Raw genomic sequence first — 57671 nt, forward strand, 5'->3', positions numbered from 1 at the left:
GTTGAAAGCGATCTGGAAGGTCGGGGACAGGATCGCGCCCGCAAGAGCAGCTTGCTCATTCGAGACGGAACCATTCTGGTCAAACATGGCGAACTGGTCAGAGTTGAAGGTGACCTGTGCCTGTGTGCCCGGGAAACGGTAGCAGAGGAAGTCCACGTTCGGCGTCTTGCCAGCGTTGAGGAATTCGCCCTTCGCCCAATCGCCCATCAGCTGGAAAGCGGCTTCGTCGTTGATCACCATGGCTGTTGCCAAATTCCAGTCACGGCCGGAGAAGTTGTCGTCCACAAAGCTGCGAAGTGTTGCCATGCGGTCAAAAGCTTCCTTCATGGTATCAGAGCCGAGGGCTTCTTCGTCCAGATCAACAAAAGCTTTTTGATAGAACTCAGGGCCACCGGTGGACATGGCAACAGCATCAAAGATGGTTGCGTCCTGCCAAGCCTGACCGCCATGTGCGAGCGCCACATAGCCAGCGTCTTTTACCTTTTGAAGCGCAGCAACAAACTCATCCCAGTTTTGAGGCTGAGCGATTCCGAGTTCGTCCATGATTTTTTTGTTCGCCCACACCCAGTTGGTGGAGTGAACGTTTACTGGTGCAGACACCCACTTGCCGTCGTTCTTGGCGAACTTCTGCAGAGCCGCTGGAACAACTTCGCCCCAGTTCTTGTCGGATGCGATGTCGTTGAGATTGGCGAGCGCGCCTTCCTTGGCCCAATCGGTGATGTCAAAGCCGAGCATCTGAACAGCGGTCGGGGCATTGCCTGAGGTCACGCGAGCACGCAGAACAGTCATGGCTTGTGTGCCGCCGCCACCTGCAACCGGCATGTCTTGCCAGCCGATGCCTTGGCCGGACAGGTCGTCCTTGAGAACGTTCAGGGCAGCTGCTTCGCCGCCGGATGTCCACCAGTGCAGAACTTCCACGTCACCTGCCTGTGCAAGGCCGGTGCTCAGAGCAAGGGCAGCGACGCCCAGCTTGAATGACTTCATCATAGTTCCATTCCTCCCAGAATGAGCTTGGTTCGATTTCCAAGTGTTCGACGCCTTAAGCTGTCGAAGGTCATGAAGCGTAATAAACACGCTTATTGTAACGTTGCAAATATCCTCTTTGTCAATTCAAAAAACACTCAGATTTCATAATTTTTCGCTGCGTTTTCATCGATTTTGTGCGAAATAGCGGAAAAATAAGGTGTTTTGAATTTTTGTTGCAACGTTTTAAATTTCGCTGCTAGACTGCCTCCCGAGCAAGAGTGAGGGGCAAGGTGCATGACAGAGAGCAGACCGCCGGATGGCATGCCTGACAAACGTGCAACTTTGCGAACCGTGGCGGAGCGAGCCGGGTTCGCAATCACGACCGTGTCTCGTGCGCTTGCCAATGATCCTCGTATCGCGAAAACGACCAGAGAAAAGGTTGCTGCGGTTGCTGATGAACTGGGGTATGTGCCCAACCGGGCCGCGCAGCGGCTGAGAACAGGGCGCACCAAGGTGATCAGCCTGATCCTGAACACCAATCACGAGTTCGTCAGCTTTTCCTCTGAACTTTTGCGCGGCATGACGGAAGGATTGTATGGCACCGGTTATGCCATGAACATCACGCCTAGCGGCATGGGCGAAGACCCTTTGGATGTGATCCGAAACATTCGGCGGAACGGGTTGGCCGATGCGGTCGTTTTTACCCGTACCGAGTGTTTTGATGACCGGGTGCGCTATCTTCTGGAGCACAACTTTCCTTTTGCCACGCATGGGCGCACAGACTTCACCACGCCGCACCCCTTTGTAGATTTCGATAACGAGGCCTTTGCGCGGATGGCTGTTGATCGCTTGGTTGCAAGAGGGCGCAAGCATATCTGCATGGTCATGCCGCGGGAAAAATACACGTTTGGCCAACATCTTAGAGTTGGGGCGCGGCGTGCGATTGCAGAGCATGGTGTTGAGTTCACCGTGCCGGACGGCGTGAACTTTGATTCCCCACCCGATGCGATTTCCGGCGCGCTGCGGGAGTTGCACGCCTCCAGCAATCCGCCCGACGGGTATGTCTGCGTTGGGGAAATCATGGCTCTGATTACGCTGGCCGCCCTTCAGGACATGGGGCTGACGCCGGGCGTTGAGGCGGACATTGTGGCGAAGCATGCTTCGCCGATTTCCAATCACTTCCGGCCTCGAATTGAAACAATTCGAGAAGACATCTACGCAACCGGGCTCCAAATGGCGCGAGTGCTGTTGCAGCGGATGCAGGGCGGCACAATGGACGACATGCAGGTGCTGCTCGCACCTGAAAGAGAGTTCGCCCTGTCCGTTCCCGCTCAACATTAGCCGACCCAAGCTCCTCGCGTTGCGCCAATGCGCATGGTGACAGTCTTGGTTTCCAGAAACTCTTCCAGGCCATAGCGACCGAGTTCTCGGCCCTGTCCGCTTTCTTTCATGCCGCCAAACGGCATTTCGGGAAAACCATCCATCCAGGTATTGGTCCAGACAGTTCCGGCGCGGGCGCGGCGGGCAAACTCCAGACAGGTGTGAACGTTTTCGCTCCATATGCCGGCGGACAGTCCGTAGTCGGCGTCATTGACGATGGATATCGCTTCCTCAAGTGTCTTGAAGGTGAGAACGGAGAGAACCGGTCCAAAAACTTCTTCACGAGCGATTGGCATGTTCGGAGCGACATCGGCGACAATCGTTGGACTGTAAAACTGGCCGTTTAGCCCATCTATTTCCAGCGCCTGGCCACCCAGACGGATCGAGGCTCCCGACTGTGCAGCATCTTGTACATAGGCATGGATCTTGTCTTGGTGTTCTGCCGAGATGATCGCACCTACTTTTGTGTCGAGATCCATTGGGTCGCCAAAGGGAACCCTTCTGGACAGTTCTGTTGTTCGGGCGATGAAGTCTTCAGCAACCTCTTCATGTACCAGTATGCGGGAGCTGGAATTGCAGCATTCGCCAGCGTTGAAATAGACTCCTAAGGCAACCGCATCGGCTGCACTGTCGAGATCGGCATCCGGCATGATGACCTGAGGGTTCTTCCCGCCCAATTCCAGAGACACCTTTTTCAATGTGCCTGACGTGGCTGCCACGATGGACTTGCCGACACGGGTCGAGCCGGTAAATGTGACCATGTCCACCCGAGGGTCTGTCGACATGGCTGTGCCGACTGGATCCCCAAACCCGAGGACAATGTTCACAACACCTGCCGGACATCCCGCTTCCATCAGCAACTCGCCGAGAATGACTGTGGTGGATGGTGTCATTTCCGAAGGTTTGATGACGCAGGTGCAGCCGGTGGCCAGTGCAAAGGGCAGCTTTTGCGACACAATCAGAAACGGGAAGTTCCATGGTGTGATGATGGAGACAACGCCAATCGGTTCTTTCAGAACGACGCCAAGCATGTCCTTCCCGAGCGTGTTGTGACTTTCGCCATACATGGTGCGGGCAAGCGAAGCGGCATAGCGCCAGAGGTCTGAAGCCCCTTCAATCTCAGCTCTTGCCTGACTGATCGGCTTGCCAGATTCCAGCACTTCCAAAAGGGCAATCCGTTCGCGTTCTCGATCTATCAGATCTGCAACCTTCAGCAACAAGGTCGCGCGGTCCTTGCCCGATGACATGGACCAGTTCCCGTCATCAAACGCCGCCCGCGCTGAAGCGACCGCCGCATCAACATCTTCTGCCGTGCCGCGGCAGGCTTTTGATACGATTATGCCGTGAGAGGGGGACCGCCTTTCAAAAACGGCACCATCGGAGCTGTTGGCCCAGTTGCCGTTTATGAGGTGCCGCGCCTTGAACGGAACGTCTGGCAGGGATGCGTTGCTGTTTTGAACAACAGTTATGTTTGTCATGTCATTTCCCGGGAAAGGTCGGTGTGCGCTTGTCGCGAAACGCGGTTACGCCTTCGCTTCGATCAGCTGACTGTGAAATCATGCCGGAGCCGAGCGTTTCGATCATGGCGTTGCGGTCTTCGGCGACAGCGGCGTGGATCATATATTTGGCCACTTCGATGGCCCGTGGTGATTTTGCAGACAGGCTGTCTGCGATCTGAAGAGCTGTGTCGCGTGGTGTTTCAGAGATCTCGCATGCAAAGCCGCACGCGAGTGCCCTGTCTGCCGAAATCCGGCGGCCAAACAGCGCCATTTCCTTCACCATTGGCTCCCCGAGCAGGCGAATAAGGCGCTGGGTGCCAGACCAGCCGGGAACAATGCCGACCGAAGCCTCTGGCAATGCAAGTGTTGCCCGAGGTGTCATAACGCGCAGGTCTGCGGCTGCAGCAAATTCCAGCCCGCCGCCAAAGGTATGGGCATGAAGGGCGCAGATCGTCGGTTTGGAAAGACGTGCCAAACGATCGAAAATGCGGTGGCCGGTTCGAACCCACTGGCGTGCGAATTGCCACGGGTCTAGATCACCCCATTCCAAAATGTCCGCGCCAGTACAAAACGCCTTTGCTTTTGCTGCTGAAATGACGACCGCCTGGATAACGTTATCGCGATCCAGCTCATCGCAATGGGCGTCCAGCTGCTGTAGCATCTCAACAGTGAAGGCATTCAGCTTTGCCGGGTTGTCCAACTTAAGCTCGGCAATTGCTCCATGGCGGATGAGGTGAACAGCGCTCATAGGATTAGCTCCATTGGGCCTTCTCGAAGCAGGGCCTTTGGCATCTGCACTAGATTATCTGCCAGATTCACCCGGCCCTGTGAGGCGTCTACAATGTCTTTTTGCGGGTCGATGCCCGGCATGACTTCCGTTGCAACAATGCCCCTGTCGGTCAATCTGATCACGCAGCGCTCAGTGATATAAAGCACGTCTTGTCCGGTTTCCCGAGCGCGCTTGCCGGAGAAAGTGACGTGCTCTACCTCATCCACCATTTTTGTGAACTTGCCGGGTTTTTTGACCGTCAATCCGTCATCTGAAATCTCAAGCTCGGCCCCTGCTTCAAAAAGTCCGGAGAAGACGATTTTCCTTGCATGGGCGGTGATGTCGACGAAGCCGCCGCAGCCAGCTGTCAGATAAGGTTTTTTGCCAAGTTTTGAGACGTTGACGTTGCCCTCAAGGTCGATCTCCAGGAAGGAGAGGAACGACATGTCGAAGCCGCCGCCCTGGAAATACGTGAACTGTTGAGGTGAGGGCATAAAGGCGTCTGCGTTCGAGGCACAGCCAAAGGCAAAGCCCATCAGGGGCATGCCGCCGGTTGCGCCCTGTTCAATGGCCCAAGTAACGGATTTTTCTTCTCCAGCCTCCAGCAAAATACGCGGTACGATCGCGGAAATGCCAAAGCCGAGATTGGCCGTTTGCCCTTTTTTCAGCTCCATCGCAGCCCGTCCGGCTACGATTTTTTCAATGCCTTGTTCGGCCAGACTAAAGCTGTCCCATGGCCGCATGATTTCGCCGGAAATTGCGGGGTCGTAATCTGTTTCTGTTGTTTGTCGCTGATCGGGGTCAACGACAATCAGGTCAACCAGATGGCCGGGAACTCGAACGTCATGCGGTCGCAGTGAGCCATTGGCCGTCACACGCTTCACTTGAGCGATGACCAGCCCGCCGTGGTTGCGTACTGCAATGGCTTGCTCCAGACCACCCAGATAGGCACCTTCGTGCTCATATGTCAGATTGCCGGATTCATCTGCCGTTGTTGCCCGCAAAATCGCAACATTGGGGACGATGTTGGGAAAGTGGAGCCAGCTTTCCCCGGCCAAATCAATACGAGAAACAAGTGGCTCCCGCTCGGCTGCCTCGTTCATGGCGCAGCCTTCACGGATAGGATCGACGAAGGTGCCGAGACCAACCTTGGTCAGGACGCCGGGACGACGGGCGGCAACATCGCGGTGCATGTCAAACAAAATGCCCGATGGCACATTGTAGGCCGCAACGCGGTTCTCAACCAGCATCTTCCAGATATCTGGCATCGGCAGCGAAGAGGGGCCGGAGGGGTAGGAACCAGCGATGATTTTGGACAACAACCCATCTTTGGCAATGTGGTCGATGCCTTTGATGCCATACATGTCCCCAGCGGCAATCGGGTGCAGCGTTGTCAGGTTTCTCGGATGACCTTCTGCCTCAAAGCGGGTGCCAATGGCAGCCAGCATTTTATCCGGGCAGCCGAGACCTGAAGACGAGGAAACCGTAACGATGTCACCGTCGGAGATGCGCTTTGCTGCTTCGTCAAAGGAGACACGTTTCGACGCCATATTCTCAGTAACCTTCGTAATTGACCTGAACTTCTCGGCCGGAATGGGCAGCGTCACGCACAGCCAATGCGACGGCGAGCGACTTGATACCGTCAATCCCGTCCGCAGAGGGGCGTCCAGCGCCTTGAACTGCCTTGTTGAACAAGCCGAGCGAGCGTTCGTACAAATTGTGGGTGCTGTAGGAGAGTTCTTCAGAACCGCGGGCTGTTTCCAGTCGAATGCTGCCGACAGGCTCTTGCGTCATCACGTTCCGTGCGAAGATGGAGCCTTTCGCGCCGTGGAATTCAATGCCGGTGCCCGCGAACCCATGGGTGAAGCTTTCATGGCTTTGAACCATGGCGCCAGAGGGCATTGACCAGACGGACATGACACTGTCTTCCACGCCTTCACCCAAGCCCGAAACGCCCGCCTTAGCGACAACAGAGACCGGGTCTTCGTCCAGATGGAAGCGGATGGTGTCGGCATCATGTACGGTAATGTCCGGGATCACGCCGCCGCCGGCTGATGCGTCATTGATCCGCCAACCTTGAAGGTGTTCCGGCAAGTGCACGGCATGGAAAACGCGGGCGCTCAGCACATCTCCGATGCGGCCTGTGGCAATCAGTTCTCGGATGGCAAGGTGTGACCCTGCGTTGCGCAGGTGATGGTTTGTTGCAAAGGTTACCCCTTTGGCCTTGGCTGCTTCGACCATATCAGCGGCATCTGACAGGGACATAGCCAAGGGCTTTTCGCATAGCACATGTTTCCCAGCCGCAATTGATGCCAAGGCCTGATCGCGATGCTTTTCATTTGTGGTGGAAATGTAAACAGTGTCGATCTCTGCTTCACTCAGCATCGTGGAGAGGTCGGTATAGCTATTCGGGATTGCGTGGGTGCGAGCGTAGTCAGCACCTCGCTCGGCATCAGAACTCAGAACGCTTGTTATTGATGCGGCAGGATCTGCTCGAATTGCGTTGATCATGTAACTTGCCGCAATTCTGCTTGCGCCGATCAATCCCCACTGCATCGAGGTCTCCCTAAGAATTTTTTGGATCGTTCCAATTTTTGTTGTTGGGACAATACTGGAACGTTCCATACATTTCAAGCCTCGCGTTAGGGCATTGCGTCCTGGAGAATGATCGTCAATAACCTTAGGTAAGAATTTCGGTGCTGATCCTGACAGTTATCGGTCGAAAGTCGGTTCGTTTTAAAACTTCAACCCTTGGGAGATTTTATATTGAAAACCATCAAGGGACCTGCCTTGTTTCTGGCCCAGTTTGCTGGTGATGAGGCGCCTTTCAACTCATGGCATGACATTACCAAGTGGGCGTCTGATTGTGGCTATGTTGGCGTTCAGGTGCCGAGTTGGGATGGCCGTTTGTTTGATCTTGAAAAAGCAGCAACGTCTCAAGGGTATTGTGACGAGTTCATCGGTATCGCAACTGCCAACGGTATTCAGGTGACCGAGCTCTCTACCCATCTTCAAGGTCAACTGGTTGCGGTTCATCCTGCCTATGATGAGGCATTTGATGCTTTCGCGGCCGCAGAAGTGCGGGGCAACCCAAAAGCCCGGCAGGAATGGGCCGTTCAGCAAGTGAAGCTGGCGCTGACCGCAAGTCGAAATCTTGGATTGACCGCGCAGGCTGCCTTTTCCGGCGCTTTGGCCTGGCCGTTTCTGTATCCTTGGCCGCAACGGCCTGCCGGATTGGTGGAGACAGCTTTCGATGAGTTGGCGACGCGTTGGCGTCCGATCCTAGATCATGCGGATGATATGGGCGTTGATATTTGCTTTTAGATCCATCCCGGCGAAGATTTGCATGACGGGGTGACCTTCGAGATGTTCCTTGAGCGTGTTGATAATCATGCACGGTGCAAGATGCTTTACGATCCATCTCACTACGTCCTTCAGTGTCTCGATTATCTCGATAATATCGACATCTATAAGGACCGGATCGGAATGTTTCACGTCAAGGATGCGGAGTTCAATCCGACCGGGCGGCAGGGTGTTTATGGTGGTTTTCAGTCCTGGACTGACAGGGCAGGGCGGTTTCGCTCGCTCGGCGACGGTCAGGTGGATTTCAGAGCGGTTTTTTCAAAGCTCACAGCCAACGACTTTGATGGTTGGGCGGTCGTTGAATGGGAGTGCTGCCTCAAACACGCGGAAGATGGTGCACGTGAAGGATCGGCCTTTGTGCGCGAGCACATAATCCGGGTAACGGACAAGGCATTTGATGATTTTGCAGGCGGTGAAAGCGACCTTGAAGCGAACCGCAGAATGCTTGGAATTTCGGAGACGGAAGTATGAGTGATGAGAGCAACATGAACCGGACTATTCGACTGGGAATGGTGGGCGGCGGCAAGGATGCCTTTATCGGAGCTGTTCACCGGTTTGCGTCCCGCTTGGACGGTCGGTATCAACTTGTCGCTGGAGCGTTGTCGTCAACGCCAGAAAAAGCGCAAGAGTCGGGCCATACACTCGGGCTGGAGGAAGATCGCATTTATTGTTCCTTTGCAGATATGGCAAAACGTGAAGCGCGGCTCAAAAACGGCATTGAAGCAGTTGCAATCGTGACGCCAAACCACGTGCATTATGCGGCGACAAAAGAATTTTTGAGCCGAGGTATTCACGTCATCTGTGATAAGCCTTTGACTTCAACCATGGCGGATGCGCGCAAGCTGGAAAAGCTGGTTGAAAAATCCGATGCACTCTTTTTCCTGACCCATAACTACACCGGCTACCCGATGGTGCGGCAGGCGCGGGAAATGGTAAGGGCTCGCGAACTTGGCGCCATCCGGGTTGTGCAGGTGGAGTATCCGCAGGATTGGTTGACCGTCGAACAAGACAATAAACAGGCGGCGTGGCGAACTGATCCGACCCGCTCTGGCATTGGTGGCTCAACAGGCGACATCGGTACCCATGCCCATAATCTGGCGTGTTTTATCTCCGGCCTGAAGGTGGAGAGCCTCGCAGCTGATCTGCAGTCTTTCGTGTCTGGCCGAGCGCTTGATGACAATGGCCATGTCCTTTTGCGTTTTGAGGGTGGTGCGCGCGGAATGCTTTGGTGTTCCCAGGTTGCGCCGGGCAATGAAAACAATCTGAAAATCCGCATCTACGGCGAAAAAGGTGGTCTGGAGTGGCATCAGGAACATCCGAACCAGCTGCACCATACGACTTACGGGGAGCCGAAACGGATCTTGAGCCGCGGCGGCGCGGGGCAGCATGACAGCGTTGCCAGCGCCACGCGTACCCCTCCGGGGCATCCGGAAGGGTATCTGGAAGGCTTCGGAAACCTCTATTCTGATGCGGCTGACGCCATTCGCTTGTATCAGGCAGGTAAGACGCCCGACACGCTTGTCCCCGGAATTGCGGCGGGCATGGACGGCATGAAATTCGTTGATGCCTGTGTTCGCTCATCAGCCAAAAATGCTGGTTGGGTCAAGCTTACCTCATAACGACGGGCTATCTTGTGTCTAGCCGCCTTGTCCATGGCCGGAGCCGCGTTATGTCTCTGGCCATGGAAAAGTTTGCATTTTTGAAAGACGGCCTTGCCGTTGTTATCGGATCAACAGGCGGTATCGGTGCGGCTGTTAAATCACTCTTGCATGAAGTTGTGGGTGAGGAAAGTGTGATCGGCCTTGGCCGCAGTACCTCTCCCTTTCTCGATCTTTTGGATGAAAACAGTATTGCCGATGATGCCCGCATGTTGAGTGCGCAGCACCGTGATATTCGTCTGATTTTTGATGCTACAGGCGCTTTGACGTTTGATGACCATCGGCCTGAGAAGACTTGGAAAACCTTGACCCCAGACGACATGGTGAAGGCCTTTCAGATCAATGCGATTGGTCCCGCGCTTTTGATGAAACACTTCCTGCCTTTGTTGCCGCGAGAGGGAAAATCCGTTTTTGCAACCCTGTCGGCTCGGGTTGGGTCCATCTCCGACAATCAGCTTGGCGGTTGGTATTCATATCGCGCCTCCAAAGCTGCGCTCAATCAAATGGTGCGCTGTTCTTCGATTGAGTTGAAACGCTCCCGAAAGGAGGCCGTTTGCGTGGCCTTACATCCGGGGACCGTGGATACGGGTTTATCAGGTGGCTTTGCCAAATCCGGATTAGAGGTTCAAACGCCGGGTCAGTCCGCTCAAAGACTGCTTGGTGTGATCTCAAGTCTTGGAAGTGAGGACACTGGAAGCTTCTTTGATCATCTGGGCAAACCCATCCCGTGGTAGGGTGGTGAAAAAGGCAGGCTACTTGATTTGATCCAGTCGGCCCATATCAAAAGCATGAACATCCTCTAGAAGCTCGATGAACCCCTTGGCTGCGTGTTCCAGTGATTGCCGCCCCTTATCTGCAGAGGCGTTGGCAGCATTGCCCAATGCCCCTTCCGGGTTGAGGTCTTTTGCCATCCAGCCGAATTGTGCTTTCCCGTGACCTCTCAGATGTTTGAAATCGCGAAGGAAGTCCTGTTGCGCTGACGGAAAGTCCCTGAGCTGGTCAGTGCGCACCAAATCTGGGTGTAAGTGCATCATGATGGATGTCTCTATGTCACCGCCATGAATTCCATAGGAGAATTCTTCCTCTGGATAGAGACCGTCTGGTTGCCCGAAGCGAAGCCAATTGGTGGCAGTCACCAGCATCCCGCAGTTGATCCGTAGTTCCAGTGCCACCGTGTCCATGACCGGCACGTTCCCGCCATGTGCATTGATAATGACAAGCTTTCTAAGGCCTGCGCGTGCGACGCATTCACCGATTTCAATCCAGTTGCGGGTGAGCGTCTCCCATGACAGCGTTAAGGTGCCGGGAGACGTGATGTGCTCGTTGGACTTGCCGATGGCTTGCAGCGGTAGAAACGTGACGGGCAGGTGGTCCGGGAGAATCTCCAACACCTTTTTTATCTGACCTTCGGCAATAGCTGTGTCAGTGGAGACCGGTAGATGCGGTCCATGTTGCTCGATAGCGGCAACCGGCAAAACGGCGATCCACTCGCTGACAGTGTCTGCTTCAAAGTCACAGGTGGTCATTTCGTGCCAATGGCGCTTGGGCAACATACGGTGTGTCCTGATCATTAATGCCTTGCAGAAAAGCCTATCCTTTCAGGGCTTTCTCGTCAGCATTTTTTCCGGGCCTTGCCGTCTAACGTGTTGAAATTCCTGATCACGCGTTTCTGATTAAGCGAGTGGCTGCCGTTAACGACTTCGCTGATGATTGAAGGTAAAATGTAACCATGATCAGTGCGTTGCTGTCCAATACGCCGGTCAGCACCTTTAGAGGAAGCACAAACGCTGGCGACCGGCGCTTTGACCCCGATGAACAACAGCTTCAACGGGGACAGGAAAACGCTCGCCAATCCGAGGCTAATCCCCGTAGCCAAACGGGCCAGCGTGGCAATGTTGCTCCACTTAGCGCAGAAGCTGTTGTTGCACTTCAATCGGCGGAAAAGACCAATTCTCTCTCCTCCGGTCAATCAGCTGGCAAAGCCCAATCTGGCGGGTCGGAAGGCGATGATGACGGAGACGGCCTGTCAGAAGCGGAAGAAAAGCAGGTCGACAAGCTAAGAGCGCGAGACCGTGAAGTTCGGGCCCATGAGCAGGCCCACGCCCGGGTTGGTGGGGCCTACGCAAGTGCTCCTTCTTATACCTTCCAACAGGGGCCGGACGGCAAACGTTACGCTGTTGGCGGTGAGGTCCAGATTGATACCGCCAAAGAGCGGACACCCGGAAGAACCATTCGAAAGATGCAGGTGGTCATTCGGGCTGCATTGGCACCAGCAGAACCCTCGTCGCAGGATTTGAAAGTCGCCCAACAAGCGCGAGCATCTCTTTCGGAGGCGCAGACACAATTGCGGCAGCAAAAGGCGGAAGAATTACGCGGCGGTGATGAAGCGGAGGCCGGGGAGGTTACATCAGCTGCACCGGATCAGGCTGTGCAATCATCTGATCCGTATGCGGAAGTTGGCGGAGCGGAAAAGTCAGATGAGCAGAATAGTGGCAATGTCGCCCGACCGGATTTTGTGGCTGCCTATAATCGTGTGAACGAACAACAGAACCGCTCTGGTCCTGGCTCTCTGACCGATGTCCGGGTCGCTTGATCGTCTGAGTACAGCATCCGCAGTGAAAACGCATCTCATATTAGATTGGCATCTTGCACGTGCGAGTTAAAGCCGATTAGTGTCAGCGCATAATCCTTCTGCTTCGGGTCAAAAACCCGATTTATTGAGTTCCGACATGAATGTGAAAAATGCCCGCCGTGCTGTCGCGGCGATTTTCTTTTTGCTGGGCACCTTTATGGGAACCTGGGCAACGCGAATTCCTGACTTCAAAGCAATGCTGGGTTTGAACGATGCGGAGTTTGGGCTGGTTCTGTTGGTGTTGGCCAGCGGGGCGTTCGTGTCGTTTCCCTTTGCAGGGCGTTGGGTGGACCAACATGGAACAGCGCCAACGACCAAGGTGCTGACCATTGCAACTGTTTGTGCGTTTATTGCGCTGCATTTTGGAACTGATGTGTGGATCATCAGCCCAATAGCCTTTGCGCTTGGATTTAGTTTTGGTGCGCTGGATGTTGCCATGAATGGCTGGGGGGCGGATGTGGAAAAGGCGCTGGGCCGCCCGGTCATGTCGTCTTATCACGCCGTATTCAGCTTGGGCGCTGCAGTTGGAGCGGGTGTCGGTGCTCTGGCTTTGAAATTCGAGCTGTCCATCGCAGCCCATATTTGGCTCTGGACGGGCGTTATGTCTGTGCCGACGGCCTTGGCCTTGATGGTGGGGTGGACGGAAACTGATCGTGTGAAGCCGGAAAAGCCAGCGCCTTTCCTGGCGGTTCCGCGCGGAGCGCTTCTTCTGGTTGGCGTTATGGCGCTGATTGCAGCTCTGGGAGAAGGAGCGGTGACTGATTGGGCAGCGCTCTATCAGATTCAGGAGCTTGGGTTTACCAGCTCGCGCGCTGCGATTGCGTTCGCCGTCTTTTCTGTTGCCATGGTGTCCATGCGGTTTTTGGCTGATGGACTGGTGGCGCGGTTTGGCCCGGTCAGAATTGCACGCCTCAGTGGTTTGGCCGCCTTTGTCGGAACCCTTTTGTTTGTCTGGGGTGGAAACCCTTGGATATTATGGGTCGGCGCAGCGATCATGGGATTTGGCAATGCTGCTATTTTTCCGCTGGCGATGTCCCGGGCTGCGGCTGACAAGGAAATGTCGCAGGGCACAGCTTTGGCAGCTGTTGCCACACTTGGGTATGGGGCGTTCCTGATGGGGCCGCCCGTGATCGGCTTTATCGGAGAGGCGTTCTCGTTGAGATTTGCCTTTGCCGGAATTGCGGTACTTGCCCTTTCCATCACATTGCTCGCGGGCGCTCTGAGGGTGGAACCGAGTTCCAAGCCCAAAGGCGAGATGGACCTCGCCTGATCGCTTTGCATCAGAAACTTTCGAGAAATTGTCGTGCAGCTGCATCATGTTCGGCCCGCAGCTGCGCCACATCGATGGTGGTTGGGCGGCCATCTTCGACCGTCCATTTGCCGCCAATCATGACGCGGTCCGCGGAATGTGCGCCGCATAAGACAAGGGCAGCCAATGGGTCGCCAGTGCCTGAAAAACGAAGTTCGTCGAGTGTATAGAACGCAAGGTCTGCCATTTTGCCGATTTGAATTGCACCAATATCATCCCGGCCAAGACATTTGGCAGACCCTTCGGTTGCCCATCTGAACGCGTCAAAATGGGTGATGCTTTCTGCATCATAGGTCAAACGATTGATCATCAAGGCATGGCGGACACCCTCCATCAGGTTGGAGTTGTCGTTTGACGCAGATCCATCGACGCCAAGACCGACCGGCGACCCTGCAGCCTCAAGCTCCTTGGTCCGGCATTGGCCCGAAGCCAGAACCATGTTGGAAGTGGGGCAGTGGCAAACGCCGACACAGGCGTGTCCGAGACGTTTAACCTCGTCATCATTGAAATGAATGCCGTGAGCAAGCCAAGTGCGCTCGTTTAGCCAGCCGCATTCTTCCAGATAATCGACTGGGCGACAGCCGAAAGTTTCAATGCAAAAGGCATCTTCATCGAAGGTTTCACCCAAATGAGTATGCAGGCGACAATCGTGCTTCTTGGCGAGGGCCGCTGTTTCCTTCATGAGATTTTGTGTCACTGAAAAAGGTGAACAGGGTGCAAGGGCCACCTGCAAATTCGATCCTCTTGACTTGTCATGATAGCGCGAAATCACCCGCTCGCAGTCAGAGAGGATCGTATCCTCATCCTGCACGACACTGTCGGGCGGCAGGCCACCGTCTTTCTGGGAGAGGTTCATGGACCCACGCGTGATGGTCATCCTGAGACCGACCCTTTCGGCTTCTTCGGCCTGAATGTCCATCGCATCTTCGAGCCCGCCTGGATAAAGATAGTGGTGGTCTGAGGCGGTGGTGCAGCCGGACATCATCAGTTCGGTAAGCGCCAAACGCGTCGCCAGTCGGAACGTGTCAGGCGTCACGGCTTTGGCCCACACCGGGTAGAGCGCTTTCAGCCAAGGGAAGAGCTCCTTGTTGATGGCGTCAGGGTGAGCGCGGGTCAGGGTCTGATAGAAGTGGTGATGCGTGTTGACGAGGCCGGGAATGATGACGTGCCTTGACGCATCAAACGTTTGGTCAACAGGTAACATCGGTTCACGCCCGGAAGGCATCAGTTCCGTGATAATGCCGTCTTCAACCACAATCCCGGCACCGGCATTATCCGCCAAAACGGCAATCGGGGTCTTGATCCAAAGGCGCATTTTATAAACATCCCTGCTGGGTGAATTGGCGAAAATTAGGCCACTTGCCGAATTTGCTTTGAGCGCGGTGCGGCAAACAGGTGCCTTACCACCAAGCTCATGGTAGACCGGCGTTGTACAGCCCGCTACTTCGGTTTTTAAAGAAGCTGTGCCATGGAAAATTTGGAGCGTTTCATGTCGGCATCTACCTCATCGGCCAAGATCCAAGACCCAAACGAGGTTCCGGTAATTATCTCGCTGGATGGTGTGTCGATGCGGTTCGACAACGGAACAACTGCTCTGGATCATGTTCATCTGGAATTGCGAGAAGGAGAGTTCGTTTCTCTGCTCGGTGCATCTGGTTGCGGTAAATCAACGGCTCTTCGACTGATTGCGGGGCTTGAAGAGCCAACAGCTGGTACTGTCAAATGGCAAGTGCCTGAGCCGAGAGAGAAAGGCCATCTCCTTGGCTACGTGTTTCAGGAGCCGACATTGATGCCCTGGGCCAGTGTCTTTTCCAATGTCTGGTTGCCCTTACGCTTGAAGGGCGTTTCCAAAGTGGATGCTGAGGATGACGTTCGCGAGGCGTTGGAACTGGTTGGCCTGAAGGATCATGCGGATAGTAAGCCGAATGAACTGTCTGGCGGCATGAAAATGCGTGTCTCTATTGCGCGCGCGCTTGTGACACGTCCTCATGTCTTGTTGCTGGATGAACCCTTTGCTGCGCTCGACGAGATTACACGGGCCAAGTTGAATGATGATCTGTTGGGTTTGTGGGAACGTTTTGGCTGGACAATTGTGTTTGTGACGCACTCTGTATTCGAGGCAGTTTACCTTTCAAGCCGGGTGGTTGTCATGGCTGCTTCACCCGGGCGCGTTGCAACTGACCTGCCGGTTGAATTGCCCTATCCGAGAAGTGAAAAGCTCAGGTTGTCTCCGGATTATACCCACCGTTGTGGTTTGATTTCCGACGCACTTCGCACCGCCATGAGTGGCAACCAACCATAATTTGGAACAGTCTCGCCAATTGGCTGAGCTCTCCGTGATTTGCACCGTTGTTTTGCCAATGGAAAATGAAACGGGCAGTGTCATTCGACGGTTAAATAGAACAGCTACTCTCTGCCACGAGTTCAGGTTGGGTCGTTCTTGAGTCGAACTTGCCCACATTCGCTAAGGGTGCGTCGATGGCATTTAATCATAACAAGGCAGTTACTTTTCGCCTTGCACAAGCGGCAAAAGCGCTGCGAGCACGGTCGGGTAGTCACTTGATGCTCGTAGGGCTCCATCCGGGGCAGGAGCTGGTTCTGAAAGTGTTGGACGACAATGACGGCCAAACGATGAGCCAGCTGGCCGTGACGCTTGGCGTGCAGCCGCCAACAGTTACGAAAATGGTGACGCGCCTCTCTGTGCACGGGTATGTCCGTCGCCAGATTTCAGAGGATGACGGTCGTTTGGCCCGTGTGTTCCTGACCGATGAAGGTCGTGGGCTGATTGCGCTCGTGGACAAGGCGTGGAAGCGTCTTGAGCGGGAAGCCATGGCTGGTCTTGAAGACAAGGAACGCAAAAAACTGCGAAAATTGCTTCGGCAAGTCGAAAAGAACCTGTCTCTGTCATCTGCAGCTCAATTAGATGCTGATAGCGACGTTGACATTGAAGACGACGACAAAACCAGCGAGACGGCGGACAGGGAGATGGAAACCGCTTGAGATCCTCGTTCGGAAACGGGACGCGAAGTCCTGTATTGATCGAATGAATTGGTTAAAGCAAAAAGGGATATCCCCCTTCAAGTTTCAGAAGGGCGATTTTTGTCTCCGTTCCTCCGTGCCCGGAATAACCGCCAAGTCCGGTTGAGGAGAGGACACGGTGGCAAGGAATAATGATTGGGATTGGATTTGAACCACAGGCCTGACCAACCGGCTGGCCATAAGTGTTCAACGCCCTCGCAATATCACCATAGGTGCGCGTTGCTCCGAAAGGAATGTCGCTCATTGCCTGGAACACAGATTGATGAAATGCGCTGCCTTTTGGGTTTAGCGGTAGATCGAACTCAGTTAGCTGACCAGCGAAATAGGCTTTGACCTGATCGCGGGCTTCCAGAAGAAGTGGCGTCTCGGTAGGTTGGGTGACCGGTTTCCAAGAGACGCCGGTAATGGCTCCTTCGACCTCTGTGAGCGAAACAATGCCGACGGGTGTATCTAGGCTCAAGGAAGCGGGCATTTGTAAACGGTCCTGATTGCTCTCTCTCTACGGCTTTGTGCAGACTGGAAAGTGGTAAAGTCAATTGCCTTGCTTCACACTCGTGGTGGCCGCGTTGACTAGGCCAAGAAGTTCACTGATAAGCTCTCAAGACATTGCAGGGATTCGGGGGCTTGGATGAAAACTGACACAATGCGGACCTTGGTGGTGACGATAGTCATGTGTGGTGTCCTTGCTGCGTGTTCCAGCGTTGGTGGCTTTGGACAAGCAGGTTCTTCAAAACCCTCCGCCGGTTCCATCGAGGCGTTTTCAGAAAACATCGGTCGGAGCATTCTGTTTCTGGAAGGTTCTGCAGCTCTTGATGAAAACTCGCAAGCCCTTCTGGTCAATCAGGCAACGTGGCTGAAAACCTATCCGAACTGGCTCGTCAAAATTCAGGGACATGCAGACGATCCCGGAACTGAAGCTGCGAACAAGACACTTTCGACACAAAGGGCAGAAGTTGTTCAGGCTGCTTTGATTGCGCAGGGTGTTGACGCAAAGCGCTTATGGGTTAAAGGCTATGGGATCGAAAGGCCAGTGACTGATTGTGATCCTGAAGCTTGCCAAAGGCTCAATCGCCGCGTTGTCTTGAATTTGAGAGAAACCTTTGATGATGCAGCGCCTCAATCGTCTGGCAAAAGGTAACAGAAATCAGCCGATCAGTGACAAAGATGACTGATTCTCCTCCATTGCGGATCGAACAATACGTATGAACGACGATCACGATACTGGTGCAAAGTCGATTGATGGTGCCGGAAAGCTGGACGGAAAGCCGGGTAAACGTCTGACTTTAAGTCACATTGCAGACCAACTTGGCATTTCGACGGCCACCGTGTCGCTGGCGTTACGGGATAGTCCCTTGGTGGCCGAGGAAACCCGGGCCAAGGTCAAACGTACAGCTGAAGAGATCGGTTACATCTACAATCGGTCGGCAGCTTCCTTGCGCACCGCCCGTTCCCAGATTGTTGGCGTTGCTGTTCACGATATACAAAATCCCTATTTTGCCGAAGTTTTCTCCGCGCTGGAAAGCGCATTGGAGGAACAGGGGCAGATGATCTTTATCTGCAATCACAAGGACGATGTGAAGCGGCAGCGCGCCTTTATCAGCACGCTTTTACAGCATCGGGCCGATGGCCTGATCCTGTGTCCTTCTGTTGGAACGTCGTCTGAGGAAATCAATCGTCTGGTGGATCAGGGGATACCAGTGACGCTCGTTGCCCGTGAGATAAGTGGTGTTTGGGCGCCGTGTGTTCACGGCGATGATTTTACCGGCACCTATCGCATGACACAGCATGTCATCTCTCAAGGCCACCGCTACATTGGCATGGTTGGTGGGCGACGGGAAAGCTCAACAGGCCGAGACCGTCATGCGGGCTGGAAACAAGCTCTGTTAGATGCGGGACTAAACCCCAAAGAGCAGTTGGACCTGCCTGAGCTTATGACTCAGGCTGATGGAAGGTCAGCGGTTCCTGAAATTCTGAACCACAAGGAGCGGCCGACGGCCATAGTTGGTTTCAATGATCTCGTAGCTCTTGGCATGATGACCACTTTGCGCAGGGTTGGGGTAGAGCCCGGCCCGGATATGGCGATCACCGGATATGACGATGTGGACGGGGCTGCCAGTCGTACGCCAGCATTGACCACGGTTTGCAACCATGCTGACAAGATCGGTCGTTTGGCGGCTTTGACTTTGTTGCGCCAAATTGCCGGGGACCGCGTCCCCCATAAGCCGATTTTGATTGAACCGGAGCTGCGGATCCGGGAAAGTGCTCCACCACCGGGTGAGCGGCTAGGGCCGCGCTTGGTGGATTGAAACGTGCCGATTACACGGTGATCGGTCTTTCAGATTCACCCGAGTGGATTGTCGATTTGTTTCGGCCTGTGTGCTTCGATTGATAAAGAGCAGCATCTGCGCGTTGCAAAATCGAGGTGAATTCGACATCTGTGGCTGAAATTTCTGAAATCCCAATGCTGCATGTTGGTGGTTTTTGCATCGGCGAAACCATGCAGTTTACTTCGATCTCTTCCCGAAGCCGTTCAGCCACCAGCAAGGCGTTCTCAACACCAGTGTTGTGCAGGATAACGCAGAATTCTTCGCCACCAATTCGGCCAAAGATATCAACGGCACGCAGGCTTGGTGCGATGATGTCTGCAAATTTTTTCAAGACGGCGTCGCCAACCGCGTGGCCGAAATTGTCATTGATCTTCTTGAAATGATCAACGTCGATCATCAGGACGGAGAAGGTTGTACCTGTCCTTCTGAAACGCGCGATGTCCCGGGCTGCCAGTTTGAAGAACGCGCGACGATTGAAAATCTTTGTTAGATCATCAGTGCTGGCAATTTGTTCCAAACGAACCTGAGCGGCAATCAAGGCGTCATGGTCTTGCTGGCGGGCAATCTCGTTGCCGATCCAATCAGCGATTTGCCGAATGATTTCGCGGTCGGTTTGAGAAAAGACGCGATCACGCCGTTCTGTTCCAAAGAAAGTAATATTACCGAAGTTTTTCCCATCAACGATAATCGGAGCCCCAACCACCGTTTCGATTGCTGGGACGCCCACCGCATGGGCAAACATTTCGTGATCAGAAGCACTATCGTCGATCGCAATACAGCTACCGGATTTTAGTATGTAACTGCTATAAATGTCCGTTAGTTCGCCGATATGGAGTTTTTCGGTTGTCGCCCCGTTCTCCACGACATGGCAAACGACACATTCACTGTTCTGAGCGTTCCAAATCGTACCAACCGGCAAGCTGAAATGAGAGCAGCCAAGCTCCACGATTTTCCGGACCTTTTCGGCGTGGCCTAGGTCTCGTGATGATGTAATCGAATACAGTTCGGCTAGGGTGCGTTCCTTGTTTTTCCGATCTGTTATATCGATGCCGAAAGTGATGACCCCGATGACGTCGCCGTTTTCATCGCGCTTGGGGATGTACTCCAGAAGAACGTCTCGGCGTACCCCGTCGGGAAAGAGGGTGCTAATTTCTTCCTTGGTACGTTCACCTTCGCGAGCTCTTTTGAACTGGGTGCTGGCAACAATTCGCTCCGGTTCTGGCAAGCGGTCCCGCATCCTGTGCCCGATCAGCTCTTCTCGTGTCGTTGCGATCCAGTTTGCGGCCACATCGTTCACAAAGCAGCAAATACCGTCGAGGTCGGCTTCCACTATTGAACTTGAGAGACTGTTCGCGAGAGTTTCCAGGCTTTCAATTGAACGCTTGTTGGCAGCTTGAGCGTTTTTCAGTTCTGTAATGTCGGTTCGAATGCCGGCGATACCGCCAGAACGGGTCCTTCGCTCTGCAATTTGAAGCCATCGGCCATCAGCCAGGTTTTGTTCAACGATGGACGCGTCGGCCAGCTGGTGTCTTTTGACCCGTTCGGCAAGCCAGTCATCATCTGTCTTACCTTCGGTGTTGTACTGGCCTTTATCGAGGCCAAAGCGAATGATGTCCTCGAAGCTGTTGCCCGGAATGATTGCTGGCGCAGAATGCGCGTAAATTTCTTTGTAGTTGTTATTGCAAACAACCAGCTTGTCGTCCTTATCGTAAAGGGCAAAGCCTTCGTTGATGGATTCAAGCGCATCTTCAAGTGTGTCTGCTGCGTGGCTGACAAGCGCCTCAAGCGCAGATTGTTCAGTTACATCTTTCAGAAACAGGAGATGACCAAGTGTTTCGTGATCCTCTCCAATCAATGGCGAGGACGTGACCTCGACCATTATCGCAGTTTCGTTTGATCGTCTTAAAACGTGTTGCGATGAGAGTTGTTTCTCAGTGTGAACACTTGAGAGGCTCTCCATAAGAGTGCTGGCTTGATCTGGATTTAGGAAAAGATCAGCCAATCGCTGCTGGGTTAAAACCTCACGCTTGATCTCGAAGAGTTCAGCCGCTGTTTTGTTAGCGAAAAGAATAGAGCCGTCCGTTGCCAGTGCAACCACCGCACCGGAAAAATCCTCAAACGAGGTCGCTACACATAAAGTCAAGCGATTATCAGCGGACATAAAATCCCATCCCCCACAGTAAATCCTGGCACCAAGCTGTGGTCCAGAATGCGGGTACAAGTCTCAAAACGGTTGCAGTTCTCTGTGTGACAAACTTACGTAGCAAAGGTTATTCAAGTGTGAATTTTGCCCTGCGTAATGCTGCTGATTTCACTTTTATGGATGCATTAAATTTTGTTCAATCTTGATGCGCTTGGCCACAGGTTCAAACTGCATCCGTTATGAAATACGGTAAATTTTAAGAGGTTTAGACCTTGGAAAAACCGTGGTCGTCGTTCATCTTTTCTTTCGCATAAATCGAACCAAAAATCTGGGAGGCTCCATGGCGCAGCCGCTAATTTTGTTGGCTAACACAGCCATGCCAATCGTGGAAAATGGACTGGCCCAACATTTCAAATTGCGCAAGGCTTATGAAACGCCTGAAATGGACACAAGTGCACTGGCAGCCGAAGTGCAAGGTGTTACTCTCTTCCAAGTGCCGATTGATGCGGCATTCCTTGACAAGTTTCCCAATTTGAAGATCGTGGCCAATTTTAGTGTTGGCTATGATTGTGTCGACACGGAAGCTTGTGCGGCACGCAACATCATGGTGACAAACACGCCTGATGTTTTGACCGAAGAAGTCGCAGACACTGCAATCGGATTGATGATCTCAGCTGTTCGCCAATTTGGAGGCGCGGAACGCTGGGTCCAGAGTGGTCAATGGGCGAGCAAGGGTCCTTACCCGCTGAGCCCGGGAACGCTGCGCGGTCGAACTCTTGGTGTCTATGGTCTGGGCAGCATCGGCAAAGCGATTGCAAAACGCGCTGAAGCCTTTGGAATGAGCATCTGCTATCACGGGCGATCCCGGCAAATGGGCGTGGATTATGCCTATTGCGAAACGCTGGTTGAGCTTGCCGAATGCTGCGACACTGTAATGGTGGCCACACCAGGGACGCCAGAAAATCAAAACGCCATTTCGGACGATGTTTTGAAGGCACTTGGTGCGAATGGTGTGCTCGTCAATATTGGGCGTGGGTCTGTCGTGGATGAGCCAGCCCTGATCAGGGCTCTTGATGGCGGGATAATTCTGGGCGCAGGCTTGGACGTGTTTGCAAATGAACCTCATGTCCCGCCCGCGCTTCTCAATTGCGGTAATGTTGTGGTGTTGCCGCACATTGGGTCTGCTTCCATCTACACACGTGATGCGATGGGGCAGCTGGTGGTCGACAACCTTGTAAGCTGGTTCGAGACGGGAAAAGCGGTGACCCCCGTTCCTGAAACCGCCCATTTGCAAGGGAAATAGTCGATTTAGGTCGAAGTTCCTTCCAGAAACTCTCGAATGCGGACGAGCGCTCTTTCTATGTTCTCTTGGGAGTTGGCGTAAGACAGGCGGATATATCCCTCACCAAGGGTTCCGAAATCGGGTCCGCCTATGACGGCAACTCCAGCCTTTTCAAGAAGTGCAGACGCGAGAGGTTTTGCCTTCCAACCGGTCGTCTTGATGTTCGGGAAGGCGTAGAAAGCACCAAGCGGTGTGCGACAGGTCATGTTTGGCAAGTAGTTCAGTCCGTCTACGACCAGTTTCCGGCGAGCGTCAAACTCGGTCACCATGTCGACAACAGGTTGCTGTGGTCCGGTCAAGGCAGCAAGGCCCGCAAACTGGGCTGGCGCGTTGACACAGGACCACGCGTTGACCGCCAGTTTCCTGGCCTTGTCGATCAACTGATCAGGCCATAGGGAATACCCCATGCGCCAGCCGGTCATGGCATAGGTTTTTGACCAGCCATCGAGAAGGATCAATCTCTCCCGGACCTCTTCAAAAGAGGCAAGGGAAACGTGTTCCGTGCCATCATAGGTCATCTGCGCGTAGATCTCATCGGACAGGATAGCCACGTTTGGGTGTGCTTCCAGACCCTTGACCAGTTTTTCAATCTCTGACCTTGGTGTGACACCACCAGTTGGATTGGCAGGTGAATTGAGGATCAACAGGCGGGTATTCTCGGTGATGAGGTTAAGCGTTTCCTCAGCGGAAAAGGCGAAGTCATTTTCTTCGCGAATGGGGACAGGGATCGGTTTTGCCCCTGTGAATTCGATCATGGAGCGGTAGATCGGAAAACCCGGATCAGGGTACAGGATCTCGGTGCCCGGTTCCCCAAACATCAAGATGGCCATGAACATCGTGACTTTTCCGCCAGGGACAATCAGAACATTGTCCGGTGAAGGGCTAAAGCCAACGCGTTTGGAAAGGTCTGCACACACAGCTTCGCGCAACGGCAAAATCCCGGTTGCTGGTGTGTATCCATGGTGCCCGTCTTTCAGCGCCTTGATCGCGGCTTCAACAATGTGTTCTGGGGTCTGGAAGTCTGGTTGGCCAATGCCCAGATTGATGATATCGCGGCCTTCGCTTGCCAGTTGGGTGGCGCGGGCCAAAACAGCAAAGGCGTTTTCTTCGCCAATGCGATCGAAACCGGAAATCGTTTTCAGCATCATCTTTCTCCCAAAGTCCGACAGGTAGAGCGTTAGCCCTCAGCTTCGGGAAAGAAAAGGTGTAATTCGGTCCAAGGTGTTCTGTTTGCCAGTATGTATTTGGTGAGAATGGGCCTTCACCTGAAACAGCAGGACGGCTTATAGTCCGCCAAACTGAATGGGTCGGCAAAGTCGGCCGCTGTGAAATGTTGAAGAAAGGTTCGCCATGACTGCGACCCAAAACGCCGAACGTGCTCAAATCCCTGTCACCGTTTTGACCGGATATCTTGGAGCAGGCAAAACCACCTTGTTGAACCGGATTCTCACCGAGAATCACGGCCAGAGATACGCCGTGATCGTCAATGAATTCGGTGAAGTCGGCATTGATAACGATTTGCTCGTCGAATCTGACGAAGAAATCTTTGAAATGAACAACGGGTGTATCTGTTGTACAGTTCGCGGTGATCTCATCCGTACAGTTCAGAACCTCATGAAACGCCGTGGCGCCTTTGATGCGATTGTTGTCGAGACAACCGGCGTAGCAGACCCTGCACCTGTGGCTCAGACCTTTTTCATGGATGACGATGTTCGCACAGCCTCCAAACTCGATGCTGTTGTTACCGTTGTTGATGCAAGACATGTGCTCCAACGTCTTGAGGATACAAGTGAAGCCGAAGACCAGATTGCGTTTGCGGATGTGATCCTCATTAATAAAACAGATCTCGTCTCCGCAGAAGAACTGGCAAATGTTGAGGCGCGAATTCGCAAGATCAATCCGTATGCGGTGCTTCACCGCAGTGAGCGCTGTGCCGTGGAACTTAAAGCCGTCTTAAATCGGGGAGCTTTCGATCTCGATCGAATTTTGTCGCTCGATCCTGACTTTTTGGGGCAAGACGATCATACGCATGAATGTGGTCCCGATTGCGACCATGACCACCATCACGATCATGGTCATCACCACCATCATGAAGAAGACCCTCATTCAGTCAAAAGTATCTCTTTGACGGCTGGTGATCTGAACCCGGACATGTTTTTCCCATGGATCAATCAGGTCACTCAGGTTCAGGGACCTAATATTCTTCGAATGAAAGGCATCATCGCGTTCAAGGATGATCCGCAGCGTTACGTCATTCAAGGTGTGCACATGATTGTGGAAGGAGATCACCAACGTGATTGGCAGGACGATGAGGACCGGACGAGCCGTTTGGTGTTCATCGGGCGTGACCTCAATTGGGATGTCTTGAAGCAAAGTTTTGCTGCGTGCGAAGCAAAGTAAGGCAGGTTGGAACGTGCCTACAATTGCTCCTGTAGAGGTTGGCGGTTTTGTTGTTCGCGCCGGCTTTATAAATGACATCCCCTATTTTGCCGTCGGCACTGGGGAGGTTCATCTTCTTGGCAGTCAGCCGCAAATCGTGAAAGCCCACAAAGGGGGCCTTCTCGCAGCCGAACCCTCCTTTGACCAAACAGGTCTTGTGACATCGGGGGACGACGGAAAAATCAACGCTCTTTCTTCGGATGGATCCTCTCAGGTGCTCGCTGAGCGGCCGCGTAAGTGGATTGACCTGATTGCGAGTGGCCCTAATGGCGCGATTGCGTTTGCGTCTGGCCGAACGGCTTGGGTTCGCTTGAAGGATGGGACGGAGAAAGAGTTTTCCCACGAGCGAGCAGTAGGCGGACTTGCCTTTGCGCCTAAAGGCCTTCGCTTGGCTGTTGCTCGTTATGACGGCGCGACCCTGTGGTGGCCAAATCTGGAGGGACAACCGACAGAACTTTCCTGGAAAGGCGCGCATTTAGGCATCAGCTTTTCGCCGGATGGAAAGTATCTGGTCACTGCGATGCAAGAGAACGCGCTTCACGGATGGCGGCTTTCTGATACGCAAGACATGCGCATGACCGGTTATCCGGCAAAGGTCAAATCCTGGAGCTGGTCTCAGAAAGGAAAGCATCTAGCGACATCAGGTGCGAACGCCGCCATTCTATGGCCTTTCTCTGGCAAAACTGGGCCGATGGGCCAGACCCCGTTGCAGCTTGGAGTGCGTAGCGACGCTCTGGTGAGTGCGGTAGCGTGCCATCCTAGGGAAGATGTGGTTGCAATCGGATATGCCGACGGCATGGTGATCATGTCCAGGTTTGAGGACAATGCCGAGGTGTTGCTGCGCAGAGCGGGGAGAGGGCCGATTTCAACACTTGAGTGGGATAAGGCCGGACTTCGTCTGGTGTTTGGCAGTGAAGAGGCAGAAGCCGGGATTATCGCGCTGCAAGACTAGATTGTTCTGGGTGAGGGGCGAAAATGGGACGTCTTTTTCTGGTAATCATGATGCTCTTCACCGGGACGACCACGTCCCAATTGCCGGAGTTTGCCCAGCAGTATCGCCAACGGTTGGGCGGAGCAATCGATGCGCTTCAGGAGGTCATGGCCGATTTTCAGCGCGATGCCGAGGCGTTCGGGTTGTCCGTTGAAAGTGCGATTGAGCGTCTCCAGAGCACACCAGACGAATTTGCGCAAAAACGCGGTGCGACCATGGCTGAAACCCGCTTGCGCCTTGATCGACTGGAGCAACAACAAGCCGAATTGCAATCATCCGGACCGTTTGCACGGTTAGGTGTTTTTCTCTCAAGTCTCGACCGGGATCTTGCGCAAGCCACAGCTGAGGATTACGAACCTGCTGTTCCGGTGACGACGGAAGGCTTGGCCAGTGCGGGACTTGGCGGGCTTTTCGGATTGTTGATCGGACGAATGTTGCTGGGGATCGGTCGTCTTGGGCGTCGCAGACCTAAACCGGCTGGTTGAACGGAATCCAAATGGACACGATAACATCGTCAGGTGGAATGGTTGTCGCTCCGCATATGGCGGCGGCAAAAGCGGGCGCGGACATACTGGCAGATGGCGGCTCAGCCATTGAGGCTATGATTGCCTCAGCCAGCACCATCGCTGTCGTTTATCCGCACATGAATGCGATTGGTGGGGATGGATTCTGGCTGATTGCTGAAAAAGGTAAAGACCCAAAGGCCTTGATGGCCTGTGGTGGGGCTGGTGCCAAGGCAACGATGCCCGCTTATCACGAGGCGGGGTACGATACGATCCCGACCCGTGGGCCGATGGCTGCATTGACAGTTGCTGGTACGATTGGGGGATGGGACAAGGCTCTGGAGGCTGCGAAGGCACTGGGGTTTGGCAAGATGCCACGAACTGACCTGCTGAGCGCAGCCATTTCCCACGCCAAAACGGGGTATACAGTCTCTCAAAGTCAGGCGCGTTTGACCCGGGAAAAGCTGGTTGAGCTTCAGGAGCAACCGGGTTTTTCTGATGTGTTCCTCCCAGATGGAAAGGTCCCTGAGGCAGGGGCGACTTTAAAGCAAGAGCGGCTCGCGGATACACTGCAGCACTTGGCGCATGAAGGATTCCAGGAGTTCTATCGCGGTGATGTTGCAGCTGCGATTGCCGATGACCTTGAGCGGATTGGCTCGCCGGTTGTTCGCTCCGATCTTGAAAAGTTTGAGGCGCGTTTAAAAGTGCCCTTGAAGGTTCAACTGGACTGCGGAACGGTTTTCAACACGCCGTTGCCGACGCAAGGTTTGGCATCACTTCTCATTTTGGGTCTTGCCGACCGGCTAGACCTTGGGGCTCGCGACGGATTTGAGTTCCTTCATGGGCTTGTGGAGGCTACAAAGCAGGCCTTTCTGGTTCGGGACCGTCTTGTAACAGACCCACTTCATTTGCCTGAACTGATCAAGCCGTTTTTGTCAGCAGACTGGCTTGGCAAAACCGCCGCTGGTATTGACATGAAACGGGCACTGGAGTGGCCGACAAAACCATCGTCAGGCGACACGATCTGGATGGGCGCGGTGGACCAGGCCGGTTTGTCTGTCTCTTTCATTCAGTCGATTTACTGGGAATTTGGGTCGGGCTGTGTCCTCCCCAAAACGGGTGTTACCTGGCAGAACCGGGGTGCAAGTTTCTCGCTCCATCCAGAGGCTCTAAATGCTTTGGCTCCGGGTCGTTTGCCATTCCATACATTGAACCCGGCAATGGCGAGGTTGTCTGACGGTCGAACAGTGACCTACGGAACCATGGGTGGTGAGGGGCAACCGCAAACCCAAGCTGCGATTTTTGCCCGTCATGTGTTCAATGGGATGCCGGTGGGCGAGGCTATTGATGCGCCGCGCTGGTTGTTGGGCCGAACCTGGGGCGATGCAACAACGGCCCTTCGATTGGAAAATCGATTTGAACCGGACGTTGTGCGGAGTCTTGAGCGGGCCGGACATGAACTCGTGCTCCTTGATGAAGACTATTCCGACACAATGGGGCATGCAGGCATGATTGTGCGAAACTCGCGCGGTGGTCTTGAAGGTGCTCATGACCCACGTGCTGATGGTGGCGCGGTTCCCGCATAGCGATTAGTGTGAAGAATCCAGACACCAATCAAACAAAAGGCTGAATATGGATCAGATAACCGGCATGCGATGTTTCATTCAGGTTGTCGATCAAAAGGGCTTTTCTGCTGCAGCCCGAGAGATGGAGCGTTCCAAGGCCTTGGTCTCCAAGTATGTTGGGGAACTAGAGGACGAATTGGGTGCGAGGCTTTTGAACAGAACCACCCGTCAGGTTTCTCTGACGGAGGTAGGGCATGCTTACTACAAAGAGGCGTTAGAGATACTCCAGCGGCTTGATGATCTTCAGGCATCAGTGCGGTCGTCGCATCAGGCCGTGCGGGGTCGGTTGCGAATTGCCGCCCCGAGATCCATGGGCGATGACCTCATCAATCAGGCGGTTATGGATTTCTTGACCCAAAACCCGGATGTGACCGTTGACCTGCGTCTTGAGGATCGTTTTGTCGATTTGGTCGAAGAGGGGTTCGATCTTGCCGTTCGGGTGACTGAACTGGCTGATTCCAGCCTGATCGCCCGGCGAATAGCTCCGTTTCGGACCGTTGTTTGTGCGACGCCGGAGGTTGTCGACAAGCATGGCGTCCCGAGTGTTCCAGCCGATCTGGCCTCGCGACCGTGTATTATCGATACCAATTATCGCTACAAGCAGAACTGGGCGTTTTCGCAAAATGGCGAACGAACGTCCGTAAGCGTGAACGGTCCAATAGAAGTCAACAGCGCATCGGCGGCCAGAAGTGCGGCTCTCAGCCATCTCGGATACCTTCGAACTCCATTGATTTTTGTTTCCAATGAAGTTGCAGCTGGAAAGCTGTTACTGCTGCTGGAAGACTATGAGCAGTCAATGCCTGGCATTTACGCCGTTTACCCGCACCGCCGCCATTTGACAGGCAAGGTGAGGGCTTTTGTTGATTTTCTGGTGAAGTGGTTCGCCGACAGAAACTATGACCCGCAAGACGGGCGATAGCTGCAATTGGGTATGGGATGGGGCCAACGGATAGTAGGGCGGCGGAATGTGTGGGACGCCCGTCGACGTCCCACACGTTTCGCGGTCAATAGGCGATGGAGCCGGTGTGGGAGGAGGTCACCGACGTCTGCCTGTTGCCTGTGCGCTTCTCAAGGAGCGCTTCAAGCTGTGACAGCGAAGAAACAGGTCGATATTCATCCAGCGACTTGATCATTTTTTATTGCTGGATGAGAGGGGGCACCTCTCAAAGATGAACTACCTGACTTCCTTCACCCGCGTCTGATTACGCAGGTCGATGGGGCAGCGGTGCAATTGTCTGAACTGCGGTGCTTTGAAGGAACCCTCTCCAACTCTCACTGGATTGATGCTAGTAGAAAGTATTGTTCGTTTCAGCTACGAATTTCTGCTATTTTCGTCAAACTCGCGTCAAATGTGATGCTTATTGGTTCGCGCTGAAAAACCCCTTAACTGATTGAAGAGTATGGATACCCATTGGGTTTTGGATGTGTGAATATGCCGGTTAGTTGATCCGAAGCACGCATTTTCTGGCATATTCTCATGAGACCTTCAAAACGCAACAAACGGTGTGGCGATCTGTTCAAGGAACGCCTGGCCGCAATCATCGATATGAACCATTCGTTGGTGCGGCTGTCTGGTCTGATGCCTTGGGATGAATTTGATGCGGAGTTCGGCAGGCATTATCGCCCCTTGGGACGACCGGCCAAACCAACGCGTCTGATGGCCGGGCTGCACTTTCTCAAGCACATGTACGATCTTTCCGATGAAGAGACGGTTGAGCGTTGGGTTGAAAACCCCTACTGGCAGTCTTTCTGCGGTTTTGAGTTTTTCCAGCACCAATTCCCCATTGATCCCTCAACCATGACCCGCTGGCGCAAACGGATTGGTCCTGAGGGAATGGAAAAGCTTCTTTCTGCTACGGTAGGTGTTGCGATTGAGAGCGGGACGATCAAGAAGAGCAGCCTTGAGCGGGTCTTGGTTGATACGACCGTTCAACCCAAAGCCATTGCCCATCCCACCGATAGCCGTCTTTATCACAAGGCCTTGCAGCTTCTGGTGCGCCAGGCCAAGAGGGCCGGCATCATCTTGCGTCGCAGCCATACCAGAGTTGCCAAAAAGGCGGCCTTGATGGCGGGCCGTTATGCCCATGCCAAACAGTTCAAGCGGATGCGCCGGGAACTCAAAAAGCTGAAGACCTATCTGGGCCGGGTCTATCGCGACATCTCCCGCAAGATCGCAGGCAACGAAGGTCTTGAGCACCGGTTCTCCCGTCTGCTGGGACTGGTGGAGCGGCTTCTGGCCCAGACCCCCAAGGACAAAAACAAGATTTATTCCATGCATGCGCCGGAAGTGGCCTGTATTGCCAAGGGCAAGGCGCGAACACCTTACGAGTTCGGGGCCAAGGTTGGCATTGCCACGACCAATCGGGAAGGATTGGTTCTTGCGGCGAGGGCTTTTGAGGGCAATCCCTATGATGGGCACACCTTGAATGACACCATCAGTCAGGCTGAGAAAGTCTGCGGCACCAAAGCTGAGCGTGTCTATGTGGACCGTGGCTATCGGGGGCATGATTATGAGGGCGACGCCAAGGTCATGATCTCCGGCCAGAAGCGCGGGCTGACGGCACAGATGAAGCGTGAGCTGAAACGACGATCAGCGATCGAGGCCACCATCGGCCACATGAAAACAGATGGACGACTTGACCGGAACTTCCTCAATGGCAAAAATGGCGATGCCATCAACGCCCTGCTGGCCGCAGCCGGTCATAACCTGCGTCTGATCCTCAATGCACTGATCATTTTGCTGCTCTGGATCACAAACCCCATCCCCAAACCGGTCAAATCGAATATTTGCGTATTGCTTCGGCCACGCGCAACATCAATGGCTTAGACGTTGTTCAGGGCGGACTTATTGGCGTCATGCATGGATCAGAACTTTAGTCCGTTGAGGGGCAGTCGTAGCGATTTAGTTTTGTGGTTGGGCTGTTGGGCGCTTGATGCAAGCGGATTGTTGCTAATTGGAGGGGAAATGGGGATCGATTCGGAGGATATTCGGTCGATATTTGGCCGAAATCTGCGAAAACTGGTTAACGGGGATATACCGGTTACCGAGATTGCGCGGAATGTGGGTATCAACCGGACACAGCTGAACCGTTACATCTACGGCGAGGCATTTCCGCGTCCGGATGTCCTTCATCGTATATGTTCTTATTTCGGTGTTGATGCGCGAATCTTGACGCAATGCCTGGAGGACATTGAAGCTGAACAGCGTCAGAGTGTTTCAGGCGGCGGCCCGATTCGCACGCTCGACTTTGAGCCGGTGTCAGAAAACGTTTTTCCGGATGGTTTCTATATTGAGTGGAAGCAGTCTTGGATCTACGCCAACATGTTTACAAAACACCTTTTGCAGACCTCCACAAACGATGGAACCCGCGTAACGCGCATTCGGGCCCCGGCTGGATTTCGTCCTGATCTAAAAGGCGCGAGGTATCAGCTTCCTCTCATTGATTATCATGGAATCGCGGTCAACCAATCAGATGGTTTTGCGATTTTTGATCAAGGACGTGGAACGCATGGCGTCGCCATGACGGCGTTTCGAAAAGGCTTCATGAATGTGGAGAACGTCTTCCCGGGGTACAAACTGAGTGCTGTTGTTTTTAATCGCCAACGGCATCACTTCAAAGGTCCAACAATTCTGCAGTATATTGGCCGAAATCGCGCCGAAATTCTTAAAGTTGCTCGGAATTCGGTTTGGCTGACCGCTGATGAAATGCCGAAGGATATTCTATCTATAATTGAGCTTTTGGAGGAAGAAGACCGCGGCTTACTTCCTGTCCCGACTTCTTTTTAAATTTTGATCCTTTTGGTTGAAGGTATATGTGGAGCGATGTTGTATAAATATTGTTTCTACGAGCTGTGAATAAGGCGGATTTTTGATGGCGAGTATTAAAAGAAATTAAAAAATATACACATGTAAGCGGTTTGTATATTCGTGAATAATAAATATTATAATCGAAATTAATTTGCTCTTTACATTTGTTTGATTGATTTATTCGATGTTTTCTATCTTTAATAGTTCTAATTCCAGTCCATGGCGATTAATTCAGATGATAAGCGTAAGGAGTAAACTCTTTTTATGGAAATTTGACTATGCTTAGCGTCACGAAATACGAATTGTAGTCAAATTTAAATTTTACCTGCTTGTAGCAAATTTAAATTTGATATGAAAGCTATTCGGATCGTTTAAGTATTCATGTTGCTGAATATTACTATGAATTACTATTTGATATTTTATGCAAAACTATGCTTACTTTAGTGAAAATATATGCGTGATTTGATTGGGGGGCGAATGGCCGTTGTGGCTGCCGACATTCACGCTATCTTTGGTCGTAATCTAAGACGATTAATTGGTAGTGGCACGTCGGTGTCTGAAGTTGCTCGGGATATCGGTATTAACCGAACACAGCTGAGCCGATATCTATACGGGGAAGCCTTTCCGCGGCCGGATGTTTTGCATCGAATTTGTGTCCATTTCGATGTAGATGCCCGCATCTTGACCGAGCCGTTGGAAAATACAGCTCAGGCCGACGAGCATCCAACGGAAGGCTTACATCCGTTTTCCGATCTAACTTTTGATCCTGTGAGTTCAACACTTCTTCCGGATGGTTTCTACAACGAGTGGAAAACATCCTGGACGCTTGAGGGATATTACACGAAGCAAATTCTAATGGTGCATACCCAGAACGGTGTTCGGAAGGTGAAAGTAAAGCACCATGAGAAACTTAAAAATGATCCCACAGGTCCAAGGTATGAGCTGCCCGTTGTTGAACATCACGGTGTAGCCATTGCTCAGCCGGATGGATTTGCGTTGATTGATCAAGGGCGAGGCTTGCCAGGCATAGCTATGGCGGTGTTCCGGCACGGGTTTTTGGATAGCGAGTTTCTGTACCCCGGCTACAAACTGAGTGCCCTCGTGTTCAATCGCACGCGCCATCACTTCAAAGGCCCGACGATCCTTGAGCGTATCCAGCAAACTCCAAGTTCTGTCTTAAGGCATGCAAGGAGTCCGGTCTGGTATGTCTTTGGCGACTTGCCACCAGATATCAGAATGGCGTTTCAGGTTCTTCGATCCGAAGACGGGGTGGTTGCGCCTTGAGTCGAAATAGGAATGGTTGACGCGGCAAATTGAATTGCCGCGCTGCGGTCCGGTGTTAGTGCCCTTGGAGACGTTCAAGCGCCAATTGATCTGCAATGACCTCTGGGCCGAGGTTCTGATTATGATTTCGCTGGAAGATCTGAGTGAGCGTATCTCCGATCGCGATGGTCTTCTTTCGAACATCGGTGTCGTCTGACCCCGGAGTTGCCAAGGCAATCGAGATCACGCCGCCGGCATTGATGACGTAGTCTGGCGCATAGAGAATCCCCCGTTTGTGGAGCTCGGTTCCGTCTTCCGGGGTTTTTAGCTGATTGTTCGCGGCACCTGCCACGATTTTTGCCTTGATTTGAGGGATCGTGTCGCAGTTTAGCCCGGCGCCTAAAGCGCAGGGGGCAAAAATGTCGACTTCCGCTGCATATGCTTTATCTGGTTCGACTGCGGTGGCCGAAAATTCTTCTACAGCCCGTCTAACGTTGGCGTCATTGATGTCTGAGACGACCAATTTTGCGCCTGCTTGGTGGAGTTGGCGAGCCAAATCGTAACCGACGTGCCCCAGCCCTTGGACTGATACAGTCTTGCCAGTCAAATCTGGGGACCCGAAAACAGTCGCTGCTGCGGCCTGAATTCCGGAGAATACGCCCAGGGCGGTGTAGGGAGATGGGTCTCCAAGGCCTGTCGCCTTGGTGCCGCGCACATGGGTCGTAGATTTCGCGACTTCTTCCATGTCGTCAGGAGAAACGCCGACGTCTTCTGCAGTGATGTATGTGCCGCTTAGCCGGTCCACGTGCTTGCCAAAAGCCTGCATCAAACTGGTTGTTTTGTCCTTCCTCGGGTCTGCGATAATCACTGCCTTGCCGCCTCCGAGAGGAAGCCCGGCAACCGCGTTCTTGTAGGTCATTCCGCGGGACAGACGTAGGGCATCCGTCAGTGCCTCTTCAGGACTTGCATACGGCCATACGCGGCAGCCGCCCAGTGCAGGCCCGAGCGTTGTGTCATGAACTGCGATAATGGCGAAGAGGCCAGACTTCTTGTCCCGTACAAACACGACGTTCTCATGGTCGTCGAATTCGGTGTGGTTGAAGACGGCGCTGGTTGCGACTGAAGGTGTGATGGCGTTCATTTCTGAACCTCTGGAAGCATGTTTCTTTGAGGATCAATATGTCGCAGTTTTTCGGAAAAACGTTGCTTCTTTTCCGTTTATTCAGCTCAGTTGAGGATGTTTCTTTCGATTGTTTTCTCTTGGGAGTGATAATTTTTCAATCAATTCTGTGCGCCGCGTCACTGGGGACTTGATCTGGCCATGTTATGTTGTCACATCCTGTTCCATCATACCTTCCACCGTCGGCAGATATATGCGCGAAACGATTTTGAAACGGACCGGGCAGCGTGCTGCATCGCTTGCCTTACTGACTTGTTCCTTGCTTTTGTATGCATTGCACGCAGCTCTGGCGCATCCGCACATTTTCGTTGAGGCCAGATCTTCTCTTGTCCTAAATGATAATCAGGAAGTTGTGGCGGTCCGGCATGTGTTTAGGTTTGACGATGCCTATAGTGCATTCGCTGTGCAGGGGTTCGACCGCGATCAGGACGGTGTCTATTCACGGGCTGAGCTAAGCGAACTTGCCGATGTTAATGTCGAGAGTATGGCCGACTTCGGCTTCTTCACCTTTGGTGACGACACGAAAGTGGAGTTGGATTTCAATACGCCAAAGGAATACTGGCTCGAACTTGCCACGGTGCCGTTGGATGATTATTGGGCAATCAAGCCTGAAGATATTGCGGCCATGCGGGAGGATGCGGAGCTGAATGGCGGCAGTGTTCCCGAGACGGTGGAATTGTTGGAGCTGCACTTCCTCCTACCACTCAAGGCACCGGCTTCTGTTTCGAACACAATTACCCTGGATGTTTACGACCCGACTTATTACGTCGATTTTCGGTTTTCCCAACAACCTGCCGCGCTGAGTGTCGAGAACGCTGTTGGGGCCTGCAATATCCAACGTAAAGAACCGCCGCCGCTAGATGATGCCACTGCATTTGCTCTTGCGCAAATCGGACCGGAGCAAAGGGAATTACCACCCGAGCTTCAATGGGCAGCGGACACGCAGATCAATCAGATGATTGTGAGCTGTGGCGATGGGCAAAACGACACACCCATCACTCCACAAATCGACGTCTCATCAGATCCTTTTAAGGTGGTTGAGGCCAAACCTGATGCCGGTGTGGCGCTCAACAAAGTGGCTGCGACTGAACCGAAGGTTCCGGAACCTAGCCTCTTTGCCTCCTTCTTTGGCAAGATCGCTATACTTCAAAAGGAGTTTTATCAGAAGCTGGTTGCAGCGCTTCGGGCATTTCAAAGCAACCCTAATGCGGGTTGGCTCTTGATCGCGCTCTCCTTTGGGTACGGCGTTCTTCACGCAGCAGGGCCGGGGCACGGCAAAGCGATCATCTCGTCCTACGTGCTTGCCAACCATGAGACCCTTAAAAAAGGCGTCTTCCTGTCTTTTATTTCGGCATTCGCGCAGGCTCTAACCGCAATTGTCTTGGTGTGCGGTGCAGCCGTTTTGTTCAAGATGACATCGGTTGCGATACAGGACACAGCGCGATGGTTTGAAGTCGGGTCTTACGCCCTGGTAACGCTGCTTGGACTCTGGTTGCTTTGGCAAAAGGCAGTATCGCCCGCACTTGCGAAGATAACCAGAAAGCAAAGTGGGCACGGGCATCACCACCATCATCATGATCACAGCCACAGCCATGATCATGCGCATCATCATCATGAGGGTCACCATAGCCATGACCACACGCACGACTTTGGGGATGATGGTGTTTGTTCCACATGCGGTCATGCACATGCGCCGACACCTGCAATGGTTCAAGGGGAGATGTCGATTGCGAAAATGGCGTCTGTCGTTCTAGCCGTCGGATTGCGCCCGTGCTCGGGAGCGCTTGTCGTCCTCGTATTTGCCTTGTCGCAAGGTATGATCTGGGCCGGGATTGGCGCGACCCTTGCGATGGCTGTTGGAACAGCTATCACGGTTTCAATTCTGGCTGGATTGGCTGTAGGGGCAAAGGGCTTTGCAGCGCGGCTGTTTGGCAAGGAAAGTTCGGCAACCGCCTATATTCTCAACGGGATTGAAATTGCAGCTGCCTTGGTTGTTTTCCTACTCGGTGCGACACTTCTCACTGCGGCGATAGGGTGGGGATGACCACTGATTGGCTTAAGGCTTAAGGCGTGTGGCGCGGTATGATCGCGCGGCTTCGCCAAATGCCTGAAAGAGTTTTTGCGAAGGCCCGTCTGTTTTAACCCAATATTCCGGGTGCCACTGTGTGGCGACCACGTACCCCGGAGCATTCGCAACAGAGACCGCTTCAATGGTGCCATCCGCCGCGCGGGCTTCAACGGCCAATGTAGTCCCAAGGTCACCCAAGGCCTGGCGATGCAGCGAGTTGACTTCGACTTTTTCTGCTTCAAGGACACTTTTCAATTGGGTGTTGGAGCCAATCGATATCGGGTGAGCTATCTTGAAGCGTTCATCCTGATTATCTGATGTTGGCGCGCGGTGATCGCTCCGGCCTTCCATCTCTTGAATCTCTGTCAGCAACGTGCCGCCAAAGGCAACATTGAGTTCCTGCATGCCCCGGCAGATGGCAAAGACTGGAACACCTTTTTCAATGGCGCGCTTTAAAAGAGGGAGCGTCGTTGCGTCTCGATCCCGGTCATATGGGCCATTTTCTTCGGTGGCTTCCGCGCCATAGAGCGCTGGATAGACATTTGACCGCGAGCCTGTCGCCAGCACACCGTCTACCTGATCCAATATGTCATCAAAATTCAGCTCTTCGCCGAGAGACGGTAGAATGACCGGAATAGCCGATGCGCCGTTCAGAACGGCTTTTAAATAGGTCGAAGGGGCCGCATGCCAATGATAGCCTTCAACATCCTTTACATCTGCAGTGACCAGAATTAGCGGCTTTTTCATGAACGTATCCTGTGGAGGCCGAAACTTAGTTGTTGTCCAGAAGGCCCAGCTCTTGAGCGACCTTATATAGCTGGGCTGCGTTCTTGCAGCCAACCTTTTCCCTCAGGTTCAGGCGATGAGATTCAACAGTCCGCACACTAATCCCAAGGTTTGCGGCAACTTCCTTGTTCGGTTGGCCTTTGGCAATGGCCGCTAGCACTTCTTTCTCGCGTTCTGTCAAACCGTAAGGATCGTCGACAGGCGCGCTTTTGGCAGCGCCAACAAGTGTCGGGCCAATAGCTGATGAGAAATAGTAGCCGCCATTTGCCACGCTCTTGATGGCGGTGATCATTTCTTCCGCCGAAATGTCTTTGAGGATATAGCCTTTGGCGCCTGCCTGAACGACGCCGCGAACATATTCCGGATTGTCATAAATGGACAAAATCAATACCCGCGTTTTCGGATATTGATTATGGATAATCGTTGCCGCTTCTAAGCCGTTCATTTGCGGCATCGACACATCCATCAAGATGACTTTGGGGCGTAGTGTTGCGACCAGATCCAACGCATCCTTGCCATTGTTTGCCTCCCCGATCACTTCCAGAGCATCCACTCTGGAAATGCGGGCACGGATACCGTCACGAACAAGTTCGTGATCATCAGCCAGCACAATGGTAATCGGTTGCTCGGTCGCCATACTCATTTTGTTCTATGTCTTGTCTTCATCCGCAAGATTTATTCAGGTTTTGGCCAGTTAAGCTAGCCTTCTGGGGTCACACTCTGGTTTCGAGCCAAGGGAAGAGAGATCTCGATTTTAGCTCCGCCTTCGCCCGCAGAAGTTAGCCGGACTGTCCCGCCATAGGCTTCCATGCGCTCATGAATGTTCCGGAAGCCCAGCCCGCCGCTTTTCGGAGGAAATTGCGGAAAACCGATGCCGTTATCCTCTACTCTTAATGTCAGGAGCTTTGGAGTCACCAATAGTTCTATGTCGACCGCAGTTGCCTTTGAATGACGGGCAACATTTGTCAGGCATTCCTGCACCACCCGGTAGAGAGCGGTCTTGGCCCGATCTGACAGTCGGTTGTGAGCACGATCTGCTGTCACTGAAACAGTTATCCCGGATTGTGTCTGGAACTCCTGGCCCAGGCTTTTCAGCGCGGCTGCAAGTCCCATATCGTCCAGCACACTTGGGCGAAGGTCCCTGGATATGCGCCTTACCTCCATAATGGCGCGGTCCAAAATGTTCAGGCATTTGCCCGCTTGCCCCTGAAGTTCAGGTGAAGTGTGGGCTTCGCTCTCCATCATTTCTAGTCCGTATCGAACAGAGACGAGCAGTTGGGAAATACCGTCATGTAAGTCGGTCGAAACGCGCTTACGCTCCTGTTCCTGTACTTCGAAGACCCGTGTCGTGAGCTGCTTGAGCTTTGTATCGGCGAACCGTTGTTCAGAAAAACGGACGCTGCCAATAAGCGTCCCTGCAATGATTATCGCCCCGAGTGTCACGATGAAAATGACAAAAATTGTTTCCCGAATGCTGACGGAAAAATCTTCACGAATGGCTGAGACTTCTCTGGCGATATCGTCCAAATAAAGGCCGGTTCCGAGCATCCAGCCCCATTTCTCAAGGCGAATGGCGTAGCCTAGCTTGTCTTCCACCAGATCGGTTGAAGGTTTGTGCCAAACATAAGAGTGAAAACCGCCGCCTTTTTTTGCGGTCTCTATCAGGTCACGAATGACAAATGCCCCTTCGGGGTCCTGAAGATCCCACCAGACCTCACCGACAAGGTGCGCAAGTTTCGGATGAACAAGATTGGTTCCATCGAGTTTATAGACAAAGAAGTAGCCGTCTTCTCCAAAGGTCATGTTGTGGAGGATCTTCTTGACTTCTTCCTGAGCAGCTTCGCGCCCTCCCGGTTCATCGGTATAGGTTTGTTCAATGGATGTCAGTGCGAGGCTTATGTAATTTCGGATTTCCTGCTTCTTTGCGTCCAAAATCCGCTTTTCAACTGCGGCAGTCTCAGAATCGATAAGTACCAGAGCTTGGTAATATGTGGCAGCTCCTATTCCGATGGCTATGGCGATCATCGGGACGATTGTGATGAGAAGAAGCTTCAGTTTTAACGACACATTCTACTCCAGGAACGTCCTGTGGGGGATCGTTTCTTATCAAACTAACGCGCGCTTTTCAGTAGTACTACTGAGTGATTGCGCATAACCACGAATGGAATTGTCATAGGCCCTTCACCTAGACATACTCACAGATCAGTGCAACTGTATGCGCTGGTTGGATGGAAATCCTATATGGGAGGATAACCTTAGATGGATCGTCGTTCGTTTATTAAAAATGCTGGTCTTGGTGTGGGTGGTGCAGCCGCTGCAACCACTCTTGCTGCTCCGGCTATTGCGCAGTCCACCACGGACATGGTCATTGTATCGACTTGGCCGCGGGACTTCCCGGGTCTTGGTATTCCGGCTCAGCGCCTTGCAGCTCGCATTGCAGAACTGACTGAAGGCCGCATCGCTGTTCAATACTTTGCAGCTGGTGAGCGCGTTGGGGCATTCGACTCCTTCGACGAAGTCGCATCTGGCAACGCTCAGGCCTACATCGGTGCAGACTATTACTGGAAAGGTAAGCATCCGGGTTGGGCTGCGTTTACTGCAGTACCGTTCGGTCTCACTTACACTGAAATGGACGCCTGGATTAAATTCGGTGGCGGTCAGGAGCTCTGGGACGAGCTGGCTGGTGAATTCGGCCTGAAAAACTTCGCTATGGGCAACACTGGCGTTCAGATGGGCGGCTGGTTCAACAAGGAAATCGAAACAGCTGACGACCTCAAAGGTCTGAAGATGCGTATTCCGGGCCAGGGCGGCGACGTCATGGCGAAACTCGGTGCATCTCCGGTTTCTCTGCCTGGTGGGCAGATATACGAAAATCTGGTTTCCGGCGCGATTGATGCAACTGAGTGGGTTGGTCCATTCAACGACTACTTCATGAAGTTCTACGAAGCAGCCAAATACTACTACTATCCAGGTATGCACGAGCCGGGCGCGCAGTTGGCTATGGGCATCAACAAGGCATGGTGGGACGCACTTGACGCGACCGATCAGGCAATCATCGCAGCGGCTTGTAACGAAGAAAACGCTCTGACTATGGCTGAGACAAACGCCAACAACGGTGTTTACCTCGATCGTCTAATTAACGAGCACGGCGTCGAGCTGCGTGAATTCAACGATGAAATCTATGATGCGTTCGGTGAAGCAGCTCAGGAAGTTCTTGAAGAGGCGATGGATCATTCTCCAATGGCTAAGAAGATCTTCGAAAGCTTCATCAATGCCCGCAACGACATCGGTAGCTGGATGGCGATTTCCGACGTTGCATACAGCAACAAGCGGAACCGCGTGCTGGGTATCCCTTCATAGGTGATGTCCTTCTACGGATGGGGGCGGGAAAATTCCCGTCCCTTCTTTTTATTGACACGATAAAAAAAGGCTCCGCCACGATGACTGCCTTGGACAGCGTTCAAGACGGATCTCCAGCCATGAATACTGGCACGGGACCAACACCAAAAAGCGTGCGTCCTTTCCGCCTGTTCGGTTGGGCCATATTGGCCATCATGGCTGCATATCTGTTAAACAATTACCTGACGTACTGGCAAGATTTGCCCGGAATTGCGCCCATCTATGGCGGTGCTGCAAACGGGGCTTTACCGATTGTTTGGTCTTGGTTTCAATTAGCTGTTTACGTCGGATTTCTGGCAGTTGCGATCGTCTATGTGATGCGGAGCCAAACACCGTTGCGTGTTGACAGTGCACGAATTAGCAGCATCAACACCTTCATAATTAGAACCGCGTTCTTTGCGGTCTTGATTGTTGGTTTGGTGGATAGCGCGATCTCGTTCCTGCGGATTGAAGAGCTGCTTCCGGCGGTTGTCGGGCAGGGCTTGGCGGATGAACTTGGTAAGTCGCGGTTCCGCGGTGCTTATGTCCACATGCCTCTGATTGCATTGTCCTTCGTCATTGCTGCTTTCACTCGGACACTCGGATTCACTTGGCTTGCATTGCTTGTCGTCGTTGCCGAGCTTTTGATCGTGATTGGTCGCTTTATCCTGTCATACGAGCAGGCTTTTATGGCTGACCTTGTGCGTTTCTGGTATGCGGCGCTGTTCTTGTTTGCCAGTGCGTATACACTCTTGGAAGAAGGTCACGTGCGGGTTGACGTCTTCTATGCCGGCCTCAAACCCAAAACGCGGGGATATGTGAACGCGGTTGGGTCAGTCTTTTTGGGAATGGCCCTATGCGCGACCATTTTGGCTATTGGCATGGGTGGCAAACAGAATGTAATCAATGCGCCGATCCTTTCCTATGAAACGACGCAGGCTGGCTTCGGTCTTTACGTCAAATACCTAATGGCAGGTTTCCTTGGGGTGTTTGCTGTGACGATGATGATCCAGTTCGTTAGCTACTTTATGGACGCCGTTGCGGATGTTCGCGGGGAACCAGGCGGTCGGGATCATGATTCCCACGCCGCTCACTAGACAGTTCGAGATCGCCTGACATGGAACTCTTTTTTCTTGCACTCCTCGTCCTCCTGATGGCGTTTGCGCTGGGATCCGGTTTCCCGGTTGCATTCGCGTTGCCGGGGTCTGCGATCATTACGATCGTGCTGGCCGCCGGTTCAGGATACCTCTTCTCCACCGGACCTGATGCCTTTTTTGACAGCGGCGGGGCCTATCAGTGGCTCAGTGCCGGCGTCACAAACTTCCGCGGTATTTACTGGGAGGCGGAGCGAGATACGCTAATTGCGATCCCGTTATTCGTTTTCATGGGAATCATGCTGCAGCGGTCGAAAATCGCTGAAGACCTGCTTGTGACAATGGCTCGCCTTTTCGGTCCGGTACCGGGTGGCCTTGGCATCTCGGTTGTCTTCGTGGGTGCGCTTCTGGCTGCCACTACAGGCATTGTTGGTGCAACCGTTGTTGCCATGGGCCTGATTTCCCTGCCGGCCATGTTGCGGAACAACTACTCCGTTCCGTTGGCTACGGGTACGATTGCAGCATCTGGTACACTGGGTCAGATCATTCCGCCGTCCATCGTTCTCATCATTCTGGCTGACCAGCTGGCAAGTGCGGTCGATCAGGCGGGAACAATTCGTCAGACCCTATTTAAGGATTCAACTGGCGAATTATCGATGCCCTCTGATTTTGCAGTGGTCTCGACAAGTGCTGGCGAAATGTTTCTTGGTGCCTTCCTGCCGGGATTGGTTCTCGTTGGTCTCTACATGCTCTTCATTCTTGGGTTTGCACTGATCAACCCGAAGGCGGCGCCTGCAGTTCACGAAGAGGGGTCGTTCAACCGCGAGTTCGCTGGCAAGGTGTTCATGACGCTTGTGCCACCGCTTGCGCTTATTTTCCTCGTTCTTGGTTCAATCATTGCGGGTGTTGCGACAGTGAACCAGGCTGGTGCTATCGGTGCTGTCGGCGCGATGGTCATGGCTGGATACCGGTTGAAAGAAGGTGAGAAAGGCGCATACACTCCTGCAATTTTGGGCATCATTGCGCTTATGGGCGTGGCGGTTGTCATCAGCTTTTTCGGCTCGGTGAACATCAAGCGGATCAACTCTAGCCAGGATATTCTGGCCCTGGTTCTTGCGTTAATTTCCGTGTCCCTGATCCTGATTGCCATTTTCTGGAGTGGCTGGCGGACCATGAAGTTCGAGGACACGCTCCGCGGCGTCATGGTGGAAACCGCAAAGACGACGGCTCTCGTGTTCATCATCTTGTTGGGTGCGGCGATGCTGACGTCTGCATTCCGCGCATTTGGCGGCGAGCATCTGGTGAAGGAATTCCTGCAAGGCCTTCCCGGTGGCTTCTGGGCTCAGTTCCTCATCGTCATGCTGGTGATCTTCATCCTTGGCTTCTTCCTCGACTTCATCGAGATTGCTGTGGTGGTTGTGCCGATTGTCGCGCCGATCCTGCTTGCTGACCCGTCGGCCAACGTGACAGCCGTCTGGCTTGGTGTGATGATTGGTTTGAACATTCAAACCTCATTCCTGACCCCACCCTTCGGCTTTGCTCTTTTCTATCTGCGCGGAGTTGCGCCAGCAGTGGTGAAGACAATCGATATGTATAAAGGTGTGATAGCCTTTATCGCCCTGCAGCTTCTTGCTCTTGCGATTGTTGGTCTTTTCCCGCAGTTGGTGAACTACCTGCCAAATCGGTCTTCGCTTCTTTCAGAAACGGCTCCGCCACCGCAGAACCCACGGCTGCAGTACTGCATGGAAAATCTGATCTATGAGGATTTCCAGAATAACGGAGACAGCATCCTGTCGGCGATTTCGACCGCTGAAGGGCTGGATGTAAGCTATTTGCCGAAAGGCCTTCAGAAGGATTTGGCAAAGGGCTATGAGAAGGCTCGAGACGCATTGCCGCAAATGAGCGCGATCCGTGAAGCAGAAAATGCTGTGGCAGCAGCTGCGGGGGACTATCGTCCGCTGCATGTTGAAGTGCGGGCGCTTGAGCGCGACGCCCGTCGCCTCGACGAGCGCATCAAGAACTTAAGTGTGATTGTTCAGCGGGCTGGCCCGAATGGCATTTACACCGAGGCCCAAGGTGCCGCAGCTGCCAAAAAGATCGAAGTTCTGACGGCCGAGAAAGAGGCTCTTCTGGCACAGATCCCGGACGAATGGGAAGCTGTGCACAAGGAGTTCGCTGCAATTCAGAAGGCAGAAACCAACGCACGTCGTTCTTATCGTCGGACGGTGGATGATGCCTATGAACCGATGCTCGAAGTCAAGGCGATCTTGCGTGATGCAGAGAAGCTGGCGGCTCTTGAAAGCGAAATCGTTGCTTTGAAGGCTGAAATCCAGACCCTTGAACCGGCAGCAGCTGTGGAAGCAATTGCTGCGATGCGGTCCAAGGTTGGCGAAGTCGAAGGCTCTCGAGATATTCGCAAAGGCTTGACAGATGCTCGCAAAATCATGCGCAGCAAAACCCCGGATATTGTTGCGGCTTCTGCTGAGATCGACAACTCCCTTGCCGCACTTGCAGCGGATCTGGAGTGGCGTCAACGCGGTGCGAAGGAACTGCTTGCTGATCTCCTGACATATGACACAGCGATTAATCGCAACATTGGTTTGCGCCAGCAAGATCGCCTTCCAGATGACATGGCGCTTGATGTGGCGGCTTGTCTGGCTGATCACCGCGATATCTCGTTGAACTTCTAAAGCCAGAGAGGCTGACAAACTGAAACGGCGGGAAGGTGACTTCCCGCCGTTTTTGCATGTGTAGTTCAGGATTGTTGAGCTTGATCTTTAAAGATTGGTGCTAGCGCCAGTCCACGCCCACAGTGAACATGTACCCCGCGCCATAGACCGTCCGGATAATGTCCGGGTGGTTCGGACGGGACAACTTTTTGCGAAGACGGGAAATACGTACATCAATCGACCGATCCAAACTGTCGTCGCGCCCGCCATGCTCAAGCAGATAGTCCCGTGTCAAAACACGCTTGGGCGCACGGAGCAGGGCTTCCAGAAGGTGGGCTTCTCCTGTTGAAAGAAACAGCTCTTCTCCCTTCGGGGATGTCAGCCCATGCGATTGAGGGCAAAAAACCCATTCTTCAAAATGCGCTTTTTCGGCTGCATTGCTCGGTATAGGGCTGCGATCTGTCGTCCGGCGTAGGACTGTCCTGATGCGGGCAACAACTTCCCTTGGATCGAACGGTTTGACTACATAATCATCTGCGCCAAGTTCAAGACCCATGACCCGATCCGATGCATGACTGCGGGCGGACAGGACGATGATTGGCACTGAGGACTGCTTTCTGATCTCATTGATCAGGTGCATACCCTCCATATCGGGAAGGCCAAGATCGATGATACAGGCGTCCGGACTTTCGAGGCTCAACGCGGCCAGCATATCGCCAGCTTTTGAAAAGACGCGCGCATCCATGCCAAACGGGGTCATGGTATCGACCAGCAAAGCGCAAATGTCGGGTTCGTCATCAACGATAAACGTCAATGTTCCCGCAGATTTCGCCGGAGGCGGGGCCGCCGGTGGTGACTCAAGTCTGGTCATGAGCTGGTGATATCTTTCAATGTCCTCGCAAGGCTTTCACTTTCAAACGGTTTTGGCAAGACCGGGAACTCGCAGTGATTGGAATTATCATCGTCGCTGGACCAATTCGCATATCCGGTCATCAACGCAATTCCAAGTTTTGGGCGCGCCGCTTTGATTTTTCTTGCGAGGCTGAGGCCGTTCATCTGGCCTGGCATCACAATATCGCTCAAGACCCCGCTTAGGTCGGGAAGCTCGCTTGCGAGCGAGCGAGCATCCTCCGCCCCTTCCGCGACCAACACGCTGTACCCGAGGTCTTGCACCTGCACTGCCAAGACAGCAGCCACATCAGGATTGTCTTCTACTAACAGAACAAGTTCGCCATTCCCCCGAAGTGCATTGTCTTCTAGCGCCTTGCTGCCGACCTCACTCGTCGCTGTCAGGTTCTCAGGGGCAGATTGTAATGGAAGGAAGAGTTGTATTTCAGTTCCAGCACCTCGTTTGGAGCGGATGTCGATGACGCCCTCGGACTGCTGAATAAAACCGTAAACCATGGAGAGCCCGAGCCCGCTCCCGGTGCCAAAGCTTTTGGTGGTAAAGAACGGCTCAAACGCTTTGAGCTGAATATCCTCTTCCATTCCTTCGCCGGTGTCTCGGACTGTTATCAGGGCATAGTCTCCGGTTGACAGACCCAGATTTCGAGCATGTGTCCCTTCTAAGTGCTTTTGAGCGAGAGATATGGAGAGTTCCCCACCTTCCGGCATTGCATCTCGGGCATTGAAGGCAAGGTTCACAAGGGCTGTTTCCAGCTGGGTCGGGTCGATGCGCGCAAACAACCGCACCGATTGGTCAATATGAAAATTCACTGTCACAGACGCTGGCAGTGAGCCAGAAAGCAACGTTCCCACATTTGATATGACTTCGGTCAGTGAGACTATTTGTGGATCGACACCATGACCACGGCTGAAAGCAAGCAAGCGCTGTGTCAGGTCGGATCCGCGTTGGGTTGCCGTCAGCATGGGTTCGAGGTGTTTTTCCAGCTCCCCAGTTGAGATATCGCCTGACTTTCTTTTGAGCGTGAGAAGGTTGCCCATCAAAATGGTCAGGAGATTGTTGAAATCATGGGCCAGGCCGCCGCTCAATTTCCCAACCGCATCCATGCGCTGCGCTTGAAGTAGGCTCTCCTGATTTTGTTTTTCTTCTGTGGCATCAAGCGAAAGAACAAATGCCCCCAGAGTACGCCCGTCCACAGTCATGTCAGGGATGAGGGTTGAGCGCATATAGGCCTTGGAGCCATCGGTTTGTTTGCGCTGATAGTCATAGGAAACGAGATTGCCTTGCAATGCGTGTGCAATCTTAGGACCGATCTCTGCAAAGAGGTCCTTTCCGACCACATCCTGCCCACTCATACCCACAATGGAAGCAGGGGACTGGCCAAACCATTCTGCATATCTTCGGTTGGCGAACCGGAAAATGGGGCCGGGTGCGATATAGGCGATCAAAGCCGGAATATTGTCAGTGACAAGGCGCAGCCAGTCTTCGCTTTGGCGTAGCGCGCGTGTGCGTTCCTCGACTGTCTTTTCAAGACTTTCCTGCCGCCGGCGATCCTCGGTGACATCTGTATAGGTTGTTACGAACCCGCCTTGTGGGAGTGGCGTTCCCTTGATCGCGATCACCTGACCATTGGGGCGCACTCGCTCAAGGTAGTGGGGTTCGAACAGTCGGGCTCGGGCAACGCGTCGCTCGATTTTGCCTTCTATATCCCCTTCGCCGTATTCGCCGCGTTCTGCATTGACGCGCAGAAACTCGGTCAAATGCGTGCCACGTCTTGCGAGCTCTTCGGGAAAATCCAGCATCTGCCATAGGCCCCGGTTCCAGGCCACCAATTCCAGATTCGCATCAAAGACAGAAAAACCCTGACTCAGATGGTCCAGAGCTGCTTGCATGAGGTCCAATTGGGACTTGAGATGTGTGGTTTCGTTCATGGCAAAATCCTATCCTCACTTTGGAAAATTTGACAGATCTCTTTGAAAGTTCAGCCTAAAATCGCAATGACATATTTCGTAACATTTGTAACATATTGGCGTAACCTTGCAGGACTAGCGTTCTCGAAGAGCCGAGCGAACACTCTTTAATGCGGACGAAAGTTGTCCTTGAAGAAGCCGCGAGAGGGTTGTTTTATGGCTCGCATAAGTTGACCCCGGAAAACGGGGCACCTTTTGGAAGGGATGGAACGCTATGGCAGGGTTGGCCGACACCGCAGCTGGCGGTGTGGACACCTTTCCGAAGATTTTGCTGCGCAATGCGGTGATCTTCGGAGACCGAACGGCTGTTCGGGAAAAGGATTTTGGGATCTGGCAAAGCTGGACCTGGTCCGAGGTGCTTGACGAGATCCGTAAATTTTCTCTGGGATTGCAAGAGCTTGGTTTGCAGCCGGGTGACAAGGTTGCAGTTGTCGGCTCTAACCGACCACGCCTTTATTGGTCCATGGTCGCCACTCAGGCACTCGGCGGTGTTCCTGTGCCTGTGTATGCCGACTCAGTGGCTGAGGAAATGGCTTACGTCCTGGCGCATGCCGAGGCTCGCTTTGCGATGGTGGAAGATCAGGAACAGGTCGACAAGCTGCTTTCGATGGATGGCGCAGATGTTCCGCTTCAGCACATTATTTATGATGAGCCACGCGGCCTCCGTGACTACGACCATACAAGACTACATGCTTTTACCGATGTGCAGGCCCGGGGTGAAAAGCTGTTATCAGCGGATGCGGGCTGCCGAGAGCGTTGGGAACAGGCTATTGCCAAGGGGAAGGGCGATGATCTGGCGGTCATGCTCTATACCTCTGGTACGACAGGGCGCCCCAAAGGCGTGATGCTGACCTTTGACAACTTGGTCATTTCCGCGCGAAATGCCAACAAGTTTGACCGGCTTGATGAAACAGATGAGATCATCGCCTATTTGCCGCTCGCTTGGGTCGGCGACCACGTCTTTTCCCTAGCTCAGGCGTATACGGCTGGGTTTTGTGTCAACTGCCCGGAAAGCATGGAAACGGTTGACGTAGACCGGCTCGAGATTGCGCCTTCTTATTTCTTTGCGCCCCCGCGTGTGTTTGAGAACATGCTTACACGCATCATGGTGCGTATGGAGGACGCAGGTCCTTTGAAGCGCAAGATGTTCGACTATTTCATGGATGTTGCTCGGCGCTGCGGCGAGAATATCCTGAATGGTGAGGACGTGCCGTTCAAGGATCGAGTGCTGTATTCTCTTGGCGAGTTCTGTGTCTACGGTCCGCTCAAAAACCGGATCGGGCTAACGCGCCTCAAGGTAGGCTATACCGCCGGCGAAGCCATTGGGCCCGAGATATTCCAGTTCTTCCGGTCTCTGGGACTTAATCTGAAACAGCTTTACGGTCAGACAGAGGCAGCCGTCTATATAACGCTGCAACCCGATGGCGAGATCTATGGAGACACAGTTGGCAAGCCCGCGCCGGATGTTGAACTCAAGATCGCGGACAATGGCGAAGTGCTCTACAGATCACCAGGGTCTTTTATCGGCTATTTCAAAAACGACGAGGCGACCCAGTCTACCAAGACTGAGGATGGTTGGGTTCATACCGGTGACGCAGGGATTATTGCCGATAATGGGCACCTGAAAATCATCGATCGGGCCAAGGATGTTGGCAAACTGACCGATGGCTCTCTGTTTGCGCCGAAATACATCGAGAACAAGCTGAAGTTTTTCCCGAATATCAAGGAAGCCGTAGCGTTTGGACATGAGCGTGACAAGGTCTGTGCGTTCATCAATATCGATCTGACCGCTGTTGGCTCATGGGCAGAGCGCAACAACGTCAACTATGCCTCCTATCAGGAACTAGCGGCCCATCCTGATGTCTACGGCATGATCGAAAAACATGTCGATCAGGTCAATCGCGACTTGTCGCGAGAGCCGATGATGGCTGGGGCTCAGATCAATCGTTTCCTCATTCTGCACAAGGAACTTGATGCCGACGACGGGGAGCTGACCCGGACGCAAAAGGTCCGCCGCAATTTCATTGCTGAGAGATATGGAGAGCTGATTGAGGCGCTCTATGACGGTTCAACCTCGAAACACACTCGCACTGAGGTCACCTTTGAAGATGGTCGTAAGGGTGCGATCGAGGCGACTGTCGAGATACGCGATATGACACCGCATTCAGCCGCGGAAACTGTTCAGGAGGCGGCAGAATGAATGCGATTGTCACAAACGAAGGCTTGCCGACATCTGAGCCTGTCACACAGCGCGAAGTCCTTTTGAAAGTCGACAATGTGTCGTTGTCTTTCGGCGGGGTGAAGGCCATCACCGATATTTCGCTCGACATTCAAAAGGGTGAAATTCGCGCGATCATCGGTCCAAACGGAGCCGGTAAAACATCAATGTTGAATGTCATCAACGGGTTCTATCATCCGCAGGAAGGCACCATTACCTGGCGCGGGGAAGAACGGCGGAAGATGAAGCCTTATGAGGCGGCCAGTCAGGGAATAGCGCGGACTTTCCAGAATGTGGCGTTGTTCAAGGGTATGACGACACTGGACAACATCATGTCCGGCCGGTCCTTGAAGATGAAGAAGAACTTCTTCTGGCAATTGCTCTGGCGTGGACCGGCGGAGCAGGAGGAAATCGAGCATCGGCGCAGGGTCGAAGACATTATCGACTTCCTCGAGATTCAGGCAATCCGGAAAACGCCGGTCGGCAAGCTGCCTTATGGCCTACAGAAGCGGGTGGAACTTGGCCGTGCGCTTGCGATGGAGCCTGAACTCCTTCTGCTTGACGAGCCAATGGCCGGTATGAATCTGGAAGAAAAAGAAGACATGAGCCGGTTCATTTTGGATGTGAACCAGGAATTCGGAACGACAATTGCGCTGATCGAACATGACATGGGTGTGGTCATGGATCTTTCGGATCGTGTCGTGGTGCTCGATTACGGCAAGAAAATTGCGGATGGCCCGCCTGAGGAGGTGCAGGCCAGCCAAGCCGTTATCGATGCGTATCTCGGCGTGAGCCACTAGGGGGGACCAAACCATGCTTTATGATATTTTCGTTGATCCCTTCGTCCAGATGTACCAGATGCCGGACTTCTTCCTGCAGGTGCTTTGGGAAGGATTTGTTGCCGGCATTCTTTATGCGCTGATTGCGCTCGGCTTTGTTCTGATCTTCAAGGCTTCCGGCGTCTTCAATTTTGCGCAAGGTATCATGGTGGTGTTTGCCGGTCTGACGCTGGTGGGCCTGCATGAAAACGGCGTTCCAGCCTTTGTGGCTCTCGGCTTGACTATTGTTGTAATGGGGGTTCTGGCCTACGGCATTGAACGCGTGGTGATGCGTCCGCTGGTGAACCAGCCGGACATCATCCTCCTGATGGCAACCATTGGGCTGACCTACTTCCTGATCGGGTTTGGTGAGTTCATCTTTGGCGGTGAGCCGAAGCGGATGATTGCCGAGGAACTCTGGTTGCCGACAGGTTCAACAGCATTTGAATTTGGTGAGCGCGGACTGGTGATCCTGCAGCATATTGATATTGCGGCGGCTGTCATTGCCATTATTATGGTCGCTGCGCTTGGCATCTTCTTCAACAAGACCCGCATCGGGCGGGCCTTACGGGCAGTCGCCGATGACCATCAGGCAGCATTGTCGGTGGGGATCTCTCTCAATCAGATCTGGGCTATCGTCTGGTTTGCTGCTGGCTTGGTTGCACTTGCAACGGGCATCATGTGGGGCGCGCGCTCTGATGTATCTTTCGCGCTCGAGATCGTTGCTTTCAAAGCATTGCCAGTCCTGATCCTCGGGGGCTTTACCTCAATTCCTGGTGCAATCATCGGTGGTTTGATCATCGGCTTTGGCGAGAAGATTGGCGAGCTTTACTGGGGTGGTCTTGTTGGCGGCGGCATTGAATCCTGGCTTGCCTACATCATCGCTCTCATCTTCCTGCTGTTCCGGCCGCAAGGTCTCTTCGGCGAAAAAATCATCGAACGGGTGTAAGTCGACATGTTTTATCGTGAAGCCGGACAATTCAAGACAAGCTATCAGTCTGATCAGGCCATGTTCCCGATCCTGCAGGATCGGATTGGAATGGCCGTCATCCTGGCCGTGGCCTTTATTGTCGTTCCTCTGACGGCGAACGACTTCTTTTTGACGTCGATCATGATCCCGTTCCTGGTGTTTTCATTAGCTGCGATCGGGCTGAATGTTCTCACAGGCTTTTGCGGTCAGCTCTCTCTAGGAACCGGCGCGTTCATGGGGGTTGGGGCTTATGCTGCCTATAAGCTGACAACCATTTTCCCGGATGTGAACGTGGTTTTGTTCGTTCTGATCTCAGGGTTCTTTTCTGCAGGCATCGGAGCGATCTTCGGCCTGCCAAGCTTGCGGATCAAAGGGCTGTATTTAGCCGTGACAACCCTTGCTGCGCAGTTCTTTCTCGAATGGTGCTTTATCCGCATTCCGTGGCTCTATAACGACAACGCGTCGGGTGCGATTGAGGTGCCGAAACGCGAAATGTTCGGTGTGATCGTCTCGGGTGCCGAAGCCACTCCCTTGGCACGCTATTTTGTGGTTCTCGGGATTACGGTGTTCATCGCCTTCCTGATCGCAAATGTGCTGCGAGGTCGGATTGGCCGGTCCTGGATGATGATCCGCGACATGGATATTGCTGCGGAACTGATGGGCATTCGTCCGCTTCAAACCAAGCTGATGGCCTTTGCTGTCTCGTCTTATATCTGCGGTGTGGCCGGGGCGATGATGGTGTTCTTCTGGCTGAATGCGGCTGAGCCTTCATCTTATTCCATCAACCTGTCCTTCCAGATCCTCTTCATGGTGATCCTGGGCGGTCTGGGAAGTTTGAGCGGAGCGTTCCTCGGGGCGGCTTTCATCTGGATCTTGCCAGTTATGTTGAAGTTCATTCCAAGCGCAATTGGTCTGGAAATCGGCGCGGAAACCGTCGAGCACTTGACGTTCATGGTTGTTGGGGGCCTGATTATTTTCTTCTTGATCGTGGAGCCCCACGGGTTTGCGAGACTTTGGCAGATTGCCAAACAAAAGCTGCGGGTCTGGCCGTTCCCTTATTAACGGCCAACCCTGTCATGTCATCCGGGCGACGGACCCGCCCGGGGAGGAATGGCGAATGGGTCCGGTGGTTTCTGCTGCTGTCAGAACCTCAAGGGAGGAAATGCATGAAACACTTGAAGACACTTGCGCTCGGCACGGCTGTCGCGCTTGGAGTGAGCCTTGGCGGTGTTACGCCGCAGGTCGCTCAAGCCGAGGATGCCAATTATGTGCCGCTGCTGACCTACCGCACTGGTCCTTTTGCTGGCTCTGGTATTCATATCGCGAATGGCATGGCTGACTATCTTCATATGCTCAATGAGCGTGATGGCGGTATCGGCGGCGTGAAACTCGCGATTGAAGAGTGTGAAACCGGCTATAACGCGCAAAAGGGCGTGGAGTGCTATGAGGCGACGAAGGGCAAAAACGCTCTTGTCTATAACCCTTATTCCACCGGCATCACGCTTCAACTGATCCCGAAAGCATCGGTCGACAAGATCCCGGTTCTGTCCATGGGCTATGGCCTGTCTGCAGCTGCCGACGGAAACACGTTCCCATGGGTATTCAACGTTCCTGACACGTACTGGGACGGAGCGTCTGTGGTGATCAAGTATATCGGCCAGCAGGAAGGTGGACTTGAAAACCTCAAAGGCAAGAAGATTGGCTACATCTTCCTTGACGCTGGCTATGGACGCGAGCCGATCCCGCTTCTTGAGCAATTGGCAGAAAAACATGGCTTTGAGCTGTTGAAGTATGCCGTTCCGGGCAAGGAAATGCAGAACCAGTCTTCACAGTGGCTGAATGTCCGCCGTGATCGCCCGGATTACATGATCATGTGGGGCTGGGGCGCGATGAACCCGACCGCCATCAAGGAAGCTGTCAAGATCCGCTATCCGATGGACAAGTTCATCGGCGTTTGGTGGTCCGCAGGTGAAGATGATGCGGCAGCTGGTGGTGCTCAGGCCAAAGGCTACAAGGCGCTCAACTTCTCTGGCGTGGGCATGGACTTCCCGGCTCTGCAGGACATCAAGAAGCTGGTTGTCGATGCAGGCAAATCACCGACAGACGTAGAGAGCATGGGTGGTACGCTTTACAATCGCGGCGTCCTTAACTCCGTGATCATTGCTGAGGGCATCCGCGCTGCTCAGGAGAAGACCGGCAAAAAGGTCATCACCGGTGAAGACATGCGGATCGGTTTGGAATCCTTGAATCTCGATGAAGCCCGTCTGGCGGAAATCGGCCTGGCTGGTTTTGCGCATCCGATGAAAGTGACCTGTGAGGATCACTCCGGAAGCCATCCAGTCTTTATTCAAGAGTGGGACGGCGAGAAATTCGTCAAGGTCACTGACTGGATCGAGCCGATGACCGACACAGTCCGCCCGCTTCTGGAAGCTGCAGCCAAGGAATATGCAGAAAAGAACGCACCTTGGCCTGAGCGGACTGAGCCTTGCGCAAACTGATGTCTCTATCTCCCGCCGTATTATGCGGCGGGAGACCCTGAAAAAGTTTATTTTTGGAGCAGTGAAGGCTCATGTCGACGCTTGAACTTGATTGGCCCGCTGACACGGGAGAAAAGTCAGCCGCTCAGGACACCATATTGTCCGTGAACAATATTGAGGTGATCTACGACCACGTGATCCTCGTGCTCAAAGGCGTATCGCTGACAGTCCCTCGCGGCGGCATTGTTGCTCTTTTAGGTGCCAATGGTGCGGGCAAGACCACAACGCTCAAGGCCGTGTCCAATCTTTTGGGGGCCGAGCGCGGTGAGGTTACCAAGGGCAAAATCCTTTTTGAAAAGGATGAGGTTCAGGCGCTTTCACCGAACGATCTTGTTCGTCGTGGCTGCATACAGGTAATGGAAGGTCGTCACTGTTTTGGCCACCTTTCGATTGAAGAAAACCTTCTAACCGGCGCCTATACGCGGACCGATGGTGCTGCGGCTGTGAAAGCCGACCTCGAGATGGTCTATAATTACTTTCCGAGACTGAGAGAGCGCCGGCAAAGTCAGGCTGGATACACGTCAGGCGGTGAACAACAAATGTGTGCGATTGGTCGGGCACTCATGAGCCGTCCGAAAATGATCCTGCTTGATGAGCCGTCCATGGGACTGGCACCGCAGCTCGTGGAAGAAATTTTTGAAATCGTGAAAGAACTCAATGACAAGGAGGGAGTTTCCTTCCTGTTGGCAGAGCAGAACACCAATGTGGCGCTGCGTTACGCAACATATGGCTACATCATGGAATCTGGCCGGATTGTTCTTGACGGCGATGCCAAAGCTCTTCGTGAAAACGAGGATGTAAAAGAATTCTATCTGGGTGTTGGGGGTGAAGGGCGCCGCTCCTTCCGGAATGTGAAGCACTATAAACGCCGAAAACGCTGGCTTGCCTGATGCGGTACGTCACCAGGTAAAACTCAAGCGGAGACCACAATGAGCGACGAATTTGCAGCGCGCGAGCGGCAGGATCCTGCCGAGCGCGAACGGGACCTCTTTGCCAAGTTGCCGGAGTTCCTCCACTTTGCGATAGCCAATGCACCCGGTTGGGCCGCGCATTTGAAGTCGTGCGAGCCTGATGGGGTGACCAGTCGACATGCGTTGGCCGAACTTCCTGTTCTACGGAAGTCAGAACTCATGGAACGCCAGAAGGACGCTCCACCCTTTGGAGGTTTTCTCGCCGGCAACCTCGAAGGCGTTGAAAGAGTTTTTATGTCCCCGGGACCCATCTGGGAGCCGCAGGCGGTTGGTGATGACCCCTGGAATGGTGCGCGTGCGCTGGCTGCCGCCGGGTTCCAGAAGGGCGACATTGTTATCAATGCTTTTTCCTATCATCTTACACCGGGTGGGTTCATTCTGGACAGTGGTGCACGAGCGCTTGGATGCGCTGTTTTCCCGGCTGGTGTCGGGAACACGGATATGCAAGTTGAGGCCGTCGAGGTCTTCAAGCCGACAGGGTTTGTTGGCACCCCGGACTACCTAAAGGTGCTTTTGGACCGTGGAGCTGAGCAAGGCCGCAATGTTTCGTCCATCAAGCGTGCTCTGGTGTCTGGTGGCGCACTGTTTCCCTCTCTTCGGCAAGAATATGCAGATCGGGGTGTAGACGTTGCCCAGTGCTATGCGACGGCAGACCTTGGGGTTATCGCCTATGAGAGTTCAGCGCGCGACGGGATGATCGTCAACGAGGATTATATCGTTGAGATTGTTCGACCGGGCACAAACGACCCCGTGCCCGATGGTGAAGTGGGTGAGTTGGTGGTGACGTGTTTTAACCGAACCTACCCACTCATCCGATTTGGAACAGGGGATTTGTCCAAGGTGCTTGACGGTCCATCGCCTTGCGGGCGCACAAACATGCGCATTGCCGGTTGGATGGGCCGGGCGGACCAACGCACCAAGGTCAAGGGTATGTTTGTGGATCCTGCGCAGATTGCCGAGCTTCAGAAAGGTCACCCTGAGGCAGGCCGGGTGCGGTTGACGGTTAGTCGTTCGGGTGAGAGTGATGCGATGACGCTTTCAGTCGAATGTGATCAGCAAAGTGATGCGCTCAAGGAGGCAATTAGCCAAAGTTTGCGGGATATCACTCGGTTAAAAGGGGAGGTGGAGTTTGTGCCATCCGGGAGCCTACCGAATGATGGCAAGGTGATTTCTGATGAGCGGGAGTACGAATGATCACGTTCGGGTGATCCAGCGCCGGTTTGTCGCGTATTTGTTTCAATGGGTTGGCGAAGTCTTTCGTCTGCCCTATGACATATGCTCAAATTCCAAACAGCCATGGACATCTGATGACCGTTCAGCCAACGACCCCGATCTCTGCCGATGCAGAACAACACATGCGTGCGGTAAAACTTCCCGCAGATCACCCGCAGGTCAAAACCGGTAAGGTTGGCGTTCTATTGGTCAATCTTGGCACTCCGGATGCGACGTCTTACTGGCCGATGCGGCGGTATTTGCAGCAGTTTTTGACAGACAAGCGTGTGATCGAGTGGCCCAAGGCTCTTTGGTATCCGATCCTTTACGGCATTGTTTTGATGACCCGTCCTGGCAAGTCAGGCAAGGCCTATGAGGAAATTTGGAACCACGAGCAGAACGAATCTCCGCTTCGCACAATCACGCGCAATCAATCTGACAAGCTGACGGACATTTTGGGAGAGCAAAATGGTCGCCTGCATGTGGATTGGGCCATGCGCTACGGGCAGCCGTCTATTCCGGATCGTTTAAAAGCACTTAAAGACGCTGGCTGTGATCGGCTCTTGGTCTTTCCGCTTTATCCGCAGTATTCTGCGTCCACTACTGCGACGGTGATCGATGAGGTGTGCCGGACCTTGATGGACCTTCGTTGGCAGCCGGCCCTTCGAACCGTTCCGCCTTATCATGATGATCCAGTTTATGTGAATGCGCTGGCAAAGTCGGTTGAGGAGCATCTGGTGGGCCTTGATTTTGTGCCCGATCAAATTCTGACGTCCTATCATGGCATCCCGCAATCGTATTTCAAACGCGGCGACCCTTACCACTGCCACTGCCACAAGACGACGCGGTTGATGCGCGAGGTCATGGGTGAGGCAGGCGAAAAGGTAAAGCTAACTTTCCAGTCTCGTTTTGGACCAGAGGAATGGTTACAACCCTATACGGACAAGACGGTAGAACAGCTTGCAAAGGATGGCGTGAAGAACATCGCAGTCATGAATCCGGGCTTCGTGTCAGATTGCCTTGAGACGCTTGAAGAAATTGCCGGTGAAGCAGGTGAGATCTTTGAAGAGCATGGGGGTGAAAACTTCACCCATATTCCATGCCTCAATGACAGCGAGCTGGGTATGGAAGTGATTGAGCACATCGTTCGCAAGGAACTCTCTGGCTGGCTCTAGGGTAAACGCCGGACTCCGAAGGTACCAGTTACGTTAGCCTTGGCTGTTAAAAGTTCCGCTGACGACTGGATATCGTCATTTTTCCAGAGCATACTCCGCCGCAAATCATTTGTTGAATTGCGACGGAGTTTGTTATGCCCGCAGATTTGCTGGGACTTGATATCTTTCTGATTGGCCTTTTGGTTCTCGTCGTTCTTGTCATCTTTTCTGGTGTCAAGACCGTGCCGCAAGGTTACAATTATACGGTCGAGCGTTTTGGTCGTTACCGCAAGACGTTGACCCCGGGTCTTAATCTCATCATTCCATTTGTGGATTCCATTGGTCACAAGTTGAACATGATGGAGCAGGTTCTGGACGTTCCCGCACAGGAAGTCATCACTCGGGACAATGCTACCATTACGGCTGATGGTGTTACCTTTTATCAGGTCGTTGACGCTGCGCGTGCGGCCTATGAGGTACTTGGTCTGGAAAACGCGATCCTGAACCTGACCATGACCAATATCCGCTCGGTCATGGGGTCGATGGACTTGGACCAGCTCCTGTCAAATCGTGATGAGATCAACGCCAAGCTGTTGCACGTTGTTGATACCGCAGCCGAGCCTTGGGGCGTGAAGATCACGCGTATTGAGATCAAGGACATTAATCCGCCGCGGGATCTTGTTGAC

General features: G+C 53.4%; 48 protein-coding genes and 1 pseudogene (1 of these 49 running past the window's edge). 32 read left to right on the forward strand and 17 right to left on the reverse strand.

Annotated features, from left to right (window positions below):
- The coding region (locus TRICHSKD4_RS13470) for an ABC transporter substrate-binding protein (protein ID WP_009467537.1) at positions 1-987 on the reverse strand (987 nt) is incomplete at its 3' end.
- Positions 988-1260: 273 nt separating this feature from the next.
- On the opposite strand from TRICHSKD4_RS13470, the gene TRICHSKD4_RS13475 reads away from it, so the two are divergent.
- Positions 1261-2307, forward strand: a complete 1047-nt coding sequence (locus tag TRICHSKD4_RS13475) for a LacI family DNA-binding transcriptional regulator (protein WP_009467539.1) — start codon at positions 1261-1263, stop codon at positions 2305-2307.
- Here the strand turns inward: TRICHSKD4_RS13475 and TRICHSKD4_RS13480 are convergent.
- From TRICHSKD4_RS13480 to TRICHSKD4_RS13495, 4 genes are read right to left on the reverse strand one after another with little or no spacing between them, the layout of a single operon-like run.
- Positions 2304-3824, reverse strand: coding sequence for an aldehyde dehydrogenase family protein (locus TRICHSKD4_RS13480; protein WP_009467540.1), 1521 nt, complete (start codon positions 3822-3824; stop codon positions 2304-2306). The two genes, TRICHSKD4_RS13475 and TRICHSKD4_RS13480, sit on opposite strands and share 4 nt — an antisense overlap.
- 1 nt (position 3825) lies before the next feature.
- On the reverse strand, positions 3826-4593 hold the full coding sequence (locus TRICHSKD4_RS13485) for an enoyl-CoA hydratase/isomerase family protein (RefSeq protein ID WP_009467541.1): 768 nt from the start codon (positions 4591-4593) through the stop codon (positions 3826-3828).
- A complete protein-coding gene (locus TRICHSKD4_RS13490; RefSeq protein WP_009467542.1) occupies positions 4590-6164 on the reverse strand; it encodes an acyl CoA:acetate/3-ketoacid CoA transferase in 1575 nt (524 codons plus the stop codon). The genes TRICHSKD4_RS13485 and TRICHSKD4_RS13490 overlap by 4 nt, the downstream gene beginning before the upstream one ends.
- 4 nt (positions 6165-6168) lie before the next feature.
- Positions 6169-7170 (reverse strand): Gfo/Idh/MocA family protein, encoded by a 1002-nt coding sequence (locus tag TRICHSKD4_RS13495; RefSeq protein ID WP_009467543.1) that lies wholly within the window; start codon positions 7168-7170, stop codon positions 6169-6171.
- Between the two features lie 210 nt (positions 7171-7380).
- Here TRICHSKD4_RS13495 and TRICHSKD4_RS13500 point away from each other — a divergent pair.
- From TRICHSKD4_RS13500 to TRICHSKD4_RS13510, 3 genes and pseudogenes are all read left to right on the forward strand, one after another.
- Positions 7381-8448 (forward strand): annotated as a pseudogene (locus TRICHSKD4_RS13500) (sugar phosphate isomerase/epimerase family protein).
- On the forward strand, positions 8445-9596 hold the full coding sequence (locus TRICHSKD4_RS13505; RefSeq protein ID WP_009467546.1) for a Gfo/Idh/MocA family protein: 1152 nt from the start codon (positions 8445-8447) through the stop codon (positions 9594-9596). The pseudogene TRICHSKD4_RS13500 and the gene TRICHSKD4_RS13505 overlap by 4 nt, the downstream one beginning before the upstream one ends.
- Before the next feature lie 50 nt (positions 9597-9646).
- The gene (locus tag TRICHSKD4_RS13510) at positions 9647-10369 is read left to right on the forward strand and encodes an SDR family oxidoreductase (RefSeq protein WP_009467547.1); all 723 of its coding nucleotides are present in this window, start codon (positions 9647-9649) and stop codon (positions 10367-10369) included.
- 18 nt (positions 10370-10387) lie between these two features.
- Here TRICHSKD4_RS13510 and TRICHSKD4_RS13515 read toward each other — a convergent pair whose 3' ends face one another.
- The gene (locus TRICHSKD4_RS13515; protein ID WP_009467548.1) at positions 10388-11188 is read right to left on the reverse strand and encodes a creatininase family protein; all 801 of its coding nucleotides are present in this window, start codon (positions 11186-11188) and stop codon (positions 10388-10390) included.
- A gap of 176 nt (positions 11189-11364) precedes the next feature.
- Here TRICHSKD4_RS13515 and TRICHSKD4_RS28175 point away from each other — a divergent pair, with 176 nt between their 5' ends.
- Together TRICHSKD4_RS28175 and TRICHSKD4_RS13525 are read left to right on the forward strand one after the other, a co-directional pair.
- Entirely contained in the window at positions 11365-12228 is an 864-nt protein-coding gene (locus tag TRICHSKD4_RS28175) for a putative metalloprotease CJM1_0395 family protein (RefSeq protein ID WP_009467549.1), read from the forward strand.
- Positions 12229-12364: 136 nt separating this feature from the next.
- The gene (locus tag TRICHSKD4_RS13525) at positions 12365-13537 is read left to right on the forward strand and encodes an MFS transporter (RefSeq protein WP_009467550.1); all 1173 of its coding nucleotides are present in this window, start codon (positions 12365-12367) and stop codon (positions 13535-13537) included.
- Positions 13538-13547: 10 nt separating this feature from the next.
- Here the strand turns inward: TRICHSKD4_RS13525 and TRICHSKD4_RS13530 are convergent, their stop codons facing one another.
- Positions 13548-14891, reverse strand: a complete 1344-nt coding sequence (locus TRICHSKD4_RS13530; protein ID WP_009467551.1) for an 8-oxoguanine deaminase — start codon at positions 14889-14891, stop codon at positions 13548-13550.
- A 174-nt stretch (positions 14892-15065) separates the two neighbouring features.
- On the opposite strand from TRICHSKD4_RS13530, the gene TRICHSKD4_RS13535 reads away from it, so the two are divergent.
- Positions 15066-15878 (forward strand): ABC transporter ATP-binding protein, encoded by an 813-nt coding sequence (locus tag TRICHSKD4_RS13535; protein ID WP_040616911.1) that lies wholly within the window; start codon positions 15066-15068, stop codon positions 15876-15878.
- Between the two features lie 176 nt (positions 15879-16054).
- Positions 16055-16576 (forward strand): MarR family winged helix-turn-helix transcriptional regulator, encoded by a 522-nt coding sequence (locus tag TRICHSKD4_RS13540; protein ID WP_009467554.1) that lies wholly within the window; start codon positions 16055-16057, stop codon positions 16574-16576.
- A gap of 52 nt (positions 16577-16628) precedes the next feature.
- Here TRICHSKD4_RS13540 and TRICHSKD4_RS13545 read toward each other — a convergent pair whose 3' ends face one another.
- Entirely contained in the window at positions 16629-17087 is a 459-nt protein-coding gene (locus TRICHSKD4_RS13545) for a methylated-DNA--[protein]-cysteine S-methyltransferase (protein WP_009467555.1), read from the reverse strand.
- 156 nt (positions 17088-17243) lie between these two features.
- Between TRICHSKD4_RS13545 and TRICHSKD4_RS13550 the strand changes: the two genes are divergently transcribed.
- Both TRICHSKD4_RS13550 and TRICHSKD4_RS13555 read left to right on the forward strand, forming a co-directional pair.
- Positions 17244-17753: an OmpA family protein gene (locus tag TRICHSKD4_RS13550; protein ID WP_208993094.1), complete on the forward strand. Its 510-nt coding sequence runs from the start codon at positions 17244-17246 to the stop codon at positions 17751-17753.
- 64 nt (positions 17754-17817) lie between these two features.
- Positions 17818-18921, forward strand: a complete 1104-nt coding sequence (locus TRICHSKD4_RS13555; protein WP_009467557.1) for a LacI family DNA-binding transcriptional regulator — start codon at positions 17818-17820, stop codon at positions 18919-18921.
- A gap of 10 nt (positions 18922-18931) precedes the next feature.
- Here the strand turns inward: TRICHSKD4_RS13555 and TRICHSKD4_RS13560 are convergent, their stop codons facing one another.
- Positions 18932-21103, reverse strand: a complete 2172-nt coding sequence (locus TRICHSKD4_RS13560) for a diguanylate cyclase (protein WP_009467558.1) — start codon at positions 21101-21103, stop codon at positions 18932-18934.
- A gap of 322 nt (positions 21104-21425) precedes the next feature.
- On the opposite strand from TRICHSKD4_RS13560, the gene TRICHSKD4_RS13565 reads away from it, so the two are divergent.
- The gene (locus TRICHSKD4_RS13565; protein ID WP_050763436.1) at positions 21426-22388 is read left to right on the forward strand and encodes a 2-hydroxyacid dehydrogenase; all 963 of its coding nucleotides are present in this window, start codon (positions 21426-21428) and stop codon (positions 22386-22388) included.
- A 5-nt stretch (positions 22389-22393) separates the two neighbouring features.
- On the opposite strand, the gene TRICHSKD4_RS13570 is transcribed toward TRICHSKD4_RS13565, so the two are convergent.
- Positions 22394-23572: a pyridoxal phosphate-dependent aminotransferase gene (locus TRICHSKD4_RS13570; protein WP_009467560.1), complete on the reverse strand. Its 1179-nt coding sequence runs from the start codon at positions 23570-23572 to the stop codon at positions 22394-22396.
- Between the two features lie 205 nt (positions 23573-23777).
- Between TRICHSKD4_RS13570 and TRICHSKD4_RS13575 the strand changes: the two genes are divergently transcribed.
- From TRICHSKD4_RS13575 to TRICHSKD4_RS13595, 5 genes are read left to right on the forward strand one after another with little or no spacing between them, the layout of a single operon-like run.
- A complete protein-coding gene (locus TRICHSKD4_RS13575; RefSeq protein WP_009467561.1) occupies positions 23778-24827 on the forward strand; it encodes a GTP-binding protein in 1050 nt (349 codons plus the stop codon).
- A gap of 13 nt (positions 24828-24840) precedes the next feature.
- The gene (locus TRICHSKD4_RS13580) at positions 24841-25818 is read left to right on the forward strand and encodes a WD40 repeat domain-containing protein (protein ID WP_009467562.1); all 978 of its coding nucleotides are present in this window, start codon (positions 24841-24843) and stop codon (positions 25816-25818) included.
- 23 nt (positions 25819-25841) lie between these two features.
- Positions 25842-26342, forward strand: coding sequence for a DUF2937 family protein (locus tag TRICHSKD4_RS13585; protein ID WP_009467563.1), 501 nt, complete (start codon positions 25842-25844; stop codon positions 26340-26342).
- Positions 26343-26353: 11 nt separating this feature from the next.
- Complete coding sequence (locus TRICHSKD4_RS13590; RefSeq protein ID WP_009467564.1) at positions 26354-27946, forward strand: gamma-glutamyltransferase family protein; 1593 nt, start codon at positions 26354-26356, stop codon at positions 27944-27946.
- Between the two features lie 46 nt (positions 27947-27992).
- Positions 27993-28904, forward strand: a complete 912-nt coding sequence (locus tag TRICHSKD4_RS13595) for a LysR family transcriptional regulator (RefSeq protein ID WP_009467565.1) — start codon at positions 27993-27995, stop codon at positions 28902-28904.
- A gap of 85 nt (positions 28905-28989) precedes the next feature.
- On the opposite strand, the gene TRICHSKD4_RS32025 is transcribed toward TRICHSKD4_RS13595, so the two are convergent.
- Positions 28990-29118: a hypothetical protein gene (locus tag TRICHSKD4_RS32025; RefSeq protein ID WP_009467566.1), complete on the reverse strand. Its 129-nt coding sequence runs from the start codon at positions 29116-29118 to the stop codon at positions 28990-28992.
- Positions 29119-29462: 344 nt separating this feature from the next.
- On the opposite strand from TRICHSKD4_RS32025, the gene TRICHSKD4_RS13600 reads away from it, so the two are divergent.
- From TRICHSKD4_RS13600 to TRICHSKD4_RS28185, 3 genes are all read left to right on the forward strand, one after another.
- Positions 29463-30812, forward strand: coding sequence for an IS5 family transposase (locus TRICHSKD4_RS13600; protein WP_009465529.1), 1350 nt, complete (start codon positions 29463-29465; stop codon positions 30810-30812).
- A gap of 138 nt (positions 30813-30950) precedes the next feature.
- Positions 30951-31772: a helix-turn-helix transcriptional regulator gene (locus TRICHSKD4_RS28180; RefSeq protein WP_009467568.1), complete on the forward strand. Its 822-nt coding sequence runs from the start codon at positions 30951-30953 to the stop codon at positions 31770-31772.
- 474 nt (positions 31773-32246) lie between these two features.
- Entirely contained in the window at positions 32247-33077 is an 831-nt protein-coding gene (locus TRICHSKD4_RS28185; protein WP_009467569.1) for a helix-turn-helix domain-containing protein, read from the forward strand.
- A gap of 55 nt (positions 33078-33132) precedes the next feature.
- On the opposite strand, the gene TRICHSKD4_RS13615 is transcribed toward TRICHSKD4_RS28185, so the two are convergent.
- Positions 33133-34197, reverse strand: a complete 1065-nt coding sequence (locus TRICHSKD4_RS13615; protein ID WP_050763427.1) for a Glu/Leu/Phe/Val dehydrogenase dimerization domain-containing protein — start codon at positions 34195-34197, stop codon at positions 33133-33135.
- 232 nt (positions 34198-34429) lie between these two features.
- Between TRICHSKD4_RS13615 and TRICHSKD4_RS13620 the strand changes: the two genes are divergently transcribed.
- Positions 34430-36280, forward strand: a complete 1851-nt coding sequence (locus tag TRICHSKD4_RS13620) for a DUF1007 family protein (RefSeq protein ID WP_009467572.1) — start codon at positions 34430-34432, stop codon at positions 36278-36280.
- Positions 36281-36292: 12 nt separating this feature from the next.
- Here TRICHSKD4_RS13620 and TRICHSKD4_RS13625 read toward each other — a convergent pair whose 3' ends face one another.
- The 3 genes from TRICHSKD4_RS13625 to TRICHSKD4_RS13635 are packed head-to-tail and all read right to left on the reverse strand — an operon-like array spanning position 36293 to position 39157.
- Positions 36293-37051: a gamma-glutamyl-gamma-aminobutyrate hydrolase family protein gene (locus tag TRICHSKD4_RS13625; RefSeq protein ID WP_009467573.1), complete on the reverse strand. Its 759-nt coding sequence runs from the start codon at positions 37049-37051 to the stop codon at positions 36293-36295.
- A gap of 25 nt (positions 37052-37076) precedes the next feature.
- Complete coding sequence (locus TRICHSKD4_RS13630) at positions 37077-37733, reverse strand: response regulator transcription factor (RefSeq protein ID WP_208993095.1); 657 nt, start codon at positions 37731-37733, stop codon at positions 37077-37079.
- Positions 37734-37789: 56 nt separating this feature from the next.
- The gene (locus tag TRICHSKD4_RS13635; RefSeq protein WP_009467575.1) at positions 37790-39157 is read right to left on the reverse strand and encodes a cache domain-containing protein; all 1368 of its coding nucleotides are present in this window, start codon (positions 39155-39157) and stop codon (positions 37790-37792) included.
- A gap of 192 nt (positions 39158-39349) precedes the next feature.
- Here TRICHSKD4_RS13635 and TRICHSKD4_RS13640 point away from each other — a divergent pair, with 192 nt between their 5' ends.
- The 3 genes from TRICHSKD4_RS13640 to TRICHSKD4_RS13650 all read left to right on the forward strand — a co-directional run bounded on the left by TRICHSKD4_RS13640 (position 39350) and on the right by TRICHSKD4_RS13650 (position 44252).
- Positions 39350-40450, forward strand: coding sequence for a TRAP transporter substrate-binding protein (locus tag TRICHSKD4_RS13640; RefSeq protein ID WP_009467576.1), 1101 nt, complete (start codon positions 39350-39352; stop codon positions 40448-40450).
- Between the two features lie 119 nt (positions 40451-40569).
- The gene (locus TRICHSKD4_RS13645; protein WP_208993096.1) at positions 40570-41565 is read left to right on the forward strand and encodes a TRAP transporter small permease subunit; all 996 of its coding nucleotides are present in this window, start codon (positions 40570-40572) and stop codon (positions 41563-41565) included.
- 20 nt (positions 41566-41585) lie between these two features.
- Positions 41586-44252, forward strand: coding sequence for a TRAP transporter large permease subunit (locus tag TRICHSKD4_RS13650; RefSeq protein WP_009467578.1), 2667 nt, complete (start codon positions 41586-41588; stop codon positions 44250-44252).
- Positions 44253-44352: 100 nt separating this feature from the next.
- Here TRICHSKD4_RS13650 and TRICHSKD4_RS13655 read toward each other — a convergent pair whose 3' ends face one another.
- Both TRICHSKD4_RS13655 and TRICHSKD4_RS13660 read right to left on the reverse strand, forming a co-directional pair.
- A complete protein-coding gene (locus tag TRICHSKD4_RS13655) occupies positions 44353-45102 on the reverse strand; it encodes a response regulator transcription factor (protein WP_009467579.1) in 750 nt (249 codons plus the stop codon).
- Positions 45099-47066, reverse strand: a complete 1968-nt coding sequence (locus tag TRICHSKD4_RS13660; RefSeq protein ID WP_009467580.1) for a PAS-domain containing protein — start codon at positions 47064-47066, stop codon at positions 45099-45101. Before TRICHSKD4_RS13660 ends, TRICHSKD4_RS13655 begins: the two co-directional genes overlap by 4 nt.
- Positions 47067-47319: 253 nt before the next feature.
- On the opposite strand from TRICHSKD4_RS13660, the gene TRICHSKD4_RS13665 reads away from it, so the two are divergent.
- The 9 genes from TRICHSKD4_RS13665 to TRICHSKD4_RS13705 all read left to right on the forward strand — a co-directional run.
- Complete coding sequence (locus TRICHSKD4_RS13665; protein ID WP_009467581.1) at positions 47320-49305, forward strand: AMP-binding protein; 1986 nt, start codon at positions 47320-47322, stop codon at positions 49303-49305.
- On the forward strand, positions 49302-50123 hold the full coding sequence (locus TRICHSKD4_RS13670; protein WP_009467582.1) for an ABC transporter ATP-binding protein: 822 nt from the start codon (positions 49302-49304) through the stop codon (positions 50121-50123). Before TRICHSKD4_RS13665 ends, TRICHSKD4_RS13670 begins: the two co-directional genes overlap by 4 nt.
- Positions 50124-50136: 13 nt before the next feature.
- Positions 50137-51090: a branched-chain amino acid ABC transporter permease gene (locus TRICHSKD4_RS13675; RefSeq protein ID WP_009467583.1), complete on the forward strand. Its 954-nt coding sequence runs from the start codon at positions 50137-50139 to the stop codon at positions 51088-51090.
- Positions 51091-51096: 6 nt separating this feature from the next.
- Positions 51097-52173, forward strand: a complete 1077-nt coding sequence (locus TRICHSKD4_RS13680; RefSeq protein ID WP_009467584.1) for a branched-chain amino acid ABC transporter permease — start codon at positions 51097-51099, stop codon at positions 52171-52173.
- 104 nt (positions 52174-52277) lie between these two features.
- Positions 52278-53609 carry an ABC transporter substrate-binding protein gene (locus tag TRICHSKD4_RS13685; protein ID WP_009467585.1) on the forward strand — a complete coding sequence of 444 codons (1332 nt, stop codon included), beginning with the start codon at positions 52278-52280 and terminating at the stop codon, positions 53607-53609.
- Between the two features lie 71 nt (positions 53610-53680).
- Positions 53681-54538 carry an ABC transporter ATP-binding protein gene (locus TRICHSKD4_RS13690; protein WP_009467586.1) on the forward strand — a complete coding sequence of 286 codons (858 nt, stop codon included), beginning with the start codon at positions 53681-53683 and terminating at the stop codon, positions 54536-54538.
- A 39-nt stretch (positions 54539-54577) separates the two neighbouring features.
- Positions 54578-55813, forward strand: coding sequence for a phenylacetate--CoA ligase family protein (locus TRICHSKD4_RS13695; RefSeq protein ID WP_009467587.1), 1236 nt, complete (start codon positions 54578-54580; stop codon positions 55811-55813).
- 113 nt (positions 55814-55926) lie between these two features.
- The gene (gene hemH / locus TRICHSKD4_RS13700; protein WP_040616920.1) at positions 55927-57006 is read left to right on the forward strand and encodes a ferrochelatase; all 1080 of its coding nucleotides are present in this window, start codon (positions 55927-55929) and stop codon (positions 57004-57006) included.
- A gap of 134 nt (positions 57007-57140) precedes the next feature.
- Positions 57141-57671: the 5' portion of an SPFH domain-containing protein gene (locus TRICHSKD4_RS13705; protein ID WP_009467589.1), read on the forward strand. It continues 468 nt past the right edge of the window; 531 of the gene's 999 nt are visible here — the first part of the coding sequence; its start codon is at positions 57141-57143; the stop codon falls past the right edge of the window.

The organism is Roseibium sp. TrichSKD4, assembly GCF_000148725.1.
In the GTDB taxonomy this organism is placed as follows: Bacteria; Pseudomonadota; Alphaproteobacteria; order Rhizobiales; family Stappiaceae; genus Roseibium.

What these genes read in the sequence shown, in the direction of transcription:
- TRICHSKD4_RS13475 (WP_009467539.1), top strand. Translation starts at nt 1,261, where the DNA reads ATGACAGAGAGCAGACCGCCGGATGGCATGCCTGACAAACGTGCAACT.
- TRICHSKD4_RS13480 (WP_009467540.1), bottom strand. Translation starts at nt 3,824, where the DNA reads ATGACAAACATAACTGTTGTTCAAAACAGCAACGCATCCCTGCCAGAC.
- TRICHSKD4_RS13485 (WP_009467541.1), bottom strand. Translation starts at nt 4,593, where the DNA reads ATGAGCGCTGTTCACCTCATCCGCCATGGAGCAATTGCCGAGCTTAAG.
- TRICHSKD4_RS13490 (WP_009467542.1), bottom strand. Translation starts at nt 6,164, where the DNA reads ATGGCGTCGAAACGTGTCTCCTTTGACGAAGCAGCAAAGCGCATCTCC.
- TRICHSKD4_RS13495 (WP_009467543.1), bottom strand. Translation starts at nt 7,170, where the DNA reads ATGCAGTGGGGATTGATCGGCGCAAGCAGAATTGCGGCAAGTTACATG.
- TRICHSKD4_RS13505 (WP_009467546.1), top strand. Translation starts at nt 8,445, where the DNA reads ATGAGTGATGAGAGCAACATGAACCGGACTATTCGACTGGGAATGGTG.
- TRICHSKD4_RS13510 (WP_009467547.1), top strand. Translation starts at nt 9,647, where the DNA reads ATGTCTCTGGCCATGGAAAAGTTTGCATTTTTGAAAGACGGCCTTGCC.
- TRICHSKD4_RS13515 (WP_009467548.1), bottom strand. Translation starts at nt 11,188, where the DNA reads ATGTTGCCCAAGCGCCATTGGCACGAAATGACCACCTGTGACTTTGAA.
- TRICHSKD4_RS28175 (WP_009467549.1), top strand. Translation starts at nt 11,365, where the DNA reads ATGATCAGTGCGTTGCTGTCCAATACGCCGGTCAGCACCTTTAGAGGA.
- TRICHSKD4_RS13525 (WP_009467550.1), top strand. Translation starts at nt 12,365, where the DNA reads ATGAATGTGAAAAATGCCCGCCGTGCTGTCGCGGCGATTTTCTTTTTG.
- TRICHSKD4_RS13530 (WP_009467551.1), bottom strand. Translation starts at nt 14,891, where the DNA reads ATGCGCCTTTGGATCAAGACCCCGATTGCCGTTTTGGCGGATAATGCC.
- TRICHSKD4_RS13535 (WP_040616911.1), top strand. Translation starts at nt 15,066, where the DNA reads ATGTCGGCATCTACCTCATCGGCCAAGATCCAAGACCCAAACGAGGTT.
- TRICHSKD4_RS13540 (WP_009467554.1), top strand. Translation starts at nt 16,055, where the DNA reads ATGGCATTTAATCATAACAAGGCAGTTACTTTTCGCCTTGCACAAGCG.
- TRICHSKD4_RS13545 (WP_009467555.1), bottom strand. Translation starts at nt 17,087, where the DNA reads ATGCCCGCTTCCTTGAGCCTAGATACACCCGTCGGCATTGTTTCGCTC.
- TRICHSKD4_RS13550 (WP_208993094.1), top strand. Translation starts at nt 17,244, where the DNA reads ATGAAAACTGACACAATGCGGACCTTGGTGGTGACGATAGTCATGTGT.
- TRICHSKD4_RS13555 (WP_009467557.1), top strand. Translation starts at nt 17,818, where the DNA reads ATGAACGACGATCACGATACTGGTGCAAAGTCGATTGATGGTGCCGGA.
- TRICHSKD4_RS13560 (WP_009467558.1), bottom strand. Translation starts at nt 21,103, where the DNA reads ATGTCCGCTGATAATCGCTTGACTTTATGTGTAGCGACCTCGTTTGAG.
- TRICHSKD4_RS13565 (WP_050763436.1), top strand. Translation starts at nt 21,426, where the DNA reads ATGGCGCAGCCGCTAATTTTGTTGGCTAACACAGCCATGCCAATCGTG.
- TRICHSKD4_RS13570 (WP_009467560.1), bottom strand. Translation starts at nt 23,572, where the DNA reads ATGCTGAAAACGATTTCCGGTTTCGATCGCATTGGCGAAGAAAACGCC.
- TRICHSKD4_RS13575 (WP_009467561.1), top strand. Translation starts at nt 23,778, where the DNA reads ATGACTGCGACCCAAAACGCCGAACGTGCTCAAATCCCTGTCACCGTT.
- TRICHSKD4_RS13585 (WP_009467563.1), top strand. Translation starts at nt 25,842, where the DNA reads ATGGGACGTCTTTTTCTGGTAATCATGATGCTCTTCACCGGGACGACC.
- TRICHSKD4_RS13590 (WP_009467564.1), top strand. Translation starts at nt 26,354, where the DNA reads ATGGACACGATAACATCGTCAGGTGGAATGGTTGTCGCTCCGCATATG.
- TRICHSKD4_RS13595 (WP_009467565.1), top strand. Translation starts at nt 27,993, where the DNA reads ATGGATCAGATAACCGGCATGCGATGTTTCATTCAGGTTGTCGATCAA.
- TRICHSKD4_RS32025 (WP_009467566.1), bottom strand. Translation starts at nt 29,118, where the DNA reads ATGATCAAGTCGCTGGATGAATATCGACCTGTTTCTTCGCTGTCACAG.
- TRICHSKD4_RS13600 (WP_009465529.1), top strand. Translation starts at nt 29,463, where the DNA reads ATGAGACCTTCAAAACGCAACAAACGGTGTGGCGATCTGTTCAAGGAA.
- TRICHSKD4_RS28180 (WP_009467568.1), top strand. Translation starts at nt 30,951, where the DNA reads ATGGGGATCGATTCGGAGGATATTCGGTCGATATTTGGCCGAAATCTG.
- TRICHSKD4_RS28185 (WP_009467569.1), top strand. Translation starts at nt 32,247, where the DNA reads ATGCGTGATTTGATTGGGGGGCGAATGGCCGTTGTGGCTGCCGACATT.
- TRICHSKD4_RS13615 (WP_050763427.1), bottom strand. Translation starts at nt 34,197, where the DNA reads ATGAACGCCATCACACCTTCAGTCGCAACCAGCGCCGTCTTCAACCAC.
- TRICHSKD4_RS13620 (WP_009467572.1), top strand. Translation starts at nt 34,430, where the DNA reads ATGCGCGAAACGATTTTGAAACGGACCGGGCAGCGTGCTGCATCGCTT.
- TRICHSKD4_RS13625 (WP_009467573.1), bottom strand. Translation starts at nt 37,051, where the DNA reads ATGAAAAAGCCGCTAATTCTGGTCACTGCAGATGTAAAGGATGTTGAA.
- TRICHSKD4_RS13630 (WP_208993095.1), bottom strand. Translation starts at nt 37,733, where the DNA reads ATGAGTATGGCGACCGAGCAACCGATTACCATTGTGCTGGCTGATGAT.
- TRICHSKD4_RS13640 (WP_009467576.1), top strand. Translation starts at nt 39,350, where the DNA reads ATGGATCGTCGTTCGTTTATTAAAAATGCTGGTCTTGGTGTGGGTGGT.
- TRICHSKD4_RS13645 (WP_208993096.1), top strand. Translation starts at nt 40,570, where the DNA reads ATGAATACTGGCACGGGACCAACACCAAAAAGCGTGCGTCCTTTCCGC.
- TRICHSKD4_RS13650 (WP_009467578.1), top strand. Translation starts at nt 41,586, where the DNA reads ATGGAACTCTTTTTTCTTGCACTCCTCGTCCTCCTGATGGCGTTTGCG.
- TRICHSKD4_RS13655 (WP_009467579.1), bottom strand. Translation starts at nt 45,102, where the DNA reads ATGACCAGACTTGAGTCACCACCGGCGGCCCCGCCTCCGGCGAAATCT.
- TRICHSKD4_RS13660 (WP_009467580.1), bottom strand. Translation starts at nt 47,066, where the DNA reads ATGAACGAAACCACACATCTCAAGTCCCAATTGGACCTCATGCAAGCA.
- TRICHSKD4_RS13665 (WP_009467581.1), top strand. Translation starts at nt 47,320, where the DNA reads ATGGCAGGGTTGGCCGACACCGCAGCTGGCGGTGTGGACACCTTTCCG.
- TRICHSKD4_RS13670 (WP_009467582.1), top strand. Translation starts at nt 49,302, where the DNA reads ATGAATGCGATTGTCACAAACGAAGGCTTGCCGACATCTGAGCCTGTC.
- TRICHSKD4_RS13675 (WP_009467583.1), top strand. Translation starts at nt 50,137, where the DNA reads ATGCTTTATGATATTTTCGTTGATCCCTTCGTCCAGATGTACCAGATG.
- TRICHSKD4_RS13680 (WP_009467584.1), top strand. Translation starts at nt 51,097, where the DNA reads ATGTTTTATCGTGAAGCCGGACAATTCAAGACAAGCTATCAGTCTGAT.
- TRICHSKD4_RS13685 (WP_009467585.1), top strand. Translation starts at nt 52,278, where the DNA reads ATGAAACACTTGAAGACACTTGCGCTCGGCACGGCTGTCGCGCTTGGA.
- TRICHSKD4_RS13690 (WP_009467586.1), top strand. Translation starts at nt 53,681, where the DNA reads ATGTCGACGCTTGAACTTGATTGGCCCGCTGACACGGGAGAAAAGTCA.
- TRICHSKD4_RS13695 (WP_009467587.1), top strand. Translation starts at nt 54,578, where the DNA reads ATGAGCGACGAATTTGCAGCGCGCGAGCGGCAGGATCCTGCCGAGCGC.
- hemH (WP_040616920.1), top strand. Translation starts at nt 55,927, where the DNA reads ATGACCGTTCAGCCAACGACCCCGATCTCTGCCGATGCAGAACAACAC.